Origin of the sequence: Streptomyces sp. NPDC089424, from assembly GCF_044749345.1 — a bacterium.
Lineage (GTDB): Bacteria > Actinomycetota > Actinomycetes > Streptomycetales > Streptomycetaceae > Streptomyces.
Genome location: NZ_JBIVHU010000003.1, coordinates 340,075 through 392,859, shown reverse-complemented (window position 1 = coordinate 392,859; position 52,785 = coordinate 340,075). Strand labels below are relative to the sequence as shown.

Here is a 52,785-nt window from a genome sequence, read left to right as displayed (position 1 = left end):
AACCCGGGCGGGGTGGGGTTTTCGGGTGCTGGGGTATTTTTTTAAATTTTTTTTGTTCTTGGGCTACGTTTAAAATTTTTTTTCAAAAAAATCCGGGGCCGGCCCCCCCCCCCCCCCCGCCACAGGGACGGGCAGCAACCCTCAGCCGTTGGTGAGCACGATCTTCCCGAACTGCTCGCCGGACTCCAGCCGTTCGAAGCCCTCGCGGGCGCGGTCCATCGGCAGCACCTCGTCGATGACCGGGCGGACGCCGGTGGCGGCGCAGAAGGACAGCAGGTCCTCCAGCTCGTCCTTGGTGCCCATGGTGGAACCGACGACCTTCAGCTCCAGGAAGAAGATCCGGGTCAGTTCGGCGTGGGAGGGGCGGTCACCGCTCGTGGCACCGGAGATGACGAGGGTGCCGCCGGGGCGCAGCGACTTCACCGAGTGCGACCAGGTGGCGGCACCGACCGTCTCGATCACGGCGTCCACCCGCTGCGGCAGCCGCGCGCCGGACTCCACCGCCTCCACGGCTCCGAGCTCCAGGGCCCGCTTGCGCTTGGCCTCGTCCCGGCTGGTCGCGAAGACACGCAGCCCCGCGGCCTTGCCGAGCGCGATCGCGGCCGTGGCGACACCCCCGCCGGCGCCCTGCACGAGCACCGAGTCACCGGGGCGTACGCCGGCGTTGGTGAACAGCATGCGATAGGCCGTCAGCCAGGCGGTGGGCAGACAGGCCGCCTCCTCGAAGGACAGCTCCTTCGGCTTGGGCAGCACGTTCCAGGTCGGTACGGCGACCCGCTCGGCGAACGTGCCCTGGTAGCGCTCGGTGAGGATGGAGCGGGGCTCGTTCGGGCCGACCCCGTGTCCCGTCTGGCCGACGACGGAGTGCAGGACGACCTCGTTGCCGTCCTCGTCGACGCCCGCGGCGTCACAGCCGAGGATCATGGGCAGCTTGTCCTCGGCGAGGCCCACGCCGCGCAGGGACCAGAGGTCGTGGTGGTTGAGGGAGGCGGCCTTGACGTCGACTACACTCCAGCCGGGCCTGGCCTCGGGGGCGGGACGCTCCCCCAACACCAGGCCGCCGAGCGGCTGGTCGCGGTCGATTCGGGCGGCGTAGACAGCGAACATGAGCCCGACGATAGGCTCCGCCCCCGCCCGGACGGAACCACACTCCCCTGTGACACATACCCACTTGCCAGGACACCCCTGGTCCCGCGCCGGTGCCCGTCGCCCGCGCCACCCGAACGGGTGGGCGGGTCGGCAAAGAAAGAAGCACGTGGGCGTCGGCGAAAAGAGAAGCGGCCCCGCCCAGGAGGGCGGGGCCACCGACGAAGAGCCTCAGCGACGAGCCACGCCCTCGGCACGCGCCGCCGCCGCGACGGCGGCCGTCACCGCGGGTGCCACCCGCTCGTCGAAGGGCGACGGAATGACGTAGTCCGCGGCGAGGTCGTCCCCGACCACGCCCGCGAGCGCCTCGGCCGCCGCGATCTTCATGCCCTCGGTGATCCGGGACGCCCGCACCTGCAGCGCCCCGGCGAAGATCCCCGGGAACGCCAGCACGTTGTTGATCTGGTTCGGGAAGTCCGACCGGCCCGTGGCCACGACCGCCGCGTACTTGTGCGCCACGTCGGGGTGCACCTCGGGATTGGGGTTGGCCATCGCGAAGACGAAGGCACCCTCGGCCATGGAGGCCACCGCCTCCTCCGGCACCGTTCCGCCGGAGACGCCGATGAAGACGTCCGCGCCTTCCAGCGCCACCTCCAGCGAACCGGAGATCCCGGCCTTGTTGGTGAAGCCCGCGACCTCGCGCTTGACCGGCGTGAGGTCCTCCCGGTCGACGGAGACGACACCCTTGCGGTCCGCGACCGCGACGTCCCCGATACCGGCCTCGACCAGCATCTTCGCGATCGCGACACCGGCCGCGCCGGCGCCCGAGATGACCGCCCGGAGTTCGGCGAGCGTCTTGCCGGTCAGCCGCGCGGCGTTGCGCAGGGCCGCCAGCGTGACGACCGCCGTACCGTGCTGGTCGTCGTGGAAGACCGGGATGTCGAGCCGCTCCTGGAGCTTGCGCTCGATCTCGAAGCACCGCGGCGCCGAGATGTCCTCCAGGTTCACGCCGCCGAAGGAGGGAGCGAGGCGAACCACGGTCTCGACGATCTCGTCCACGTCCGTGCAGGCGAGCGCGATCGGCACCGCGTCCACCCCGCCGAACTGCTTGAACAGGATCGCCTTGCCCTCCATCACCGGAAGGGAGGCCTCGGGTCCGATGTCACCGAGTCCGAGCACGGCCGTACCGTCGGTCACGACGGCGACGACGGACGATTTCCACGTGTAGTCATGGACGAGCTCCGGCTGCTCGGCGATCGCGGTGCACACCTTCGCGACGCCGGGCGTATACGCCAGGGACAGGTCGTCCTTGTCGCGGACCGGCACCGTGGCCTGCACGGCCATCTTGCCGCCGCGGTGCAGCGCGAACACCGGATCGAAGGAATCGAGGGGCTCCGCCCCTCCCTCCCTCTCCGCACTGTTGTCGCTGCGAGGATTGACGATCTCCGCTGCCACTTTGTCTGACCCCTTAAGTGTTCATGGTTGAGGGTGGGTTCCACTCCTGGTGAGGAGCGGGCGGGCACCGCGCAGGCCCAGTCGGTGATGCGTACGGGCAGCTACGCGACGGGCGCGCCGCACACGCGCCCTGAGCCCCGGATGAGGGGTGTAAAGAACCTTCTTACCGGACGGAGGGCATCGCCGACGAGTCCACACCGGGAAGATCACATGCTGGTGACATGACTCATGGCCGAATAGGGGGACAAGCGCCCGCTAAACCCTTGACAAAGCCGCAAGGGCCACCAAACACCGGCTTCCGTACATCCACATCCTGAGACATGCCGAAGATCTTGCGGCCGGAAGCAGGTATTCCCGTAGAAGGTCCGGTCGTGATGTACCGGAGTGGTCTGGTTCGGGGGTCACCCGTTATCCGATTTTGACATGACGGGTCACCTGAATGGGCCAGTCCGAATGGCAAGATGCCGTAATCACACGAGGTCGCGACACCCGAAGCTGTGTGTTCTCGTCGACCCATCGGCAACTGCCGCCCATCGGCACATCACCCATCCGCCGGAGGAACCCACCATGGCCGCAAGCTCCACCCGTCGTACGACCGCCGCTCGCACCAGGCTGGCAGCGGTCGGCTCGATCGCGGTCGCAGGCGCCCTGCTTCTCACCGGTTGCGGTGACCAGACGGAAAGCGGTGGCTCGGACGCCACGGAGACCGCCTCGAAGAGCGCGGCCCCGCTGGCGGACAAGCTGCCCCAGCAGATCCGCGACAAGGGCGTCATCAAGGTCGGCTCGGACATCGCCTACGCCCCGGTCGAGTTCAAGGACGACTCCGGCAAGACGGTCGGCATCGACCCGGACCTCGCCGCCGCCATGGGCAAGCAGCTCGGCGTGACCTTCGAGTTCGAGAACGGCACCTTCGACACCCTCATCACCGGTCTGCGCTCCAAGCGCTACGACATCGCCATGTCCGCGATGACCGACACCAAGGACCGCCAGGAGGGCGTCGACTCCGACACCGGCAAGAAGGTCGGTGAGGGCGTCGACTTCGTGGACTACTTCACCGCCGGTGTCTCGATCTACACCAAGAAGGGCGACGACCAGGGCATCAAGACCTGGTCCGACCTGTGCGGCAAGAAGATCGTGCTGCAGCGCGGCACGGTCTCCGAGGACCTCGCCAAGGCCGAGGCCGCGAAGTGCCCGAAGAACAAGAAGCTCTCCATCGAGGCCTTCGACAACGACCAGCAGGCCCAGACCCGCCTGCGCGCGGGCGGCGCGGACGCCGGCTCCTCGGACTTCCCGGTCGCGGCGTACGCGGTGAAGACCTCGGGCGGCGGCAACGACTTCGAGCTGGTCGGCGAGCAGGTCGAGGCCGCTCCGTACGGCATCGCGGTCGCCAAGAACAACGCCCAGCTGCGCGACGCCCTCCAGGCCGCCCTGGATGCGATCATCGCCAACGGCGAGTACGACAAGATCATAGAGAAGTGGGGCGTCGAGGACGGCGCTGTCGACAAGGCCACCATCAACGGCGGCAAGTGACCGCGCGGTCATCGACCAGCGGCACTGAAAGGCAACACCCGTGACTGTTGACATCGACAACAAGGCGACGGGACCGGCCGGCACGCCCCCGGCCGGACCGGAGGCCATCAAGGCCATCCCGGTCCGGCACTACGGGCGGTACGTCACCGCCGTCGTCGCGATCGCACTGCTGGGCGGCGTCGTCTACGCGTTCTCCCAGGGCGACATCAACTGGGGCGCCATCCCCGACTACTTCTTCGACAACCGCGTCCTCGAAGGCGTGGGCAACACGCTGCTGCTGACCGTGCTGTCGATGGTGATCGGCATCGTCGGCGGCATCATGCTGGCGGTGATGCGCCTGTCGCACAACCCGGTGACCTCCTCGATCGCCTGGTTCTACATCTGGTTCTTCCGCGGCACCCCGGTCCTGGTGCAGCTGATCGTCTGGTTCAACCTGGGCCTGGTCTTCGAGTACATCAACCTCGGCCCGTTCTACCGGGACGAGTGGTCGGACTTCATGACCCCGCTGCTGACCGTGCTGCTCGGCCTCGGTCTGAACGAGGCCGCGTACATGGCGGAGATCTGCCGTGCCGGTCTGCTCGCGGTCGACGAGGGCCAGACCGAGGCGGCGCACGCGCTGGGCATGAGCCACGCCAAGACGCTGCGCCGGATCGTCATCCCGCAGGCGATGCGCGTGATCGTGCCGCCGACGGGCAACGAGGTCATCAACATGCTGAAGACGACCTCGCTGGTCTCGGTCGTCCAGTACTCCGAGTTGTTCCGCGTCGCCCAGGACATCGGTCAGACCTCGGGTGCCCCGGCCGAGATGCTCTTCCTCGCGGCCGCCTGGTACCTGCTGCTGACCTCGGTCTTCAGCGTCGGCCAGTACTACCTCGAGAGGTACTACGCCCGCGGCTCCAGCCGTTCGCTGCCGCCGACGCCGATGCAGAAGATCAAGGCCAACCTGTTGTCCCTCGGCCGCCCGAAGGGAGGCATGGCATGAGCGAGAAGACCGACAAGACCCCGGAGGCCGGGACGACCGTGAAGACCGACGAGGTCAAGGAGACGGGCGCCCCGGTGAAGGGCAGCGCCGTCCCCATGGTCAAGGCCGAGGGCGTGCACAAGTCGTTCGGCCACGTCGAGGTCCTCAAGGGCATCGACCTGGAGGTGAGGACCGGCGAGGTCTTCTGCCTGATCGGCCCCTCCGGCTCCGGCAAGTCGACCTTCCTGCGGTGCATCAACCACCTGGAGAAGATCAACGCCGGCCGGCTGTACGTCGACGGCGAGCTCGTCGGCTACCGCCAGAAGGGCGACAAGCTCCACGAGCTGAAGGACAGCGAGGTCGCGCTCAAGCGGCGTGACATCGGCATGGTCTTCCAGCGCTTCAACCTCTTCCCGCACATGACGGCGGTGGAGAACATCATCGAGGCGCCGATCCAGGTCAAGGGCACCAGCCGGACCCAGGCCCGGGTGCGCGCCCTGGAGCTCCTGGACCGCGTGGGGCTCGCCGACAAGGCCGGCAACTACCCCTCGCAGCTCTCCGGCGGTCAGCAGCAGCGTGTCGCCATCGCCCGGGCCCTCGCCATGGACCCGAAGCTGATGCTGTTCGACGAGCCGACCTCGGCGCTCGACCCGGAGCTGGTCGGTGACGTCCTCGACGTCATGCGCGACCTGGCCGAGTCCGGCATGACGATGATCGTGGTCACCCACGAGATGGGCTTCGCCCGCGAGGTCGGCGACAGCCTGGTCTTCATGGACGGCGGTGTGGTGGTCGAGTCCGGCAACCCGCGCGAGGTCCTGACCAACCCGCAGCACGAGCGGACGCAGGCCTTCCTGTCGAAGGTGCTGTAAGCGGGCAGGCACAGCGTGAAAAAGGGGCGGTACGGACTTCCCGTACCGCCCCTTTCGCGTGCGCGGTGGCTACTTCACCGCGAGCACCAGCGCGTCCGACGGCGAGCACCACACCGGGCGCGCCTCGGCGAACCCCTGCTCACGCAGCACGCGCGCGTGCCACGCCGCCGAGGGCATGTCGCCGTCCGCGTGCTCCCCGTAGATCTCGAAGCGGCGGGCGGTGGGCTCGGCGAGGGCCGGGTCCTTGGCGGCCAGCTGCCACCATTCGGCCCAGTCGAGGGCGCCCTCCTGCTGCGCCCGGTTCCTGCGCGCCTGGCGCAGGGCGCGCTCGGCGGCGTTGATGCGGGGTGTGGCCTCGTCGATCATGTGGTCGGCGTTCATGAGGACCCCGCCGTGCCGCACGACCCCGGCGATCCGGCCGTAGAGCGCCCGAAGGGGCTCGGCGTGGAACCAGTGCAGCGCGGTGGCGGTCAGGACCGCGTCGTACGTCGTGTGGGGCAGCCGCGCGGGCCAGTCCGGGTCCTTCAGGTCGGCCTCGACGAAGGAGACCCGCTCGTCGCCGTCGAACGTGCCGCGGGCGATGGTGAGCAGCGCCGGGTCGAGGTCGATGCCGGTGCTGGTGGCCTCCGGGAAGCGGGCCAGCAGGCGGGCGGTGATGGTCCCGGTGCCGCAGGCGAGGTCCAGCACGCGCGGCGCGGTGCCGGCGAACGCCTCGACCATGTCGAGCATGACCCGGAAGCGCTCCTCGCGGTCCGGCATGTACCACTCCTGCTGCCGGTCCCAGCTCTCCTGCCACGCGTTCCAGTCGGTGCCGATGCCGGTCGTCATGGGAACCCCTTCTTGAACCGCCTACGTAATACCCTGGAAGCACGATCGGCTGTTACGCGACCGCAGACATGACCATAGAGCCCCTCCGTAAGGACTACAAGTGGAACTGGCCTATTACTCGGATTACGCCGTACGCCTCGTCAACAGCGAGGAGCCGGCCCGGGGCAAGGACTCGCTGACGTCGGTCGAGGCCGTCCGGGAGCTCTTCGGTGCCAACCAGTCCGCGGCCCGTCGCGCCACCGACGCCGACGTGACGCGTTTCCGCTCGGTCCGGGCCCGGCTGCGCGCGGTCTTCGAGGCGGCCGACGGCGGCGACGAGACCCTGGCCGTGGACCTGCTGAACTCCCTGCTGCTGGAGTTCCCGGTCAGCCCCCAGATCTCCGGACACGACTTCCGGGACGACGACGGCCGCCCGCTGTGGCACATGCACCTCGCGGACCACCCGTCGAACGCGACAGCCGGCTACGCGGCCATCGCGGCGATGGGCCTCGCCTTCCATCTCACCGAGCACGGCGTGGACCGCCTGGGGCTGTGCGAGGCGTCGCCGTGCCACAACGCCTACCTCGACACGTCCACCAACCGCTCCCGGCGCTACTGCTCCGACCGCTGCGCCACCCGCGCCAACGTGGCCGCCTACCGGGCGCGCAAACGCCTGGAGGCCGACCGGACGGAGAACACGGGCCTGGCCGCCGAGAGCGCCCAGCGCAGCGCCGCCAGCGGCGAGCGCTGACCCGGCCTGCGCGGCCGGTACCGGAACAGCACCCGGCCGAGGACCAGCTCGTCGGGCACGACCCCGTAGTCGGTGCTGTCCCCGCCCGCGTACGCGTTGTCGCCGCGCACCCACCAGCCGCCCTCGCGGCGCTCCGCCGCCCGCTTGACGACGAGCAGGTCCTGCTGGAAGGGGTGCCGCAGCACGACGACGTCACCGGGCCTGACCCGCGCGGCGTAGCGCAGCAGGAGCCGATCCCCGTGGTAAAGCGTCGGCACCATGGACGGCCCGGTCACCTCGGCCAGTCCGAAGGGCGGGACGCCCCTTTCGCGCTCGGTCTCCTGCGACAGCTCCGGCATCCCCGGCACCTCCCCGGTTCGATCCTCCACCAGTCTCAGTCTCACCCCGGACTTTTGTCCTAAGCCCATGGGGGCACTCGCGAAATCAAGTCGCTCAGGGAGTAATGTCCCCCCTGAGAAGACGATCACGAGGAAGGAATGCTCCATGCTTTCCCGCCTGTTTGCCCCCAAGGTCACGGTCAGCGCGCACTGCGACCTGCCCTGCGGTGTGTACGACCCGGCCCAGGCCCGCATCGAGGCGGAGTCGGTCAAGGCCGTCCAGGAAAAGATGGCCGGCAACGACGACCCGCACTTCCAGGCTCGTGCCACCACGATCAAGGAACAGCGCGCCGAGCTTGCCAAGCACCACGTCTCGGTGCTCTGGAGCGACTACTTCAAGCCCCCGCACTTCGAGAAGTACCCGGAGCTGCACCAGCTGGTCAACGACACCCTGAAGGCCCTCTCGGCCGCCAAGGCGTCGACCGACCCGGCCACCGGCCAGAAGGCCCTCGACTACATCGCCCAGATCGACAAGATCTTCTGGGAGACCAAGAAGGCCTGACCTTCGCACAGGACCGGCGGTCGGTGCACCACCGCCAGTCAGGGGCGAACGACGGGGCCCGGCCGCACGACGGCCGGGCCCCGTCGCAGTCCTGTGCCTCAGTGGAAGTGCGGCACGAGCAGATAAATCCCGTACGCCACCACGGCCGCGCACGCGAGGAAGCACACCCCCGCCTGGGTCAGGGCCAGTACCGGTGTCCCGCGTCCCTTCTCGCGCCCGTCGGCCACCCGGTCGAGTCCGAGGACGCCGAGGGCGAAGACGACGACCACCGCCACGGTGGCGCCGAGGCTCACCGCGGCGACCTCGCCGAGCGCGCTCCAGTGCAGCTGCATCGATGCTCAACTCCTTGGTTCAGGTGGTCGTCCCGACCTTGTCGTGGGAGGCGGCCCGCAGGGTCACCTCGTGGGACTCGTTGACGTTGCGGGCGTCCACCGGATTGCGGCGCGACAGGACGAAGATCCCGCCGGCGAGGGCCAGGCCGACCAGCGCGACCAGCGCGGTGCCCAGGGTGCCGCCGTGAGTGACCGCGCTCGCCGCGAGGCCGCCGACCAGCGCGGCGGCGGGCAGGGTGACCATCCAGGCGACCAGCATCCGGCCGGCCACCCCCCAGCGCACCTCCGCGAGCCGTCGCCCGAGGCCGGCGCCCAGGATGCTGCCGGAGCAGACCTGGGTGGTGGACAGCGCGAACCCGAGGTGCGCCGAGGAGAGGATGACGGCGGTGGAGGCGGTCTCCGCCGCGAAGCCCTGCGGTGACTGGATCTCCGTCAGGCCCTTGCCCATCGTGCGGATGATCCGCCAGCCGCCGAGATAGGTGCCGAGGCCGATGGCGAGGCCTGCCGAGGCGATCACCCACAGGGGCGGCCCGGAGCCGGGGCCGAGCGCGCCCGCCGAGATGAGGGTCAGCGTGATCACACCCATGGTCTTCTGCGCGTCGTTGGTGCCGTGCGCGAGCGAGACCAGCGAGGCCGAGGCCACCTGCCCGGCCCGGAACCCCCGCTCGACCGGGCCGCGGCGGGCACGTGCGGTGATCCGGTAGGCGAGGTACGTCGCCACCAGGGCCGCGACGCCGGCGACCAACGGGGAGGCGATCGCCGGGATGATCACCTTCTCGACCACCATGCCGAAGTTGACGCCGTGCGTGCCCGCGCCGACCCACACCGCCCCGATCAGCCCGCCGAACAGCGCGTGCGACGAACTCGACGGCAGGCCGAGCAGCCAGGTCAGGAGATTCCACAGGATCGCCCCGACCAGCCCCGCGAAGATCATCCCCGGTGTGACCAGGGAGTCGTCCACGATGCCACCCGAGATCGTCTTCGCCACCTCGGTGGACAGGAAGGCGCCCACGACATTGAGGACGCCGCTGATCAGGACCGCTGTTCTGGGGCGCAGCGCGCCGGTGGCGATGGAGGTGGCCATCGCGTTCGCCGTGTCGTGGAATCCGTTGGTGAAGTCGAAGGCGAGCGCGGTGACGACGACGACCGCCACGAGGAACGTGATGTGGTCCATACATCTACGTATTCCGCCCCGCCCCAACTGCCGTTGAACGAAAGGCAAAGGCTCCGTCCGGAATCCCCGGTCTCCAGGCCGGCCCGCGCCCCCCTCGCGACCGGCCCCGCGGCCTACGATCGCCGCCATGACGATCCACTGGACCTACGCCTTCATCGACCGCCCCGCCGAGCGGCTCCCGTCGGCCGAGTCGTTCTGGACCGCCGTCACCGACACCCGGCTCTCCACGCGCCGGGGGGAGTTCGTCACCCTCCTGCCGGCCACGGGGACGGACGCGTGCGTGAAGGTCCAGGGCGTCCGGGAGGGGCCCGGGGGCGCGCATCTCGACTTCGCCGTCGACGACGTGGACGCGTTCACCGCGTCGGCGGTGCGGGCCGGGGCCGAGGTGGCCGCCGGCCACGAGGGGTGGACCGTGCTGCGCTCACCGGCGGGTCAGCCGCTGTGTGCCGTGCCGTGGCACGGGGAGTCGGCGCGGCCGCCCGTCGTGCGGGGCAGCCGGCTCGATCAGGTGTGCGTCGACGTGCCGCCCTCGGCGTACGACGCCGAGGTGGCCTTCTGGACCGGGCTGCTGGCCGGCTGGGAGTCCTCGCCGGGCAGCCGCCCCGAGTTCCATGTGATCGGGCCGCCGGCCGGACTGCCGGTGCGGGTGCTGCTCCAGCGGCTCGGCGCCGAACGCCCCGTCGCCGCCCACCTGGACCTGGCCTGCGCGGACGTCGCCGCCACCCGCGCCGGACACGAGCGGCTCGGGGCCACGTCGGTCGCCACCGGCGCCCATTGGACGGTGATGCGCGACCCGGCGGGCGGCACCTACTGCCTGACCGGCCGGGACCCGGAGACGGGCGGGCTGCCCGCCCGTCCGTGACGACGCGCGTCGCTACGGCTTCAGCCGTGCCGCCCGCGCCTTGAGGTAGCGCTGCTCCGGCAGGCTCAGCGTCCTGCCGGCCGCCGACTCGTAGGCCGCGCGGGCGGACTCGTACTCCCCCGTCCGCTCCAGCAGATGCCCCCGCACCGCGTCGAGGCGGTGCCCGGCGCCCAGGTCGCCGGCCAGCGCGTCCAGTTCGGCGAGGCCCGCCCGCGGGCCACGCACCATGGCGACGGCGACGGCACGGTTGAGCCGTTCGACCGGGCCGGGTACCAGACGGACGAGGACCTCGTAGAGGCCGAGGATCTGCCGCCAGTCGGTCGCCTCCGCCGACGGGGCCTCGTCGTGCACGGCGGCGATGGCGGCACGCAGCTGGTACGGGCCCGGGCGGCCACCGGACAGCGCCCGGGTGACCAGGGCGACGCCCTCGTCGATCGCCGCCTTGTCCCAGCGGGTCCGGTCCTGCTCGTCGAGGGGGATCAGCTCCCCGTGCGCTCCCGCGCGTGCCTCGCGGCGGGCGTCGGTGAGCAGCATCAGGGCCAGCAGTCCGGCCACCTCGCCGTCGTCCGGGAGCAGGCGCTGTACCGTGCGGGTGAGCCGGATCGCCTCGCCGGCCAGTTCGCGGCGCTGGAGCGCGGCGCCGGAGGTGGCGGTGTAGCCCTCGTTGAAGATCAGGTAGAGGGTGTGCAGGACGGCGGGCAGCCGGTCCCGCCAGTTGTCGGGCCGGCCGAAGCGCACGCCCCGCACCTTCTGCTTGGCCCGGCTGACCCGCTGGGCCATGGTCGGCTCGGGCACCAGGTGGGCACGGGCGATCTCGGCCGTGGTCAGGCCGCCGACCGCGCGCAGGGTGAGGGCGATCTGCGCGGGCGGGGTCAGGTCGGGGTGGCAGCACAGGAAGAGGAGCGTCAGGGTGTCGTCCTCGCGCGGCGCCCGGTCCGTGCCCGGGGCCGGGGCGGTGAACGCGTCGCGCGGGGTGAGCGCCGCCGCCCGCTCCTCCCGCTGCCGCCGCGCCGCCTCACTGCGCAGTGCGTCCGTCAGCCGCCGCGCGGCGACCTTGATCAGCCAGCCCCTCGGATTGTCCGGAACCCCGGTCGAGGGCCACTGCCCGGCCGCCGCCAGCAATGCCTCCTGCACGGCGTCCTCGGCGGCGTCGAAATGCCCGTAGCGGCGTACGAGCGCGCCGAGGACCTGCGGCGCGTTGCGGCGCAGCAGGTCCTCGACCTCGTCGGTGCGGTGCATCGGTACCGGTCAGCCGAGGTCGCCGGAGCCGTCCATGATCGGCCGGATCACCACCGGGTACTCCGGGGCGCCCGCGGGCTGCGGGCTGCGGGCCACCCGCTCGGCGATCTCCGTGACCCGCTCCAGGCTGGCGCAGTCCAGCACCCAGTAACCGGCCAGCAGTTCCTTGGTCTCGCCGTACGGGCCGTCGGTGATCACGGCCTTGCCGTCCGCGTCGAGGCCGACCAGCCGGGTCCTGGCCGGCTCCGCCAGCCCCTGTCCGTCGACCAGTTCGCCGCTCTCCGCGAGGTCGTTGTTGAGCGCGCTCATGTACGCGTACATGGCCTGCAGATCCTGCTCGCTCCAGGCCGGCGAGTCCGTGGACGCGCTGCCCTGCATCGCCTGGTAGTCCGCCTGCGAGCCCAGCACCATGACCAGGTACTTCATCGTCGTCTCCTTCACTCGGGCCACCCGGCGCGGGCGGCTCTCGCAGGGGACGTCGGAGCCGACCGGGGATTCTCGACACCTGGTCGGAGAATTTTTCCCGGCACATCTCCCGGGCACTGGTCCGGGGCCTCTCCCCGGGGCTCCGCCAAGGCTCTCAGGGGTTCTTGGCGACTGTCTCGGTTTCGGTCTCTTCCGTGGCGGGCGTCGCCGGCCGCTCCTGCTCGGACGCGGCACCTTCCGTGGCGGTTGCTCCGCAGTGGGGGTTCCGGCACGGTCCGGCCACCCATACCGGGACCCACGCGCCCAGCGTCTTGTGGCGCCGGACGACCGTATCGACGGGCTGTCCACAGTCGGGACAGACATGCTGTGCGCTGTCCATGCCCCCAGCGTAGGGCGGACGACGGCTCGGCGCTTGCTGCTGTTCGCCCGCACGAGCACGCCGTCGCCGACGACGCGCACCGGCTCCGGCCGGGGGGGGCGACAGGGACGGGCCCCGCACACCGTGGGGATGTGCGGGACCCGCCCGAGCCGGAACCGGCCGGGGCGCGCGGGTCAGGAACCGCACGCCCCGGCCGGCCCGGGTCCTTCTCGCGGCGCCGGCGCTCAGGTGCTGCGCCGGGTCACGAACTCGGCGAGGGCGAGCAGTCCGCCGGCCTCCTGCGGGTCGGGAATCGCGCGGGACAGCTCCTGCATCGCCCGTGCCATCCGCTCGGACGCCTGGACCTGCGCCCAGTCGCGTCCGCCGGCCCGCTCCACGGCCAGCACCGTGGACTCCAGGTCTCCGCCCTCGTACGGCAGCGCGTACAGCTCGGCGAGCTCGGCGGAGGCCGGTGTTCCCGAGGACAGTGCGGCGACGACCGGCAGGGACTTCTTGCGGGCCGCCAGATCGGCCCCGGCCGGCTTGCCGGTGTGGCCGGGGTCGCCCCATATGCCGATGACGTCGTCGATGAGCTGGAAGGCGAGCCCCGCCTGCCGGCCGAAGGCGTCCAGCGCCTCGACCTCGGCCGGGTCCGCCCCGGCGTACAGCCCGCCGACCGCGCACGCGCACCCGAGCAGCGCCCCGGTCTTGGCCTCGGCCATGGCGAGCACCTCGTCGAGGGTGACCTCCGAGGGCCCGCGCCGCTCCATGGCCGTGTCGATCTGCTGGCCCTCGCACAGCTCGACGACACAGGACGCGAGCCGTGCGGCGGCCGCCGAGGAGGCGGGGTGCGGGTCCTGCGCGAGCAGGCGCAGGGCGAGCGCCTGGAGGGCGTCCCCGGCCAGGATCGCGTCGTTGGTGCCGAACACCGTCCACGCGGTGGGCCGGTGCCGCCGCGTGGTGTCCCGGTCCATCACGTCGTCGTGCAGCAGGGTGAAGTTGTGCGCCAGTTCCACCGCCGCGGCCGCCCGCACCGCGCTCTTCTGCGCCTGGGACCCGCCGAGGGCGGACGCCGCGGCGAGGACGAGCGCCGGCCGGATCGCCTTGCCCGCGTTGCCGGACGCGGGCGTGCCGTCGGCGTGCTCCCAGCCGAAGTGGTAGCGCGCGACCCGGCGCATCGCGGTGGGCAGCGAGTCGATCGCCGCGTGCAACTCCGGGTCCACCGACGCCCGCGCGCGCTCCAGGATCACCACGGCCTCGGGACCGTCGAGGGCCTCCGGTCCGCCGTCCGCCCGGGGCGCGACGGGGCTCCGGCTCCCGGGCACACCGGCCGTGCGCCGCACGGCCGGTGCCGGGGACTGGTCCTTCGACTCGGTCACGGACTCTGTCATACGAGCGAGGTCCCCCCTCGGAGAGTCGGCGGGCAGCGGCGCCTGCGCTCCGGCCGGGCGCGTACCCCGAGGTGTACCCGCCCTGCCGGGCGGGGACACGACACTCGGACCGGGCAGGTCACCGCCAGCGGCCGATCTCGACGTTCTCCAGCACGCCGAGCGCGTCCGGCACCAGGACCGCCGCCGAGTAGTAGGCCGTCACGAGGTACTTGATGATGGCCTGTTCGTTGATGCCCATGAACCGCACCGACAGGCTCGGTTCCAGCTCGTCCGGGATGCCGGACTGGCGCAGGCCGATCACACCCTGGTCCGCCTCGCCCAGACGCATCGCGATGATCGAGGTGGTGCGGGCCTCGGTGACCGGGATCTTGCCGCAGGGGTAGATCGGGACACCGCGCCAGGTCGGGATGCGGTTGCCGCCGACGTCGATCGTCTCCGGCACCAGGCCCCGCTTGTTGAGCTCACGGCCGAACGCCGCGATCGCGCGCGGGTGGGCCAGGAACATCTTGGTCCCGCGCCGGCGGCTGAGCAGTTCGTCCATGTCGTCGGGGCCGGGCACCCCGTCGTGCGGCTGGATCCGCTGGTCGTACTCGCAGTTGGTGAGCAGCCCGAACTCACGGTTGTTGATCAGCTCGTGCTCCTGGCGCTCCTTCAGCGCCTCGACCGTCAGCCTGAGCTGCTGCTCGGTCTGGTTCATCGGCTGGTTGTAGAGGTCGGCCACGCGCGAGTGGATGCGCAGCACCGTCTGGGCGATGCTCAGTTCGTACTCGCGGGGTCGCGCCTCGTAGTCCACGAAGGTGTGCGGGATGTCCGGCTCGCCCGCGTGACCGGCCGCGAGGTCGATCGCCTTCTCGCCGTACTTGTTGGTGCGCTGCTGTGGGAGCGCGCGCCGCTCCTCCAGGTGCTCCCGCAGCGAGTCCGAGCGCTCGGCGAGCTGCTCGACGTGCTGCCGGGAGAGCACGAGGACCGTGCAGGGGGTGATGGCGCGGGCCGTGAACTCCCAGATGGCGTCGGGGTCGAGCAGCGCCTGCTCGCCCAGGTACGCGCCGTCGGCGAGCACACCGAGGCTCTCGTCGTCGCCGTACGGGCCGGTGCCGATCTTCTCCACCCTGCCGTGCGCCAGCAGGTAGACCTCGTCGGTCTGGTTGCCGAAGCCGGCGATCACCTCGCCCGCCGCGATCTCGCGCTGCTCGCAGCGGTGCGCGAGCTCGGTCAGCACCTCCTCGTCCTCGTAGGACCGCAGCGCCGGCAGTTCGCCCAGCTCCGCGGGGATGACCTCGACACGGTCGCCGGTCTTCACGAAGGTGATGCGTCCGTCTCCCACGGCGTAACTGAGTCGCCGGTTCACGCGGTACGTGCCGCCCTGTACATCCACCCACGGCAGCATGCGCAGCAGCCAGCGCGAGCTGATCTCCTGCATCTGGGGTACGGACTTGGTCGTGGTGGCCAGGTTCCGCGCGGCCGCCGTGCCGAGGCTCTGCTGCGGCCTGCTCTGCTCCGTGCGGACCTCTTCGCCTACCGACATAAGGAATTGCCCTCCCGGTCATGCCCTGGCAACGGATTGCCCCGGGCACCGATCTCCACGGAGAAGCCTTCCAGCACGGACAGTGATCGTGCTATTACCCGAAAGAGCGGGAATGGATCAACTCCCCCTGGGCACATATGGGTTCCGCCTCGCACGGCGGCCGCGCACGCACAGTGGCCGAATACGCTCGCTCGCTGTACGAACGGGAGGTTCCGTTTCTTCCGCGTTCGGTACAAGCAGCATGTACGAGGCGGCCGCGCCGGGCGGCCGTCGCGCCGCGAAGGAGGCACCGATGGCCTCACCCCTGTCCGCGAACCGTTTCCTCGACTGCCTGCGGGACGAGGGCCTGACCGTCGTCGAGGTGGGCAACTGGAGAGAGCACAACCGCAACCACAAGGGCCCCTGGGGCCCCGTGCACGGGGTCATGATCCACCACACCGTGACCCGGGGCAGCGCCCAGACCGTCGAGCTCTGCCGCAAGGGCTACGAAGGCCTGCCCGGCCCGCTGTGCCAAGGCGTCATCACCAAGGACGGCCGGGTCCACCTCGTCGGCTACGGCCGCGCCAACCACGCGGGGCTCGGCGACGACGACGTGCTGCGCGCGGTGATCGCGGAGAAGGCGCTGCCGCCGGACAACGAGGCGAACACCGACGGCAACCGCCATTTCTACGGCTTTGAGTGCGAGAACCTCGGCGACGGCAAGGACCCCTGGCCCGAGGTGCAGCTGGAGGCCATCGAGCGCGCCTCCGCGGCGATCTGCCGGCAGCACGGCTGGACGCACCGGTCGGTCATCGGCCACCTGGAGTGGCAGCCCGGGAAGGTGGACCCGCGCGGGTTCACGATGGCCGCGATGCGGGGGCGCATCGCCGAGCGACTGAAGTAGCCCACGAGCGACAATGACCGGGTGACCAGCCCCGACGCCCTCGCCACCCTGCACCCGCGGCTCCCCTCCCCGGTGCGGGAGGTGCACGACGACCGGTTCGAGCGGCACGGCGTACGGCTGCTGCTCAAGCGCGACGACCTGATCCATCCCGACCTCGTCGGCAACAAGTGGCGCAAGCTCGCGCCCAACCTCACGGCGGCGCACGGGCGCCCCGTCCTCACCTTCGGCGGCGCGTACTCCAACCATCTGCGCGCCACCGCCGCCGCGGGCCGCCTCCTCGGCCTCGCCACCATCGGTGTGGTCCGCGGCCAGGAACTCGCCGACCGGCCCCTCAACCCCTCCCTCGCCCGGTGCGCGGACGACGGCATGCGGCTGCACTTCGTCGACAGATCGACCTATCGCCGCAAGACCGACCCCGTCGCCCTCGCCGCCCTGCTGCGCGCGGTCGGCGCAGAGGACGCCCACGTGGTGCCGGAAGGCGGCAGCAACTCCCTGGCCGTACGCGGCTGCCGGGCGCTGGGCGAGGAACTGCGCGGGCAGGCCGACGTGGTGGCGATCGCCTGCGGCACCGGCGGCACCCTGGCGGGCCTGGCGGCGGGGCTTGGGCCCGACGGGCGCGCGCTCGGCATACCCGTGCTCAAGGGCGGCTTCCTCGGCGCGGAGATACGGACCCTGCAGCAGACGGCCTTCGGGGGGCCGCGCGGTGACTGGCACCTCGACGACCGCTTCCACTTCGGCGGCTACGCGCGTACCGGCCCGGAACTCGAAGCCTTCGCAGCGGACTTCGAGGACCGGCACGGACTGGCCGTCGAGCGGCTGTATGTCGCCAAAATGCTGTACGGACTTGTCGCCCTCGCCGAGGAGGGCGCCTTCGCCCGCGGAAGCACGGTGGCGGCCGTCGTGACCGGCCGCCCCTTCCCCTGACCTGGTCTAGGGGCTGTCTGACAATTCCCGTCTGCCGGACGCCCTCCGGGCGACGACGCGAATTGTCAGACAGCCCCTAGGTCGTCTCGCGGTACGCCGCCGCCTCCTCCAGGTCCAGGCGGCGCAGCAGCGTGCGCAGCATCTCGTCGTCGATGAAGCGGCCGTCGCGGAGCCTGACGAACACCTCGCGCTCGGCGCTGATCATCTCCCTGGCCAGCCGGCGATAGGTGTCGTCGGCGGTCTCACCGGTGATGGGGTTGGACTGGCCGAGCCGCTCCCAGACGGCGTTGCGGCGGCGCTCCAGCACCGCGCGCAGCCGGGCGGCGAGCGGTTCGGGCAGGGCGTTGCGCTCGTCGGCGAGCAGTTCGTCCAGGCGTCGCTCGGCGGCCCGGGAGGCCTGCGCCTGGGCGTTGGCCTCGGCGAGCGTCTCGGCCTGGACGTCGCGGCCGGGCAGTTTGAGCAGGTGGATCAGCGGGGGCAGGGTCAGGCCCTGCAGGACGAGGGTGCCGATGACCGTCGTGAAGGTCAGGAAGAGGATCAGGTTGCGGCCAGGGAAGGGCTCCCCGCCCTCCATGACCTGCGGGATCGAGAAGGCGATGGCGAGCGAGACCACGCCCCGCATCCCGGCCCAGGAGATGATGAACGCGCCCTTCCAGACGGCGCCCGTCTCCGAGACGGCGTCCGCCTCCCGCTCCCGGATCCGCACCGACAGCATCCGGGGCAGACACACCGACGGATACACCCATACGAACCGGGACACGACGACCACCAGGAAGACGGCGACCGCGTACCAGGCGGCCTCCAGACCCTCGTACTCCCCCAGTCCCTCCAGGACCACCGGCAGTTGGAGGCCGATGAGGGCGAACACCGCGGACTCCAGGACGAAGGCGACCATCTTCCAGACCGCGCTCTCCTGGAGCCGGGTGGCGAAGTCCACCTCCCACGCGCGATGACCGAGATACAGGGCGACCACGACGACCGCGAGGACACCGGAGGCGTGCACCGCCTCGGCGACGGCGTACGCGACGAACGGGATCAGCAGCGAGAGGGTGTTCTGGAGGAGGGGCTCCTTGAGGTGGGTGCGCAGCCAGTGGATCGGCACCATGAGCACGAGTCCGACGACGATGCCGCCGAGCGCCGCGACCAGGAACTCGGCGATGCCGCCCGCCCAGGTCGCGCCCTCGCCGACGGCGGCCGCGAGGGCGACGCGGTACGCGGTGATCGCGGTGGCGTCGTTCACCAGGGACTCGCCCTGGAGGATCGTGGTGATCCGGGACGGCAGCCCGACCCGGCGGGCGATCGCGGTGGCCGCGACCGCGTCCGGCGGTGCCACCACCGCGCCCAGCACCAGCGCCGCGGTCAGCGGCAGGCCCGGGACGATCACATAGGCGGCCCAGCCGACCACGAAGGTCGCGAAGAGCACGTACCCGACCGACAGCAGCGCGACCGGCCGCAGCTGGGCGCGCAGGTCGAGGTAGGAGCTGTCGGTGGCCGCGGTGTGCAGCAACGGCGGCAGGATCAGCGGCAGCACGACGTGCGGGTCGAGGTGGTAGTCCGGCACGCCCGGCAGGTAGGACAGCACAAGTCCGGCCGCGACCAGCAGCAGCGGCGCCGGTACCGGGGTACGCCGCCCTGCCGCGGCGATCGCGGCGCTGCCCGCCACCAGCAACAGCAGTGGCATCACGTCCATGGTCCTCGCCCACCCTCGTTTTCGGCGCGGCGTTCCGCGCGCCCGTCGTAACCTGGCAATCATGAAACAGTGCACGCACGCCGACGAGCTGCCGCACCCGGAACCCGAGGCCCGTACGGAGACCTGCCCGGAGTGCCTGGCGGACGGCTCGCATCCGGTGCAACTGCGGTTGTGCCTCACCTGCGGCCACGTCGGCTGCTGCGACTCCTCCGAGGGGCGGCACGCCACGGAGCATTACAAGGACTCCGGTCATCCGGTGATGCGGACGTTCGAACCGGGGGAGAATTGGCGATGGTGCTTCGTCGACCACGTCCTCGCCTGACCTGTTCGTGACGTCCGGACCGACGGTTCGAGCGTCTGACGTCTGGGTACGTCAACCCGGCGCGCGCTCTTCCCAATTGGGGGCGCCCACCCTCTAGCCACTGTGCGTGTTCATGTGTTTACTATGAGTGACAGCAAGGGGTTGGGGTCCCGGGGACAGGTAGGTTCCGAGCGCGGTAGCGTCACCGCTGAACACACTTCGCGTTACCCCGAGGGGCGACCCTCGGCCCCGTAGAGCTTGTACCACCTTGGAGGTGAGGGTGTCCCAGATCGCAGGCGAGCCCGCGACCCAGGACTTCGTGGAAGTCCGGCTGCCGGCCGCGGGTGCCTACCTGTCGGTGCTGCGGACGGCCACGGCCGGCCTCGCAGCCCGTTTGGACTTCACCCTCGACGAGATCGAGGACCTGCGCATCGCGGTCGACGAGGCCTGCGCGATCCTGCTCCAGCAGGCCGTGCCCGGCTCGGTGCTCAGCTGTGTCTTCCGGCTCGTCGACGACTCGCTGGAGGTGACCGTCTCGGCACCCACGACCGACGGCCACGCCCCTTCGCGGGACACCTTCGCCTGGACCGTGCTGTCCGCCCTGGCAGGCAAGGTCTCCTCCGCCGTGGACGACGACAAAACCGTTTCGATCAGCCTCTACAAACAGCGCGGCGCGGGACCCGGGCCGGCGTGAGGGACGGGGACGGACCGGTGCGGGACGAAGAGCGCGGCACACGGGAGCTGCCGACGGGGGAGCCCGAAGGCGTCCCCGGCCCCGGCGGCGCCGAGAGCCTGGGGGACGGTCCGGTCGCCCGTCGCACGGCGGACGGCGTCGACGGCATCCCCGAGCAGGCCCGGCCGCATCCGGAGGACGACTCCGACGCGACACAGGCCGGCTTCCCGGACGACGGGCAGCGGGACGGCAAGGGTGCCGTGCGGAGTGCACCTCCGCAGCGGCGGATCGGAATGTCCCCTGCCCATGGGGGTCCCCCCGCGCGGGCGACGTCGGGAGCGGGGGACGGGACGAGGCCTCGGGGAAGGGCGACGGGCGCGACGATGAGCGAGCACGAGCGATACGCGGAGCAGGACGTGCAGAACGTGCCCGACGCGCGGCACGACGCGCGTGCCACGCCCGAGCCGGCGGCCGCGCGCGGCACGCAGTCCACCCACCACCACCCCCAGGACCGCAGCGGCGCGCGCGCCCTGTTCGTGGAGCTGCGCGGACTGAAGGAGGGCTCCCCGGAGTACGCGGAGCTGCGCAACCAGCTGGTCCGGATGCATCTGCCGCTCGTCGAGCACCTCGCGCGCCGCTTCCGCAACCGCGGTGAGCCGCTGGACGACCTGACCCAGGTCGCCACCATCGGCCTCATCAAGTCGGTCGACCGTTTCGACCCGGACCGCGGCGTCGAGTTCTCGACGTACGCGACCCCGACGGTCGTCGGCGAGATCAAGCGCCACTTCCGCGACAAGGGCTGGGCGGTACGCGTGCCGCGCCGGCTCCAGGAGCTGCGCCTCTCGCTCACGACGGCGACCGCGGAGCTCTCGCAACTGCACGGCCGCTCCCCCACGGTCCACGAACTCGCCGAGAAGCTCGCGATCTCGGAGGAGGAGGTCCTGGAGGGCCTGGAGTCCGCCAACGCGTACTCCACGCTGTCCCTGGACGTCCCCGACACCGACGACGAGTCCCCGGCCGTCGCCGACACCCTCGGCGCGGAGGACGAGGCGCTGGAGGGTGTGGAGTACCGGGAGTCGCTCAAACCGCTGCTGGAGGACCTGCCGCCCCGCGAGAAGCGGATCCTGCTGCTGCGCTTCTTCGGCAACATGACCCAGTCGCAGATCGCGCAGGAGGTCGGCATCTCCCAGATGCACGTCTCCCGCCTGCTGGCCCGCACCCTGGCCCAGCTGCGGGAGAAGCTGCTGGTGGAGGAGTAGGCGGGCCTTGTCTACTTGCCGGCGCCGCCGGGTCCGCGGATTCCGAGGGCCTGGGTCGTCTCCGGGTTGAGGAGCAGCACCAGGGACGCGACCGCGGCCACCGCCAGGGCGATGCCGCCCGGGATGGCCATGCTGTCGGCCTGGAGCAGGTTGTAGGCCACGGGCAGCGAGATGATCTGGGTGATGACGGCCGGGCCACGGCTCCAGCTGCGCCGCGCGAGCAGCCCGCGCGCGGCGAGCAGCGGCAGCAGCGCGAGCACCAGCAGCGTGACGCCGCCGGTGACGGCCTGCTGCCGGTCGTCCGGGTGCCCGGTCAGCCCGAGGACGAGGATCCAGACCCCGCCGACCACCAGCGCGAGCCCCTCCAGCGCGGCCAGCGCCGCCGCCACGGTCAGCCGGACGGGACGGGGACCGGCCTCGGCGGCGGTCTCGGAAGCGGGGGTGGGGTTCTGCTCAGCGCTCACCCCAGAAGGGTAGCCCTCGCCTCCGTCCCGTCCCCGAAGACCCCGGGGCGGGTACGGCGCACAAATCCGGTCACCCGTGTCCAGGCTCACTCGTCGATCTCCGCCCGATCCCCGGTCCGGCCTGTGCCCGGTACCACCCAGTAGGTACCCTGCGAGTCATGCGTGCACTTCTCGTGGTCAATCCGGCGGCAACCACCACAAGCGCACGTACGCGCGATGTCCTGATCCATGCGCTGGCGAGCGAGATGAAGCTCGAGGCGGTCACCACCGAGTACCGCGGACACGCGCGCGACCTGGGCCGGCACGCGGCGGAGAGCGACGACATCGACCTCGTGGTCGCCCTCGGCGGCGACGGCACGGTCAACGAGGTGGTCAACGGTCTGCTCCACAACGGTCCCGCCCCCGGCCACGTCCCCGGTCTCGCCGTGGTCCCCGGCGGCTCCACCAACGTCTTCGCCCGCGCCCTCGGTCTGCCCAACGACGCCGTGGAGGCGACCGGCGCACTGCTGGACGCCCTGCGTGAGGGCGGCGAGCGCACCGTCGGACTCGGTCTGACCTCGGGCCCGCCGGGAACCGCGGACGAGGCTGTGCCGCCCCGCTGGTTCACCTTCAACGCCGGGCTCGGATTCGACGCCGGCGTCGTCGGCCGGGTCGAGCAGCAGCGCGAACGCGGCAGGAAGTCGACCCACGCGCTCTACGTGCGCCAGGTGCTGCGCCAGTTGCTGGGCGAGCCGAGTCGCCGGCAGGGCACGATCACCATGGAGCGGCCGGGCGAGGACCCGGTGACGGATCTGCTGCTGTGCATAGCGTCGAACACCGCCCCCTGGACGTTTCTCGGCAACCGCCCGATGTACGCGTCGCCCAAGGCCTCGTTCGACACCGGACTCGATGTGTTCGGTCTGACCCGGATGTCCACGGCGTCGGTTGCCCGGTATGGCACCCAGTTGCTCACTTCGTCCCCCGAGCGTGGACCCCAGGGAAAGCATGCCGTGTCCTTGCACGATCTGGACGAGTTCACCTTGCATTCGAAGGCGCCACTGCCCCTTCAGATGGACGGTGACCACCTGGGACTGCGTACCAGCGTGACGTTCACAGGCGTACGCCGTGCACTGCGTGTGATTGTGTGAGCAGAAGGGGCTAAAGTCCTTTCACTCGAACGTTTAGGCCAGGATCCACCCCATGGAAGTACGGCTGTGACCTAGTCGACACCGAGGAATCAAAAAAAACTTTCCGGAAGGGGTTGTATCCGTCGCCGAGGTTTGCGAGTCTCTACATGGCGATCGGGACGGCCCGCAACACCGGCCTCCACAGATCACCGGAACCCCTCTCCAATCAAGGACCACGCCGAGGAATACTCGGTGGGCGGCCCTTCACTTGTTGAGGGATTCGTGAAAGCGTTCACATTCACAAGCAAATCTTCACGTAATACCAAGGAGAGGTAGCAGCCATGGACTGGCGTCACAACGCCGTTTGCCGCGAGGAAGACCCCGAGCTCTTCTTCCCCATCGGCAACACCGGTCCTGCGCTGCTGCAGATCGAGGAAGCCAAGGCCGTCTGCCGTCGCTGCCCCGTCATGGAGCAGTGCCTGCAGTGGGCGCTCGAGTCCGGCCAGGACTCCGGCGTCTGGGGTGGTCTCAGCGAGGACGAGCGCCGCGCCATGAAGCGCCGCGCCGCCCGCAACCGGGCTCGTCAGGCCTCCGCCTGACCTACCCACCCCGCTGACAGCCTGAGCTTGGCGGCGCGTACAGCGAGTACGCATCTCCCGCCCCCGAGCCGCAGCGCGCAGTACCCCTAAGCGCTTACGCAGCGAGCGACTGGTCCCGGACCTTCTGGTCCGGGACTTTTTGCTGCGCCCGGTGGCGCCCGCACCCCGTCAACCGGATCCGGTCTCCGGCCCGTTCACCGAGCGACTCGTTCACCGAGTGGCCCGGTCACCGCGCGGGCCGGTCACTTCTGCGCGCGTACCGGGATGTCCAGCACGACCCGCGTGCCGCGCTCCGGCGCCGGGACCATGTCGAACGTGCCGCCCAACTCGCCCTCCACCAGCGTGCGTACGATCTGCAGACCGAGGTTGCCTGAGGTGTGCGGGTCGAAGCCCTCGGGCAGGCCGACCCCGTCGTCCTGCACCGTGACCAGCAGGCGGGACTCCTTGGTCGTACCGCCGCGCACCGCCGACACCTCCACCGTGCCGGTGTCGCCTTCCCGGAAGCCGTGCTCCAGCGCGTTCTGCAACACCTCGGTGAGCACCATGGACAGCGGGGTGGCGACCTCGGCGTCGAGGATGCCGAAGCGGCCGGTGCGCCGGCCGGTGACCTTGCCGGGCGAGATCTCGGCGACCATCGCCAGCACCCGGTCGGCGATCTCGTCGAACTCCACTCGTTCGTCCAGGTTCTGAGACAGCGTCTCATGAACGATCGCGATCGAGCCGACCCGGCGGACCGCCTCCTCCAGGGCCGCCCGGCCGCGCTCGGACTCGATCCGCCGGGCCTGCAGGCGCAGCAGGGCGGCCACCGTCTGCAGGTTGTTCTTCACCCGGTGGTGGATCTCCCGAATGGTGGCGTCCTTGGTGATCAACTCCCGCTCGCGGCGGCGCAGTTCGGTGACGTCCCGGAGCAGGACGAGGGAACCGATGCGGATGCCCTTGGGCTTGAGCGGAATGGCCCGGAACTGGATGACGCCGTCGTGGGCCTCGATCTCGAACTCGCGCGGCGCCCAGCCGCTGGCCACCTTGGCCAGGGCCTCGTCGACGGGGCCACGGCTCGGGGCGAGTTCGGCCGTCGTGCGGCCGAGATGGTGGCCGACGAGGTCCGCGGCCAGGCCCATGCGGTGATACGCGGAGAGCGCGTTCGGGGAGGCGTACTGGACGAGGCCGTCCGCGTCGAGCCGGATCAGGCCGTCGCCCACGCGGGGCGAGGCGTCCATGTCCACCTGCTGGTTCGCGAAGGGGAACGAGCCGGCCGCGATCATCTGTGCCAGGTCCGAGGCGCTCTGGAGGTACGTCAGTTCGAGACGGCTCGGGGTGCGCACGGTCAGCAGGTTGGTGTTGCGGGCGATGACGCCGAGGACGCGCCCGTCCCGTCGTACCGGAATGGACTCGACGCGGACGGGGACCTCCTCGCGCCACTCCGGGTCGCCCTCGCGCACGATCCGGCCCTCGTCGAGTGCCGCGTCCAGCATCGGGCGGCGGCCGCGCGGGACGAGGTGGCCGACCATGTCGTCCTGGTAGGAGGTGGGGCCGGTGTTCGGCCGCATCTGCGCGACGGAGACGTAGCGCGTGCCGTCGCGGGTGGGGACCCACAGGACCAGGTCCGCGAAGGACAGGTCGGAGAGCAGCTGCCACTCCGAGACCAGCAGATGGAGCCACTCGAGATCGGAGTCGTCGAGGGCGGTGTGCTGGCGGACCAGTTCGTTCATGGAGGGCACGTCTGCGAGCGTACCCGGCGGTTTGTGCAGGTCCTAAAAGTGTCCGTACGGGAACGACGGCGCTACGAGAGGGAAGACGGCACGGGGCCTGAGAACACCCGCGGGCCGCGGCGCCTGGGAGGGACCCTCAACCCTCCCGGCACCGCAGCCCGGAGCAGCATCGGCCACGGGGTGTGCGGTCCCGGTCGGCCGAAGGATGAGGAGCCGGGGCAGTCAGGGCAGAGAGCACCGGATCCTCGGTCCGCCTTCCTGTGCGGGGAAGGCGGAGGCTTCTCGTTTCTATGCGTCTCCCCGATTGTGGACTAGACCACTACTGGTGTCCATGCGTCGGGGGCGGTTTGTTGTTGAAGAGTGTGTGGTGTTGGCGCTTCGCAGCCTAACCCGCCGGGCTCATGCGCGGGGCCGGATGGCCACGGCAATTTCCGCGAGAGCCTCCGCTTCCGCGCGATCGCGCCGTCGCACGCCGGTGGGGACACGCCCGGGGGGTCAGCGCGTCTCCGTCACCTTCGCCAGCGCCCGGGGCGCGTCCGGGTCCTGTCCGCGGGCGATCGTGACCTCGTAGGCCAGCAGCTGGAGCGGGATGATCTCCAGTACGGGCTGGACCTCCTCGGCGACACCCTCGGTGGGCAGGACGAACCCGGCCGAGGCCCGCTCGACATGCCTCCTCGGCCCGACCACGACCAGGTCGGCGCCCCGTCCGCGCAGCCGGTCGAGGACGGGCTGGAGCGCCTCCCCTCCCCTGCCGTCGGTGACGACCGCGATGACCGGGGAGACGTTGTCGACCATCGCGAGCGGGCCGTGCAGCAGGTCGGCGCCGGAGTAGGCGAGGGCCGGGATGTAACTGGTCTCCATGAGCTTCAGGGCGGCCTCCTTGGCCGTGGGGTAGCCGAAGCCGCGGGAGGTGATCACCATCCGCTCGGCGAAGCGGTAGCGGGCCGCCAGGGTGCGGACCTCCTCGTGCCGCGCGAGCAGTTGCCCGGCGAGGTCGGGCAGGACCTGCGCCGGGGCGCCGTCTCCGCCGCGCAGGCCCTCGACGAACAGGTAGAGCGCGAGGAGGGAGGCCGTGTAGGTCTTGGTCGCGGGGAGCGCCTTCTCCGGCCCCGCCAGGATGTCCAGGTGGTACTCGGCGACACCGGCCAGCGCCGAGTCCGGGTTGTTGGTCACCGCGAGGGTGATCGCGCCCGCCTGGCGGGCGGCGCGCGTGGAGGCGACCAGGTCCGGCGAGCCGCCCGACTGGCTGACGGTGACGACCAGGACGTCGGTGAGGTCGGGGCGGGCGCCGTAGGCGGTGAAGGTGGACATGGAGGTCAGACCGCAGGGCAGGCCCAGCCGGACCTCCAGGAGGTACTTGGCGTAGAGGGCGGCGTGGTCGGAGGTGCCGCGGGCGGTCAGCAGCACGAAGCGCGGCGCGCGGGCCGCGATCTCCCGTGCCACCTGGCGGATCGTGGGCGCGCCCTTGTCGAGGATCCGGCGCAGCACCTGGGGTTGCTCGCCCGTCTCACGCGCCATGATCCGGCCGGGGACCTCGCTGTGGGGCGCGTGGGGGTCGTGGGGGTACGGGACGGGGGCGGTCATGTGGGTCCCTCCGCGTCGGCGTCGGCTGCGTCGGCCCTGTGGCGCCGGACCACCGCGAGGTGAGTCGCCGGTGGCCGGTCGCCGGCCGCGGCCGTGGTGCCATTCCACTCCCCCACGGCGGCTCGTGCCTCCCCAAGGGCGCCGCCCGGGGCGTGTCTTCACCTGGATCCCGGCCTGTCGTCACGGGCCGTTCCCCTTGCGGCAAGGCGCGCCGGAGGGGCTTGTCTTCGCCTGGGACGGGGCACACCTCTCTGTTAGATTGGTCTAAACCACATGGCCCCTTCCGGGTGCCCTTCGAGTCCCCCTCTTCAGATCGGCAGGCCCAGCGTGGAAGTTGTCATCGTTCCCGACGCCGAGGCGGGCGGCGAGCTGATCGCCGAGGCAATGGCGCGGCTGCTCGGCCGCAAGCCGGACGCCCTGCTCGGCGTGGCCACCGGCTCGACGCCGTTGCCCGTCTACCAGGCCCTGGCGGCCCGGGTGCGCTCGGGCGCGGTGGACACCTCAGGGGCGCGGATAGCCCAGCTCGACGAGTACGTGGGGCTGCCGGCGGAGCACCCGGAGTCGTACCGGTCGGTGCTGCGGCGTGAGGTGCTGGAGCCCCTCGGGATCGGGATGGACGCGTTCATGGGCCCGGACGGGACGGCCGAGGACATCCCCGGCGCCTGTGCGGCGTACGACGCGGCGCTGGCCGCGGCCGGCGGCGTGGATCTGCAGTTGCTGGGGATCGGGACCGACGGGCACATCGGGTTCAACGAGCCGTGCTCCTCGCTCGCCTCGCGGACCCGCATCAAGACGCTGACCGAGCAGACCCGGGTCGACAACGCGCGGTTCTTCGACGGCGACATCGACCAGGTGCCGCACCACGTCATCACCCAGGGCATCGGCACCATCCTGGAGGCCCGGCACCTGGTGCTGCTGGCGACGGGCGAGGGCAAGGCGGACGCGGTCGCGGCGACGGTGGAGGGTCCGGTCGCGGCCGTGTGCCCCGCCTCGGCGTTGCAGTTGCATCCGCACGCCACGGTGGTGGTCGACGAGGCCGCCGCGTCCAAGCTGAAGCTGGCGGACTACTTCCGGCACACGTACGCGAACAAGCCGCAGTGGCAGGGGATTTAGCCGGTCGCGTGCCGTCCTGACCGGAGCCGGGGGCTCGCGGGCCACCGCCGGGCGGCCCGCCGGCCTCAGAGCGCCAGGACGAGTGCGCCCCCGAGCACGCCCAGGCCCAGGGCCACGCAGAACGGGATCCAGCCGCCGTCGCGCCAGGGGAAGAAGGTGTCGAGGGAGACGCGGCCGGGTCCCACCGCGGCGATGGCGACGGCGCCGACGCACAGGAGCATGGGGTAGGCGAACGACGGGGGTCCGGCGGGCCACAGGCTGAACTGGGGCGCCACCGTCATGGCGTTGAACATCACCCCGACCGCCGCCGCGGCGGCCAGCGGGGTGAGCAGTCCGACCGCCAGTCCCAGGCCGCCGAGCAGCTCGGAGATCCCCGCCAGGGCGGCGAAGAACGTGCCCGGCTCGTAGCCCTGCGCGGCGAACTCCTTGGCCGTCGCGTCGAGACCTCGTCCGCCGAACAGCCCGAACAGCTTCTGCGAGCCGCTGCCCGCCAGGATGATGCCGACCGCGAGCCGGAGCAGCAGGATGCCCACGTCGGCGGCGCCGATCGCCCGGGGCGCCGGTCTCGCACCGAAGGCCTCGGTGGGGCGGCGTGAGCGCTGAGTGGGGGGTGTCATCGGGCATCACCTCCGGGCACGGCCCAGGTGGGGACTCCCCTCCCTCGATCCTCCTCTCCTGCGCGGGCCACGTCCAAAGGAAGCGGCGTCCGCGAGGGGGCGGCGTACCCCGGTGCGAGGTGCACGGGAGGAGCGGCGCGGCTCGCCCCCCGGCACGCCGCGCCGCTCACCCCTCGCACTCAGGACCGCCTCAGACCCCGGCGATGACCTCCGCCGCCGCCCGTCCGCAGACCCGGGCCGCGCCGTACGTCGCGATGTGCAGCGCGCCCCGGGGGGCGGCCTGGGGCACGCCCATCTCGACCACGACCGTGTCCGGCCGGGCCTCAAGAAGCGTGTCGAGCGCGTCGGCCATCCACCGGTGCCGGTGCTCGTCGCGCACGACCGCCACGACGCGCCGCTCCCCCGCCGCGGCGAGGACGGCGCCGCCCGCGTCGGGCCCGCCGAAGGTGCCCGCTTCCGTGGCGGGGAGCAGGGTGGTGAGCTCCGCCGCCACGCCCCAGGGGGTCTCGTCGCCGACGGCGATGTTGGCGACGGGCGTCAGGGCGGCGACGTAGGGCGCCGTGGTGAGCGGCGTGAAGGACTCGGTGCTCGTGACCCGCAGCGCCCGCCGCGCCGCGCGCAGGCCCACCTCGCCGTCCGCCCCGGGCTCGCCCGCGCCCGTCGCGGCCGGCCCACCCGACGCCGACGCCGTCCACGCCGCGAGCCTGCGGACGCGTTCCGCCGCGTCCGCGAGCCGCTCCTCGGGAAGTTCACCGGCGCGCACCGCCGCGACCAGGGCGTCGCGCAGCCGCCGTACCGTCTCGTCGTCGGCGAGGCCGCCGCCCACGCAGATGGCGTCGGCGCCGGCCGCGACGGCGAGGACGCTGCCGCGCTCGATGCCGTAGGTGGCGGAGATGGCCTGCATCTCCATGCCGTCGGTGACGATCAGGCCGTCGTAGCCGAGGTCACCGCGCAGCAGTTCCGTGAGCACCTTGCCGGAGAGCGTCGCCGGGCGGTCCGGGTCCAGGGCCGGGACGAGGATGTGGGCGCTCATGACCGCCCGCGTGCCCGCGGCGATCGCGGCACGGAACGGAGCCAGTTCCCGCTCGCCGAGCACGGCCGGCTCCGCGTCGATACGGGGCATGGCGTGGTGCGAGTCGACGTTGGTGTCGCCGTGGCCGGGGAAGTGCTTGGTGCAGGCCGCCACGCCCGCCGACTGGAGGCCGGTGACGTAGGCCGCGGTGTGCCGGGCGACGAGAGCCGGGTCGGCGCCGAACGAGCGGACGCCGATGACGGGGTTGTCGGGGTTGGAGTTCACGTCCGCCGACGGGGCCCAGTTGAAGTTCACCCCGCAGGCGGCGAGGCGCCGGCCCAGTTCGGCGGCGACCTCCCTCGTCAGCTCCACGTCGTCCACCGCGCCGAGCGCGTGGTTGCCGGGGAAGGAGGATCCCGTCCGCACCTCCAGGCGCGTGACGTCACCGCCCTCCTCGTCGATGGCGACCAGGACGTCGTCGCGTTCCGCGCGCAGCTGGGCGGTCAGGGCGGCGAGCTGGTCGGGCGAGGAGATGTTGCGGCCGAACAGCCCGACGGAGGCGAGTCCCTCGCCGAGGCGGCGCAGCAGCCAGTCGGGGGCCGCCGTGCCGGTGAAGCCGGGCTGGAGGACCGTCAGCGCGTCACGGGTGAGCGTGTCGGTATCGCTGGCGAATGTCGTCATCGGGGCCGCTATCCCTTCACGGCGCCGGAGGTCAGACCGGCGGCCATTTTCTTTTGCACGATCATGAAGAATGCGACGACCGGTATCGCGATCAGCGTCGAGGCCGCCATGAGGGCGCCGTAGTCCGTCCCGCGTGAGGTGGTGAAGTTCATGAGCCACACGTTGAGCGTGTACTTGTCGTTGTCCTGCAGCACGATGTAGGCGAGCAGGTACTCGTTCCACGCGTTGATCAGGGAGAAGATCGATGCGGCCGCGAGTCCCGGCGCGAGCAGCGGGAACACCACGCGCCAGAAGGCGCCCATGCGGGAGCAGCCGTCGACCAGCGCCGCCTCCTCCAGCTCCAGCGGGATGTTCACGACGAAGCCGCGGATCATCCAGGTCGCGAAGGGCAGCGTCGTGACGAGGTAGATGACGATGACGCCCCAGTACTCGTTGATCGCGCCCAGGTCGTTCAGCTGGATGTACAGCGGGATGAGCATGGCGGTCGGCGGCAGCAGCTGCACCACCAGCAGCGCGATCATGAAGATCTTGCGGCCGGCGAAGCGGAAGCGCGCGATGGCGAAGGCGCCGATCGTGGACAGCAGGATCGCCCCGACGACGGCGGTCACGCAGATGATCAGGCTGGACTGGATCGCGGTGCCGAAGTTGGGTTCGTCGACGGCCCGGCGGAAGTTGTCGAACGTGAGCGACGTCGGCCAGAGCTTCTGGTCGTAGGACCGGATCTCGATGTTGGGGCGCAGGGCGCTGACCACGAGCCAGTAGACCGGGAACGCCATCACCACGAAGGCGACGAGTCCCACGGCGTTGTAGAAGTGCCGGCTCGGCTTCTTGCGGTCGGGGCGGTACTGAGGCGCGGCCGTGGCGCGCGTGGCGGTCGTGTCGCTCACTCGACCTCTCCGATCTTGAGCAGCTGGCGCAGGTAGTAGACGGCCACGCCGGACAGCAGCAGCACGGTGATCAGCGCGATGGCGGCGCCCTGGCTGAAGGAGTTCGACTCGAACGCCTTCTCGTAGGAGTAGAGACCCAGCAGGTTGTACTCGGACTCCGGCTTGTTGCCGCGCATCAGGAAGATCTGTCCGAAGACGTTGAAGTCCCAGATCACCGACAGCGTCGCCACCATCTGGAAGACCGGCTTGATCACCGGCCAGGTGACGTACCGGAAGACTCCGAACCGCCCGGCGCCGTCGAGCGCGGCGGCCTCCTCCAGCTCGGCCGGCACCTGGGTGAGCGCGGCGTAGAGGGTGACGGCGACGAACGGCACCGCGCCCCACACCACCACGGCGCCGATCACGAGGAAGCCCTGCTTGGGGTCGAGCCACCAGTTGTGGCCCTGGTAGTCGAGGCCCAGGTACTTGGTGAGCACCATGTTGGCGACGCCGTAGTCGGAGTCGGCGAACCAGCGGAAGATCGAGGTGGCCACGAGCAGCGGGAGCGCCCAGGCCGCGATGAGCGCACCGGTCAGCAGCAGCCGGACCGCGTTCGTCATGCGCTGCATGGCGTGGGCGAGGAACAGTCCGATGGCCATGGTGGCGACCACGCACACCACCATGAAGAGGACGGTGCGCCACAGGACGGTGTAGAACTCGCTGTCACCGAGGATGTTGGTGAACTGGTCGAAGCCGACCCACGGTGCGGCGTCGCCCGTCCACAGCTCCCGGCGGCCCACGTCCTGGAAGGACATGATCACGGTCTTGATCAGCGGCCAGACGAACACTGCGGCGAGTGCCACGACAGCCGGAGCGATCAGCAGATAGGGCAGCAGTGGCCCGTTCGTCCACCGGACGCGCCGAGAGGTGGCCGGTGTCGGGCCGTCACCCTGGGCCCGTACGACGGACACCTCCGGGTCGGCTGCTTTGATGTCGGCGGCACTCACTGTGCTGGCCTTCCGTTCGAAGGGGTTCCTGGAGGGCGGGCCGGCACAGCCTGGGTGGCCGGCACGCCCGACCGGCCTTGCCCGGCCAACGGCGGGCCGGACAAGGCACCGGAGCTCAAGGGGAGTTCGGCTCCTGGATCAGGAGGCCTCGTTGATCAGCGAGTCGATTTCCGCGTCGGCGGCCTTGGTGGCCTCGGCGACCGACTTGCCCTTGAGGATGTCGAGCAGCATCGTCTCCAGGGTTTCCTTCTTCTCGATCGCGGCCCAGCCGGGCGCGATCGGCGTGAACCAGGCGTCGGGGACGGCGTTGGCGATGGGAGCCGTCTCCGGCTTGGCCTTCAGCGGCTCGAGCTGCTTGGTGTTGTTGGGGAGGATGTTCTTGGCGGCCAGGGCGGCCTCGGACTTCTCGCTGGTGAACAGCGAGATCCATTCCTCCGCCAGGTCCTGCTGCTCGGACTTGGAGATGGTGGCCAGGTCGGAGCCGCCGATGAAGGAGGGAAGTGCCTTGCCTTCCGGGCCGGGCATGCCCGCGGTGGCGATCTTGCCCTCCAGCTTCGGGTTGCCGTTGTTCGCGCCGTCGACGACGCTTCCGGCCTCCCAGCCGTTGCCGTAGAGCACGGCGGCCTTCTCGTTGGCCATGACGTTGGCGTGGTCCTGCTCGTCCTTCGTCTGGTCGCCGTTGTTGTACTTCTTGACCAGGTCGATGAAGTGCTGGATGCCCTTCTGCGCCTCCGGCGTGGACAGGGCGCCCTTCCACTCCTTGCCGCCCTCGTCGTAGGTGGCGATCTCGCCGCCGTAGGCAGCGACGTACGACATGGCGGCGTACCAGTAACGACCCGGCAGGTACAGCGAGGAGAAGGCGTTGTCGCTCTTGTACTTGTTCTGGACCTTGTCGAGGGCGGTGACCAACTCGTCCTCGGTGGCGGGCAGCTGGTCCGAGCCCGTGCCGGCCTTGAGCATGTCCTTGTTGTAGATCGCGACGCGCGCACCGGCGTAGTACGGGACGCAGTAGAGCTTGCCCTCGTACGTGCAGGTGTCCTTCAGACCGCCGATCCACGTGTCCGAGTTGTCGTGCTTCTTGGGGTCGATCTCGCCGAGGGCACCGTTGAGGATGTAGGTCATCGTCTCGGTGTTGCCCAGCTCGACCACGTCGGGGAAGCTGTCGCCCGACAGTGCCGCGTCGAGCTTCTTGGTCTTGTCGGCCCACTGCTGGTACTGGACGTTGACCTTGACACCCGGGTACTTCTTGTTGAAGTCCGCGTTGGCCTGCTTGACCAACTCGGGCCAGGTGGACTGGGCGTCGACCATCAGCCAGACGGTGAGTTCACCCTTGCGGTCCTTCGGGTCCTGCTCGGACGCCTTGTCGTCGGACCCCCCGCACGCCGCAATGGAGACCATCATCGCCGCGACACCGATCGCGGATATCAGCTTGCGCTTCACGCCACCCTCCTCAGGGATGCCACAAACCCCCCTCGTCCCCGCGGTGACTGACGTACCGCCCTGGGGCCGGGACCTGGACCAATGGTGTAGACCAGTACCGGGGAGCTTGGCCCAGACCATAGGACGTGTCAAGGGTCTCGTGTAGGGCCCGACCAGCCGTTATGGGACCTACATATGCAGGAACCTTTAAGTAAGAACCCCTCGAAAACCAGGGCCGCTCCACCCGCTCCGGGGTAGACCACATGACCGTCGTGGACTAGACCATCGGAGGCGCCGACGGTATACAGGGGGGATCACGGAGCGTGCGGGGAACCCCTCGCGCGTGGCCGTGCCACGATGTGAGCCGCGACCGGCGGACGTCGGTCGGGTCGGTAGGTGAGCCGGGAAGGCGGAGCATGAGCACTGAGGTCAGCAGTGCGGAGAACGAGAGCGGGACACCCGTCCGTACCGCACGCGTGCCCAAGTACTACCGCCTGAAGAAGCATCTGCTCGACATGACGGAGACCCTGCCGCCCGGCACCCCGGTCCCGCCCGAGCGCACGCTGGCCGCGGAGTTCGACACCTCGCGCACGACCGTGCGCCAGGCCCTTCAGGAGCTGGTGGTCGAGGGCCGGCTGGAGCGGATCCAGGGCAAGGGCACGTTCGTCGCCAAGCCGAAGGTCTCGCAGGCACTGCAACTCACCTCGTACACCGAGGACATGCGCGCCCAGGGCCTGGAGCCCACCTCCCAGCTGCTGGACATCGGCTACATCACCGCCGACGACCGGCTGGCCGAACTGCTCGACATCACCCCCGGCGGCCGGGTCCTGCGCATCGAGCGGCTGCGCATGGCCAACGCCGAGCCGATGGCGATCGAGACCACCCACCTGAGCGCCAAGCGCTTCCCGGCCCTGCGCCGCAGCCTGGTCAAGTACACCTCCCTCTACACCGCGCTCGCCGAGGTCTACGACGTCCATCTGGCCGAGGCCGAGGAGACCATCGAGACCTCGCTGGCCACCCCGAGGGAGGCCGGGCTCCTCGGCACGGACGTCGGCCTGCCGATGCTGATGCTGTCCCGGCACTCGCTGGACCGGGAGGGCAAGCCGGTGGAGTGGGTGCGCTCGGTGTACCGCGGCGACCGCTACAAGTTCGTGGCACGCCTCAAGCGCCCCACGGCGTAACCGTGTTCGCGGTGTAGCGCAGGTCACATCGCCTGCCCTACCGTCCTCCCGTAACGCATACGACGGGAGGACGACCCGTGCGCACAGCGAACGCCCGAACCATCGTCATCTGGAGCCTCGTCGCACTCGTCGGCGCCGCCGGCTGGACCGTGCTCGCGCTCTCCCGCGGCGAGGAGGTCTCCGCAGCCTGGATGGTCGCGGCGGCCCTCGGCTCGTACGCGATCGCCTATCGCTTCTACGCGAAGTTCATCGCGCACAAGGTCCTCAAGGTCGACAGGACCCGTGCCACCCCGGCGGAGCGCCTCGACAACGGCATCGACTACCACCCCACCGACCGCCGAGTCCTGCTCGGCCACCACTTCGCCGCGATCGCCGGCGCCGGCCCCCTGGTCGGCCCCGTGCTCGCGGCGCAGATGGGCTACCTGCCCGGCACGATCTGGATCATCGCCGGCGTCATCTTCGCGGGCGCGGTCCAGGACATGGTGGTGCTGTTCTTCTCCACCCGCCGGGACGGCCGCTCGCTCGGCCAGATGGCGCGGGAGGAGATCGGCCCGTTCGGCGGCGCGGCCGCGCTGCTCGCCGCGTTCGCCATCATGATCATCCTGCTCGGTGTGCTGGCCCTGGTCGTCGTCAACGCCCTGGCGGCCTCCCCCTGGGGCACCTTCTCCATCGCGATGACCATCCCGATCGCGCTGCTGATGGGCTTCTACCTGCGCGTCCTGCGGCCCGGACGGGTCGCCGAGGTGTCGCTCATCGGCGTGGGCCTGCTGCTGTTCGCCCTCGTCTCCGGCCGCTGGGTCGCCGAGTCGTCCTGGGCGGAGACCTTCACCCTCGCCCCCTCGACCCTGGTCGTCTGGCTGGTGGCGTACGGCTTCATCGCGTCGATCCTGCCGGTGTGGATGCTCCTCGCGCCCCGCGACTACCTCTCCACCTTCATGAAGATCGGCACGATAGTGCTGCTCGCCCTCGGTGTCGTGATCGCGCTGCCGACGCTGCGGATGGACCCGGTCACCGACTTCGCCTCCCGCGGCGACGGGCCGGTCTTCGCGGGCTCCCTCTTCCCGTTCGTGTTCATCACGATCGCCTGCGGTGCCCTGTCCGGATTCCACGCGCTGATCTCGTCGGGCACGACGCCGAAGATGATCCAGAAGGAGACGCAGGTCCGGATGATCGGCTACGGCTCCATGCTGATGGAGTCGTCGGTCGCCGTCATGGCACTGATCGCGGCCAGCGTGATCGACCCGGGGCTGTACTTCGCGATGAACGCGCCGGCCGGTGTCATCGGCACCAGCGTGGAGCAGGCCTCGCAGGTGGTGGGCGGCTGGGGCTACCAGATCTCCCCCGAGGAGCTCGCCGCGGCGGCGAAGAGCGTCGAGGAGTCGACGCTGCTGTCCCGCACCGGCGGTGCGCCCACGCTGGCGGTCGGCGTCTCGGAGATCTTCTCCCAGGTGACCGGCGGGGGCCTCAAGGCCTTCTGGTACCACTTCGCGATCATGTTCGAGGCGCTGTTCATCCTGACCGCGCTGGACGCGGGCACGCGTGTCGGACGGTTCATGCTCCAGGACACCCTCGGCAACGTGTACCGGCCTTTCCGCAACGTCAGCTGGAAGCCGGGCCTGGTGATCACCAGCGCGATCGTCTGCGGGCTGTGGGGCTACTTCCTGTGGGTGGGCGTCCACGAGCCCCTCGGCGGCATCAACCAGCTGTTCCCGATCTTCGGTATCTCCAACCAGCTGCTGGCGGCCGTGGCGCTCGCCGTCTGCACGACGCTGCTGGTGAAGTCGGGCCGCCTCAAGTGGGCCTGGATCACCGGTGTCCCGCTCCTGTGGGACGCGGTCGTGACCCTGACGGCCAGCTGGCAGAAGGTCTTCTCCAGCGACCCCAAGGTCGGCTTCTTCCGGCAGCGCCAGGTCTTCCAGGACGCCATCGACCGGGGCGAGATCCTGCCGCCGGCCAAGTCCATGGACGACATGCACACCGTCGTCACCAACTCCACGGTGGACGGCGTCCTGTCGGCCGTCCTCGCCCTGCTGATCGTGGCGGTCCTCGTGGACGCCGCGCGGATCTGCGTCCGGCACGTCCGCCGGCCCGCGCTCACCACCCTCAGCGAGGCGCCGTACGTCGCCTCGAAGATCGTCGCGCCCGCCGGACTGATCGCCACGCCCGAGGAGAGGGAGGAGGAGCGCCGTGCGAACGTCGGCACTGCTGCGCCGAGTGACTAGCGGGGTGCGCTGGTACGTCCGTGAGCTGACGGACGAGTCGGCCTACGACCGCTATGTCGCGCATATCCGTAAGGGCCACCCGGAGGCGGAGGTGCCCACCCGGCGGGAGTTCGAGCGGATGCGGACGGACCGGCAGGAAACAGACCCGCGGCAAGGATTCCGCTGCTGCTGAGTAACCGGTATCTGAACAGGGGCTTCCGGTAGCGGGACACCGTGACCTAGATTGCCTGCGCGTTGCACCAGGTGATCAGCGAGGGGACGGAGCCGTCCGATGTCAGAAGCCTCAGAAGTGAACAGAGGGCCGGTGGTGACGCCTGTGCGCGTCGTCATCGCCCTCTGCCTGATAGCACCGTTCGTGGCCATGCTCTGGGTGGGCTCGTACGCGAAGACGGACCCGACCTTCATCGGCATCCCGTTCTTCTACTGGTACCAGATGGCCTGGGTCGTGATCTCCACCGCCCTGACCATGACCGCCTACTGGCTGTGGCAGCGTGACCAGCGCGCCCGCAAGACGCAGGGGGGTGCCGGAGCATGAAGGACGGTGTGAACGGCGTCGCACTCGCCGTGTTCATCCTCTTCTTCGTCGCCGTCACGGTGATGGGCTTCCTGGCCGCGCGCTGGCGCAAGGCCGAGAACGAGCACAGCCTCGACGAGTGGGGCCTGGGCGGCCGGTCCTTCGGGACCTGGATCACCTGGTTCCTGCTGGGCGGCGACCTCTACACGGCGTACACCTTCGTCGCCGTACCGGCGGCGATCTACGCGGCGGGCGCGGCCGGCTTCTTCGCGGTGCCGTACACGATCCTCATCTACCCGATGATGTTCGTCTTCCTGCCGCGGCTGTGGTCGGTCTCCCACAAGCACGGCTACGTCACCACCTCGGACTTCGTCCGCGGCCGCTTCGGCTCCAAGGGCCTGTCCCTCGCCGTCGCGGTCACCGGCATCCTCGCGACCATGCCGTACATCGCGCTCCAGCTGGTCGGCATCCAGGCCGTGCTGGACGTGATGGGCATCGGCGGCGGCGAGGACACCAACTGGTTCATCAAGGACCTGCCGCTGCTGATCGCCTTCGGCGTGCTGGCCGCGTACACGTACTCCTCGGGTCTGCGGGCACCGGCCCTGATCGCGTTCGTCAAGGACGCGCTGATCTACATCGTGATCGCCGTCGCCATCATCTACATCCCGATCAAGCTGGGCGGCTTCGACGACATCTTCGCCGCGGCGGGTGACAAGTACGCCGACGCCGGTGCGGGCGGACTGGTGCCGACCGCCGCCTCGCAGTGGACCTACGCCACGCTGGCACTGGGCTCGGCGCTCGCCCTGTTCATGTACCCGCACAGCGTGACGGCCGTGCTGTCCAGCCGCAGCCGGGACGTGATCCGCCGCAACTCCACGATCCTGCCGCTGTACTCGCTGATGCTGGGCCTGCTGGGTCTGCTCGGCTTCATGGCGATCGCGGCCGGCGTCAAGGTGGAGAACGGCCAGCTGGCGATCCCCCAGCTGTTCGAGAACATGTTCCCGGACTGGTTCACCGGCGTCGCGTTCGCGGCGATCGGCATCGGCGCGCTGGTCCCGGCGGCCATCATGTCGATCGCGGCGGCCAACCTCTTCACCCGCAACATCTACAAGGACTTCCTCAAGCCGGACGCCACGCCCGCGCAGGAGACCAAGGTCTCCAAGCTGGTGTCCCTGCTGGTGAAGGTCGGCGCCCTCGTCTTCGTCCTCGGAATGGACAAGACGGTGGCGATCAACTTCCAGCTGCTGGGCGGCATCTGGATCCTCCAGACCATGCCCGCCCTGGTCGGCGGTCTGTTCACCCGCTGGTTCCACCGCTGGGCGCTGCTGGCCGGCTGGGCGGTCGGCATGACCTACGGCACGGTCGCGGCCTACGGTGTCGCCTCCCCGACGCAGAAGCACTTCGGCGGCTCCTCGGCGGAGATCCCCGGCATCGGTGAGATCGGCTACATCGGCCTCACGGCGTTCGTCCTCAACCTGGTGGTCACGGTGGTCCTCACCTTCGTCCTGAAGGCCGTGAAGGCTCCCGAGGGCGTCGACGAGACCAAGCCCGGCGACTACACGGCGGACGCCGGCGACCCGGGAGTCAAGGCGGAGCTTCCCCCGGCGACCGCGGGTGCCGCCCACTGAGGCGCGGGGCCGTTGCGGCACGCGGCCCTGCCGCGTGAGCGCGAGCAGCAGCTGAACGACTCGCAGCGGGCCGCCGACATCACACGATGCGGCGGCCCGTCGTCGTACACACTGCCGCCATGGACATCGACATCCGCCTCGCGCACCCCGCCGAGTACGCCGCCCTCGGCGAGATCACCGCGCAGGCCTACCTCCAGGACGGACTCCTCGACTTCGGCGAGAGCGACGGCTACCTCGGCGAGCTGCGAGACGTCGCCAAGCGCGCGGCCGCCGCACAGGTGCTCGTGGCCGTCGCGCACGAACGCGTCCTCGGCGGCGTGACGTTCGTCCCCTCCGGCGGCCCCATGGCCGACATAGCCGCCCCCGACGAGGCGGAGATCCGCATGCTCGCCGTCGCCCGTCAGGCCCGCGGCCGAGGGGTCGGCGAGGCCCTGGTGCGTGCCTGCGTCGAGCGCGCCCGCGCCCTCGACGGCTGCGCCGGGCTCGTTCTGTCGACCCAGCGGACCATGCACGCGGCCCACCGCATCTACGAACGGCTGGGCTTCACCCGCACTCCCGAGCGGGACTGGAACCCCCTCCCGGAGCTGGACGACATCACGCTTCTCACCTACCAGTTGACGCTCTGAAGTCATCGGCGACACAACATATGGGGGTGCTGTCGGCACCCGACACCAGATGTATGCTCATGCTCGCTGTCGCCGCAGGGGAATCCGGTGCGAATCCGGAACTGTCCCGCAACGGTGTACTCGCGTGCGTCCGTCCCGAAAAGGGAACGCACGCCGGTTCAGTCCGAGGACCTGCCGACAGTGCGCCCGGCCGTCCGGCCCGGGTGCCCTGACGTCCGGGTCTCGTGGAATGGGCCGGTGGACGCGAACGCCCGTGCGCTCGTGTGCCCTGCCCTGCCCTCCGCGAGGCCCCCGTGCCGAGCGAGGGAGAGCCCCACGTGACCATCGCGCCAGCCGAACCGGCCGCAGCGACAACCGTGGAAGGGGAGACCGACGGACCCGGGACCGCGTTGCTGCGGACCCTGACCGAGCTGACCGCCGACCTCCCCGACGCCGACCCCGGCCGGGTCGCCGCCGCCGCGCTGCGCGGCCGTTCCGCGCGGGCGGACGAGAGCGAACTGCGGGAGCTGGCCACGGAGGCCGCCGCCGGACTGATCTCCGAGGACCCCGCCTACTCCCGGCTCGCCGCCCGGCTGCTGACCGTCTCCATCGCCGCCGAGGCCGCCTCCCAGGGGGTCACGTCCTTCACGGAGTCCGTGGCGGTGGGGCACCGGGAAGGGCTCATCGCCGACCGCACGGCCGAGTTCACGCGCCTGCACGCCGACCGCCTGGACGCCCTGGTCGACCGGGACGCCGACGACCGCTTCGGCTACTTCGGCCTGCGCACCCTGTACAGCCGCTACCTGCTCCGGCACCCGATCACCCGCAAGGTCGTCGAGACGCCCCAGCACTTCATGCTGCGCGTCGCCGCCGGCCTCGCCGAGGACGACACCACCCGGTCGGTGGACGAAGTCGCCGCGCTCTACGGGCTCATGAGCCGGCTCGACTACCTCCCCTCCTCCCCCACCCTCTTCAACTCCGGCACCCGGCACCCCCAGATGTCGTCCTGCTACCTCCTGGACTCCCCCAAGGACGAGCTGGACTCCCTCTACGAGCGCTACCACCAGGTCGCCCGGCTCTCCAAGCACGCCGGCGGCATCGGTCTGTCGTACTCCCGGATCCGCTCCCGGGGCTCCCTGATCCGCGGCACCAACGGCCACTCCAACGGCATCGTCCCGTTCCTGAAGACGCTGGACGCCTCGGTCGCCGCCGTGAACCAGGGGGGCCGGCGCAAGGGCGCGGCCGCCGTCTACCTGGAGACCTGGCACTCCGACATCGAGGAGTTCCTGGAGCTGCGGGACAACACCGGTGAGGACGCCCGCCGTACGCACAACCTGAACCTCGCGCACTGGATCCCGGACGAGTTCATGCGGCGGGTCGACGCGGACGCCCCGTGGTCGCTGTTCTCCCCGTCGGACGTGCCCGAGCTGGTCGACCTGTGGGGCGAGGAGTTCGACACCGCGTACCGCGCGGCCGAGAGCCGGGGCCTGGCGAGGAAGACCCTGCCCGCCCGTGAGCTGTACGGCCGGATGATGCGCACCCTCGCCCAGACCGGCAACGGCTGGATGACCTTCAAGGACGCCGCCAACCGCACCGCAAACCAGACCGCCGAGCCGGGCCACGTCGTCCACTCCTCGAACCTCTGCACGGAGATCCTGGAGGTCACGGACGACGGCGAGACCGCCGTGTGCAACCTGGGCTCGGTCAACCTGGGCGCGTTCGTCGTGGGCGACGGCATCGACTGGGAGCAGCTGGACGCCACCGTCCGCACCGCCGTGACCTTCCTCGACCGCGTGGTCGACATCAACTTCTACCCGACCGAGCAGGCGGGCCGTTCCAACGCCCGGTGGCGCCCGGTCGGCCTCGGCGCGATGGGCCTGCAGGACGTCTTCTTCAAGCTGCGGGTGCCCTTCGACTCGCCCGAGGCGAAGGCGCTGTCCACCCGGATCGCCGAGCGCATCATGCTCGCCGCGTACGAGGCGTCCGCCGACCTCGCCGAACGCAACGGGCCGCTGCCCGCCTGGGACAGGACCCGCACCGCCCGGGGCGTGCTGCACCCCGACCACTACGGCGTCGAGCCGACCTGGCCGGAGCGCTGGAGCGCGCTGCGCGAGCGCATCGCCGCGGTCGGCATGCGCAACTCCCTGCTGCTGGCGATCGCGCCCACCGCGACGATCGCCTCGATCGCCGGTGTCTACGAGTGCATCGAGCCGCAGGTGTCGAACCTCTTCAAGCGCGAGACGCTGTCCGGTGAGTTCCTCCAGGTCAACTCCTATCTGGTGCAGGAGCTGAAGGAGCTCGGCGTCTGGGACGCCCGCACCCGTGAGGCGCTGCGCGAGGCCAACGGCTCGGTGCAGGACTTCGCCTGGATCCCCGAGGACGTACGGCGGCTCTACCGCACGGCGTGGGAGATCCCGCAGCGCGGGCTCATCGACATGGCGGCCGCGCGCACCCCGTACCTCGACCAGGCCCAGTCTCTGAACCTGTTCCTGGAGACGCCGACCATCGGCAAGCTCTCCTCGATGTACGCCTACGCCTGGAAGTCGGGCCTGAAGACGACGTACTACCTGCGCTCACGCCCCGCGACCCGCATCGCCCGCGCGGCCCAGGCGCAGCCCCGGACCACCATCCCCGTCCAGGCGGCCACCGACCCCGAAGCGGTCGCCTGCTCCCTGGAAAACCCCGAGTCCTGCGAGGCCTGCCAGTGATGTCCACCCGTACCCAGAACCTTCTCGACCCCGGCTTCGAGCTGACGCTGCGCCCGATGCGCTACCCGGACTTCTACGAGCGCTACCGGGACGCCATCAAGAACACCTGGACCGTGGAGGAGGTCGACCTCCACTCGGACGTCGCCGACCTCGCGAAGCTCTCCCCCGAGGAGCAGCACCTGATCGGCCGGCTGGTGGCGTTCTTCGCGACGGGCGACTCGATCGTGGCGAACAACCTGGTCCTGACGCTGTACAAGCACATCAACTCCCCCGAGGCCCGGCTCTACCTGAGCCGCCAGCTGTTCGAGGAGGCGGTGCACGTCCAGTTCTATCTGACCCTGCTGGACACCTACCTCCCCGACCCGCAGGACCGGGCGGCGGCGTTCGACGCGGTGGAGAACATCCCGTCCATCCGCGAGAAGGCCGAGTTCTGCTTCAGGTGGATCAACGAGGTCGAGAAGCTGGACCGCCTGGAGTCCACGGCGGACCGCCGGCGCTTCCTGCTCAACCTGATCTGCTTCGCCGCGTGCATCGAGGGCCTGTTCTTCTACGGGGCCTTCGCGTACGTCTACTGGTTCCGCAGCCGGGGTCTGCTGCACGGTCTGGCGACCGGCACCAACTGGGTGTTCCGCGACGAGACCATGCACATGAGCTTCGCGTTCGACGTGGTGGACACCGTCCGCAAGGAGGAGCCGGAGCTCTTCGACGACGCGCTCCAGGAGCAGGTCACCGACATGCTGCGGGAGGCCGTCGAGGCCGAGCTGCAGTTCGCGCGCGACCTGTGCGGTGACGGCCTCCCGGGGATGAACACCGAGTCGATGCGGGAGTACCTGGAGTGCGTCGCCGACCAGCGCCTCACGCGCCTCGGCTTCGCTCCGGTGTACGGCTCCGAGAACCCCTTCTCCTTCATGGAGCTCCAGGGGGTTCAGGAGTTGACCAACTTCTTCGAGCGGCGTCCCTCCGCGTACCAGGTGGCCGTGGAGGGCACGGTCGACCTGGACGAGGACTTCTGATCCTCCTTCTGCCCGCGCTGGTCCTGGGCCTCCCTGATCTCGCGGTCGACGCGCCGGTCGTGCGCGATGCCGATGAGAGAAGGGAGGACCATGATCACGAAGAGTCCCGCGACGGCCAGCATTCCGATGAGTGCTTCGATCTGGTTCGTGTTCATGGACACCACTCTCGCGCCGGACACTCCTTACCGACAGTGGCAGGACTGCCGTAGACCCTCGATTTACTGCCATCACTGAGGCACACTGGGGGCATGCTGCAGAACGTGGCCGCCGTACTCGTCGACGGCGTGAACCCCTTCGAACTCGGCGTGGTCTGCGAGGTCTTCGGCACCGACCGGAGCGACGACGGACTGCCGGTGTACGACTTCGCGGTCACCTCCGCCGAGGGGCCGCAGCTGCGGTCCCACGCCGGCTTCTCCCTGCGGGTCGAGCACGGACTGGACCGCCTGGAGACGGCGGACCTGATCGCCGTGCCGGCCGGCTCGTGCTACGAGACGCGGACCTTCCCGCCGGAATTGCTCGACGCCCTGCGCCGGGCCGTCGAGCGGGGCTCGCGGGTGCTCAGCGTGTGCTCCGGCGTCTTCGTGCTGGGCGCCGCGGGGCTGCTGGACGGGCGGCGCTGCGCCGTGCACTGGCGGCACGCCGAGGAGCTGGAGCGGCAGTATCCGCGGGCGGTCGTCGAGCCGGACGTGCTCTACGTCGACGAGGACCCGGTGATCACCTCCGCGGGCACGGCCGCCGGCATCGACGCCTGCCTGCACATCGTGCGCAAGGAGCAGGGGCCGGAGGTGGCCAACAAGATCGCCCGGCGGATGGTGGTGCCGCCGCACCGGGACGGCGGGCAGGCCCAGTACATCGAGCGCCCGCTGCCCCGGTCGGAGGGCGACGCGGTCGCCGAGGTGCTGGTGTGGATGGAGCGCAACCTCGACCAGGAGGTCACCGTCGAGCAGCTCGCCGCCCGCGCCCTCATGTCACCGCGCACTTTCGCCCGCCGCTTCCAGCAGGAGACGGGGACCACCCCCTACCGCTGGATCCTGCGCCAACGGGTGCTGCTGGCCCAGCGGTTGCTGGAAGCGACGGACGAGACGGTGGACGCGATCGCCGGCCGGACGGGGTTCGGCAACGCGGCCGCGCTGCGCCACCAGTTCGTCCGGGCGCTGGGGACCACCCCCCAGGCCTACCGGCGCACGTTCAGGGGCCCGGAGGCCGCCTGAGCGCACCCGCTTCCCTCACCTCGGCACGGGCGTGAGCAGGAGCTTGTTCGGACGGAGCGTGATGCCGACCCGGGTCGCGTCGTCGGAGCCGGGCACCTGCTCGAAGCGGTACTTCGTCGCGACCGCCGCCGTGATCAGTGTCAGCTGGGCCATCGAGAAGTGGTCGCTCGGACACTTGCGATTGCCCACACTGAACGGACTCATGGCATATTTCGGCACGTCCTTGACGCGTTCCGGAAGCCAGCGGTCGGGGTCGAACTCCAGGTTGTCCCGGTACGATCGCGCATCGCGCTGAACCGCGTACGGACTGTAGATGATGTCCGCACCCGCCGGAATGCGATAGCCACCGAGTTCCGTGTCGGCGACCGCCCGCCGGGTGAGTATCCAGACGGCGGGACGCAAACGCATCGCCTCCACGACGACATTGTTCGTGTGCGTCAGCTTCCGGACGTCCTCGAATGCGACGGGCCGGCCGCCGGTCACGGATTCGACTTCGTCCCGGATCCGGTCGGCGTGTTCCGGATGCTGGGCGAGCACCTGGAGCAGCCACATGATCGTGGAGGCCACGGTTTCGCTTCCCGGGGTGAGTATCGCGACCACCTGGTCGTGGATCTCCTGTTCCCCGATGGGCTCGCCATTCTCGTCCTTCGCCTCCAGCAATGCCGTCAGCAAATCGTCCGGCTTTTGACCGGATGCCCGGCGCTCTGCCACGATCTCGTCGACCAGGAGATGCAAATCGGCCAGCGCCCGGTTGAATTCCCGGTTGGCGGGCAGCGGCAGCCGGTACAGCGGCCCCAGCGGGATCACCATCCGCTGGTACATGCCGCGGAACACGGTGGCGAGCGCCAGGCACAGCCGCTCGGCGCGCTCGTCCATGTACTCGCCGCGCAGCAGGCAGCGGGCCGCGATGCGCACGGCGACCCGGAAGGACTCGGAGGTGCAGTCGACGGTCTCACCGGGTCGCCAGCGGGTGGTGAGCCCGTGCGCCTCCTCCTCCATGATCGCCGCGTAGGCGGGGATCGCGCCGAGCCGGAACGCGGGCTGGATGGTGCGGCGTTGCCGCCGGTGACGCGGCCCGTTCGCGGTGGCCACGCCCTCCTTGCCGAGCAGCCCCTCCAGGGACTCCCACAGGGGGCCGTCGATCTTGTAGTCGGGGCTCAGGGCCAGGGCGCCGGTGAGCTCCGGGGTGGTGACGGCGTAGACCGTCTTGGGGCCGAGTCGCAGCCGGACCACGTCACCGTGGTCGCGCAGCTGGGACATGAAGGCCAGGGGGTCGCGCGCCAGCTTCCAGCCGTGGCCCAGGAGCGGGACACCGCCGCCCGCGACGGGGGGCTCCCGCAGTTCCGGGGCCTGCTGCCGGTTCGGGGCCGCGGGTACGGACTCGACGGTCATTTCTCACCTGCCGTTTCGTTGTTGACGTACGGGGGCGTGGACCGGTCGTCCCAGCTGTCGACCATGTAGCGGCCGGACTCGTGATGGAACCAGTAGACGGAACTGAACCAGTTCCGCATGTTCCCGAGGCAGGTGCGCACGGCAGCACTCAGTTCCTTTCCGTGCACCGTGCCGTCGGCGAGCGAGTCCGCAAAGCGTAAGCCCTCGGTTTCGACGACCAGGAATTCCGCGATGCATTCCTCGACGCGCCGCCGCAGTTCGACGACAGCTTCTTCCAGATTCAGCCCCTCATGGGTGATGAGACTGATTCCGAGATTGTGCACCTCGTCGCCCGCTATTTCCTTGGGCAGCGAACAGAGGTCGTTGTACCAGGCGGCGAATTCCTGGCTCAGCAGCGCCGCCCGCCGATAGGCCGGATGTTTCCGCACCGCGTCCGGAAGTTCCTGTCCGGCACTCGGCTCCAGCAGATCGGTCCATATCCAGTGCGCGAAGGTGAGCCGGCGCAGCGCCAGATATTCCTCGACCGTCGGCACGATCCCTTCGGTCCGGTTGTGGAATTCCTGGTCGTACGCCTCGATCACCGAGTGGAAGTGCCGGGCGAAGCGCTCGTTCCAGGTCCGGGGCAGGAACGAGAACAACCGCAGCACACTGTCCGCGAACCCCGCCACCAGCGCGTCCTCGTGGTGCAGATGGTCCTCGGGGGAGTCGAGCGCCTCGTGCAGCAGCGCCCGGAGCCGGCGCCAGGCCACGGGGCGGTGGTGGACGATGTCACGGTCGTGCCGGTCGTCCCAGACGAAGAACCACGCGCTGTAGTCCGCTATCGCCTGCAGGACGTCGTCGGGGGCACCTATGTAGTACCCCGCCATGAGATCGGTGTAGCACAGGCCGTCGGCATATTCCTCAATCTTGTCCGCCGGCATGAGCCGTTTTTCCAGGAGCCAGGTACGGGTCTTCTCCTGGAGCCTGGGCCAATACGGGTGCAATTGCCTGGGAAACGCCGCCTCGATCACCGGAAGAGACAGCGAGGGTGGGACTGCGATCGCGGTCGCGGTCGCTGTGGTGCTGTGTGGGAAAGCAGGCACGAACAAACCCCTCTCAGCCGCCAGTTGGGCACGCCCCTCCCGCTGTGCCGGGCGTGCGCCGTTGCGTAACCCCGCACTTCCCATTCAGCACCACAACTGACCGTTCTGGGAACGGATTTGCTTCATTCACTACCCCACAGTGCCGAGATTCTCCTGGCACCTGACTGGTTCTGGATCACTAGGGGCGTACATCCGATCGAACGTGCGACGGACAGACGAACGGCGCCTGGTCAGGCCGAGGAACCTGATCAGACGCCGTGCGTAGGGGTGAGGCGAGGTGTCAGTCGTTGGCGACCACGGGGTAGCGAGGCTCGTTCTCGGCCATCTGCCGCAGCGCGTCCTTGCGTTCCCGCTTGGACAGCCGGTCGATGTAGAGGTAGCCGTAGAGGTGGTCGGTCTCGTGCTGCAAACACCGAGCGAAGTATCCGCTGCCACGGACCTTGATCGGGTTGCCCCGCTCGTCCTGCCCCGTCACCTCGGCGTAATCGGGACGGGCCAGCGGCATGTACGCCGTCGGCACCGAAAGGCAGCCCTCGTTGCTGTCGTCCAGCCGGCGCTTGTCGGCGGGCAGTTCGACGAGCTGGGGGTTGCAGACCACGCCGGTGTGCCGGACACCGTCGTCGTCCGGGCAGTCGTAGACGAACACCTTCAGGTCGACGCCGATCTGGTTGGCCGCCAGACCCACACCCTCGGCGGTGCGCTGGCTGGCGAACATGTCGGCGACCAGCTGCTGGAACTCCTCACCGAAGTCGGTGACGTCCTCGCACTCCTTGTGCAGCACCGGGTTGCCGACCACGGTGATCGGCCGCGAGGTGCCGCGGTCGCGGTACGCCTGCTCGCGCTCCTCGCAGTCCTCCGAGTCGACGACGAAGCCCTCGTCGTCGACGGGGAGCACGCCCGCGTGCTGCTGATCGGTGTCCTGCTGCGCCATGACCGACGTACGCCTTTCTGGAAAAACCGGGGTGTGATGCTGATACAGGGTACGGGGAACGCGCCCTGCGGGGGGCGCGGACAAGTACGCGACCAGCCACGACGGGCCGGCGGCCGGCCGAGGGCCTCAGCACACCTCTTCGAGGTCCCGCCAGTCCCGGGAGTCGGGCGAATCCGCGACCCACCCGTCCAGCAGCCCCCGGACCAGCGAGGCCGGCGCGGCCAGCCCGCACTCGCGCTCCGGTACCCACAGCTGCCCGTCCGTGCGGTGACCGAGCGGCCCCGGATGCCCGGGCTCGCTGTGGTCGTGCGGGTCCAGATGCTCCCCGTCGCCCTCGTCGGACGGCATCCGTGACTCCGAGCACAGCCGGCACAGCAGCCGCACGGAGGACGACCAGTCCTCCGCGGCGAACCCGGCGTCGGCGGCGAGCTGCTCCAGGGCGTCCCGGTCCGCCTCGCTGGCGGCCTCCAGCAGGACCACCCAGGTGGGCACGGGTGAGGGCGCCCACAGTTCGATCTCGTCGAACACCGGATACGAGTGACCGGCGGCGGTGGTCCGCTCGCCGTGCGGCACCCCGTCGTGCAGGACGACCTCACCCCAGCGCCGCCCCGACGACGGCAGCGGGATGGACAGCACCTCGATCCGCGCCGGATCCAGCCGACGTCCCCACACCACCTCGGCCTCGCCCTCGGGCGACAGCCGTACGGCCGCGCTGCCCAGATCCATGCCGAGGGGCTCGCCGGAGTCCGTGGCACCGCCGGGCACATGCAGCCCGTAGGCCTGCCAGGCGCGCCGGGCCAGGGGCCAGTCCTGGAGGGCGGTCGCGGCGATGCCGACGTTCCACCAGTCGGGTGCGCCGGTCTCCCGGTCGAGCAGGGCGACGGCCCGCAGGCCGGCGGCCCGTGCCTGTTCCCAGTCGTGCCGGAACTTGTGCAGCAGCGCCAGGTTGAACCAGGACTCCGACAGCCAGGGTTCCAGGTCGGCGGCCCGCGTCAACAACGCGCCCGCGTCCTCGTAGCGACCGTCCCCGATGAGCGTGAAAGCCCGGTCGGTGGCCTGCCGCCAGGAGGCGGAGGGCCGGTGCCGTCCCTTGCCGAAGATCCTCACGATTCCCGCCTGCCAGTTCCGTGGAGTGGGCTGGCCTGTGCCCCCGGACACCCTCTCCTTCGCATCCAACCACGTGCGGCTGGAGAGGCGCTCATTACCCATGGGTTACCCAGCCGAGGGCAGGGTCAGACCCTCCCTCGACAGCACCCGGGCCAGCGCCTCGACGACCTCCGGAGCGTAGTCTCCCGCGGTCCCCAGCCGCAGTTCCTCCAGCGCGGTGAGCGGCCCGCCGGGGCCCGCGTCCCGTGCCTTCTCCTCGTACGCGTTCACCGCCCGCACGATCCGGGCGGCCGGCGGCTGCTCAGGGTACGGATCCGCCTGCCGCTCGACCACCACGGCGACCTCCGCGTCCACCCCGGTCTGCCGGACCACCGCGCCGCCCAGCAGCGCGATCCGCCGCTGCTCGGCCCCGGGCAGCCCGGCCGTGGCCCCGGCGGGCACCGGGTCGACCAGGCTGAGCTGCCCGATGTCGTGCATCAGCGCCGCGTACTCCAGCACGGTGAGCTCCGGGCCGGTCAGGCCCATGTCCCGCCCGACGGCCCGGCTGAGCGCGGCGACCCGGCGGGCGTGACCGACCGGGGTGTACCCGGCGATCTCGGTGGCGCGGGCGAGCGAGGCGATGGTCTGCCGGTACGTCCGGCGGACCGCGGCGTAGCGGCGCAGGGACACCTGGGTGAGCAGCAGCGGAAGACAGAACACCGGCAGCGCCCAGAGGCCGACGACCGCGACGGCGAGCGCCATCACGGCGCCTGTGGCGCAGACGGCCGACCCGATGCCGAGCATGCGGTGCAGTTCGTCCCGGAGCAGCGGTCCGAAGGGCCAGCCGGTGCGGGAGTACGCCAGCGCGGCGGCGAGCAGGGCGTCGCACAGCGCGGTGAGGGCGAGGACGGCGACGAGCAGCAGCGCGTAGGCGGGTCCGTTCCAGTCCGTGAAGGTGCCGCCGTCGTAGAGCGGTTGGAAGCACACGGCGGCGAACCCGACGGTCAGCACCCGCCGGGCCAGATGGTCGACCACGGGCCCGCGCCCGCGCGCGATGTTCGGCACGCATCCGGCCAGCGAGGCGGCGAGCACGACACTGACCACCTGGGCCACCCCGTGGGCACTGGGCCGCCCGGCGACCTCCCCGAGCAGCGCGTACGACAGCGCCCCGGCCGCGCCGAGCGGCGCCGCCTCCCGGGTGCGCGGTCCCGTCCAGCGGGTGAGCTCCCCGAGGGCGACGAACACGCCGAAGGCCAGCGCGATGCCGCGCTGTTCGAGACCGGTCCAGAGGGTGACGGCGAGACAGCCGGAGGCGAGGAGCGCGGCGGAGCCGCGCATCAGGGGGAGGGCCCGGCCGCGGGTCAACGGTTCGCCCCCGCCCGGCTGGAGACCGGCGGGTGCGGTGGCGGGACCCGGCGGGAGCTCCCGCCCTGGGCGGTGACGACGGGATCCCACCCGGACCGCCGTACCACCCGCGCCAGCGCGTCGACCATCACCGGGTCGAACTGCCGCCCCGCGCACCGCTCCAGCTCCTCCAGGGCCACGGAGACCGGCCGGGCCCTGCTGTAGGACCGGGTGGAGGTCATGGCGTCGAACGCGTCGGCCACCGCGACCACCCGCGCGGACTCGGGGATCTGCGTCCCCACGAGTCCGTAGGGATACCCGCTTCCGTCCAGCCGCTCGTGATGGTGCAGTACGGCGGCCCGGGCCTCGCCGAGGAAGGCGATCCCCCGCACCATCTCGTGCCCGTACTCCGGATGGAGCTCGATCACCCGCCGCTCCTCGGGGGTGAGCGGCCCGTCCTTGCGCAGCAGCCGCGTGGGCACGCCCAGCTTCCCCACGTCGTGCAGGATCCCGGCGAACCGCAGCACCTCGACGCGTCCGTCGTCCATGCCCAGCTCGCGCGCGATCAGCATGGAGGCCTGCCCGACCCGTTCGCTGTGCCCGCGCGTGTAGCCGTCCTTGATGTCGACGGCCTGCACCAGCGCCCTGATGGTCGCCTGGTGGGCGCCGCGCTCACGGTGGTACTGGACGAACGCCCACCACGAGACGCCCATCGGCAGCAGCACGAGCAGCGCGGCCACGGGGCCGTAGGGGCTGCGCCACAGCACGGCCATCATCAGCCCGGCGAGCCCGTGCACGGCGACCGGTGCCAGCGACCGCAGGAAGAGGCCGCGCCAGGCCCGCCGGGCCGGGACCCGCTCGGCGACGACGAGGATGCCGCCGTCGAGCACGGTCTGCACCACGCAGAAGGTCAGCACCGCGGCCGCGGCCGGCCCGAGCGCGTGCGGGACGTCGGGCGCCACCACGGCGTCGCGCCCGCCCAGCGTCCAGAACACCCACCCGGCCGCCCACACGGTCACGACCAGTTCGGCCGCCCGCCAGATCCGCCGCAGCACGACGGGACGCCGCTCGACGGGCGCCGGCAGCGCGCCGGTCAGCGCGACCAGCGCGGCGGCGGGCGGGGGCAGCACGAACACCGCGGCCAGCAGAACCGGGTAGAAGGTGCCGGGGCAGCGCCTGCGGGCGATCCACTCCCCGCCGGCGTACAGGACGGCGAGCAGGGTCGTCGCCCACCAGGGCGTGCGGACCAGGGGTGGTGGCAGCAGGCAGACCAGCGCGCCGAGCACGACACAGGCCACGTACGCACGTGCCCGTGCCGGAACCGCCTCCATGAACGACGCCCTCCCCAGTCCCGTGCCTGTCCCAGGCTTCGGAGCCTAGGACGGTCGGGAGGAGGCGCGGGCCGAAGGCCGGCGGATTAACGCATTCGGGTGACTCTACGACTCCTGCGGAGCGGCCGTCACGTCGTGCTCGGGCACCGACTGCCCGGAGCGGATGAGGTCGAGCCGTCCCATCACCTTGGCGCGCAGGTCGGCGGGCACGTCGTCATGACCGCAGCACCGCTTGACCAGCTTCTTCACGGCCTGCTCCAGGCCGTACTTCTCCAGGCACGGCGAGCACTCCTCGAAGTGCTGCTGGAACTTCTCGCGATCGAGGTCCGGCATCTCGCTGTCGAGGAACTCGTACAGGTGGTCGAGTACCTCACTGCAGTCCGTCTCGTGCGGCTCTCCGCAGCTCATGAGCCCGAGCCTTTCGCTTCGTTCGACTCTCCGGCGCCGGCCGGGACCAGCCCGCGCTCGCGGGCGTAGTCCTCGAGCATGCCGCGCAACTGACGACGGCCACGGTGCAGCCGGGACATCACCGTACCGATGGGTGTCCCCATGATGTCCGCGATCTCCTTGTACGCAAAGCCCTCTACGTCCGCGAGATACACGGCGATGCGGAATTCCTCGGGGATGGCCTGGAGGGCTTCCTTCACGTCGGAGTCGGGCAGGTGGTCGAGCGCCTGCGACTCGGCGGAGCGCAGCCCCGTCGACATGTGCGACTCGGCGCGGGCGAGCTGCCAGTCCTCGATCTCCTCGGCCGCGCTGCGCTGGGGTTCGCGCTGCTTCTTGCGGTACGAGTTGATGAAGGTGTTCGTGAGGATGCGATACAGCCAGGCCTTGAGGTTGGTGCCCTCGCGGAACTGGTGGAAGGACGCGTACGCCTTGGCGTACGTCTCCTGCACCAGGTCCTCGGCATCGGCGGGGTTACGCGTCATGCGCAGCGCCGCCGAGTACATCTGGTCGAGGTATTCGAGCGCGTCCCGCTCGAAGC

Annotated in this window: 51 protein-coding genes and 1 riboswitch (1 of these 52 only partly in view); of the genes, 23 read left to right on the top strand and 28 right to left on the bottom strand. The window is 70.5% G+C overall.

Annotated elements, in window-relative coordinates:
- Positions 1–141 precede the first annotated feature (141 nt).
- Together ACIP2X_RS16770 and ACIP2X_RS16765 are read right to left on the bottom strand one after the other, a co-directional pair.
- Positions 142–1,107: a zinc-binding dehydrogenase gene (locus ACIP2X_RS16770; RefSeq protein WP_401673207.1), complete on the bottom strand. Its 966-nt coding sequence runs from the start codon at positions 1,105–1,107 to the stop codon at positions 142–144.
- 210 nt (positions 1,108–1,317) lie between these two features.
- Entirely contained in the window at positions 1,318–2,541 is a 1,224-nt protein-coding gene (locus ACIP2X_RS16765; RefSeq protein ID WP_401673205.1) for an NADP-dependent malic enzyme, read from the bottom strand.
- 567 nt (positions 2,542–3,108) lie between these two features.
- Between ACIP2X_RS16765 and ACIP2X_RS16760 the strand changes: the two genes are divergently transcribed.
- The 3 genes from ACIP2X_RS16760 to ACIP2X_RS16750 all read left to right on the top strand — a co-directional run bounded on the left by ACIP2X_RS16760 (position 3,109) and on the right by ACIP2X_RS16750 (position 5,901).
- Positions 3,109–4,071, top strand: coding sequence for an ABC transporter substrate-binding protein (locus ACIP2X_RS16760; protein ID WP_401673202.1), 963 nt, complete (start codon positions 3,109–3,111; stop codon positions 4,069–4,071).
- A gap of 40 nt (positions 4,072–4,111) precedes the next feature.
- The gene (locus tag ACIP2X_RS16755; protein ID WP_401673200.1) at positions 4,112–5,053 is read left to right on the top strand and encodes an amino acid ABC transporter permease; all 942 of its coding nucleotides are present in this window, start codon (positions 4,112–4,114) and stop codon (positions 5,051–5,053) included.
- A gap of 95 nt (positions 5,054–5,148) precedes the next feature.
- Complete coding sequence (locus ACIP2X_RS16750; RefSeq protein ID WP_401674477.1) at positions 5,149–5,901, top strand: amino acid ABC transporter ATP-binding protein; 753 nt, start codon at positions 5,149–5,151, stop codon at positions 5,899–5,901.
- 69 nt (positions 5,902–5,970) lie between these two features.
- Here ACIP2X_RS16750 and ACIP2X_RS16745 read toward each other — a convergent pair whose 3' ends face one another.
- Positions 5,971–6,729, bottom strand: coding sequence for a class I SAM-dependent methyltransferase (locus tag ACIP2X_RS16745; RefSeq protein WP_401673197.1), 759 nt, complete (start codon positions 6,727–6,729; stop codon positions 5,971–5,973).
- 100 nt (positions 6,730–6,829) lie between these two features.
- Here ACIP2X_RS16745 and ACIP2X_RS16740 point away from each other — a divergent pair, with 100 nt between their 5' ends.
- Positions 6,830–7,459, top strand: a complete 630-nt coding sequence (locus ACIP2X_RS16740) for a CGNR zinc finger domain-containing protein (RefSeq protein WP_401673194.1) — start codon at positions 6,830–6,832, stop codon at positions 7,457–7,459.
- On the opposite strand, the gene sodX is transcribed toward ACIP2X_RS16740, so the two are convergent.
- Entirely contained in the window at positions 7,363–7,797 is a 435-nt protein-coding gene (gene sodX, locus ACIP2X_RS16735; RefSeq protein WP_401674474.1) for a nickel-type superoxide dismutase maturation protease, read from the bottom strand. The two genes, ACIP2X_RS16740 and sodX, sit on opposite strands and share 97 nt — an antisense overlap.
- 145 nt (positions 7,798–7,942) lie before the next feature.
- Here sodX and sodN point away from each other — a divergent pair, with 145 nt between their 5' ends.
- Positions 7,943–8,338: a superoxide dismutase, Ni gene (sodN, locus tag ACIP2X_RS16730; RefSeq protein ID WP_401673191.1), complete on the top strand. Its 396-nt coding sequence runs from the start codon at positions 7,943–7,945 to the stop codon at positions 8,336–8,338.
- A gap of 98 nt (positions 8,339–8,436) precedes the next feature.
- Here sodN and ACIP2X_RS16725 read toward each other — a convergent pair whose 3' ends face one another.
- Together ACIP2X_RS16725 and ACIP2X_RS16720 are read right to left on the bottom strand one after the other, a co-directional pair.
- Positions 8,437–8,670, bottom strand: a complete 234-nt coding sequence (locus ACIP2X_RS16725; protein ID WP_401673188.1) for a hypothetical protein — start codon at positions 8,668–8,670, stop codon at positions 8,437–8,439.
- Positions 8,671–8,689: 19 nt separating this feature from the next.
- Positions 8,690–9,844, bottom strand: a complete 1,155-nt coding sequence (locus tag ACIP2X_RS16720) for an anion permease (protein ID WP_401673186.1) — start codon at positions 9,842–9,844, stop codon at positions 8,690–8,692.
- Between the two features lie 127 nt (positions 9,845–9,971).
- Between ACIP2X_RS16720 and ACIP2X_RS16715 the strand changes: the two genes are divergently transcribed.
- Entirely contained in the window at positions 9,972–10,706 is a 735-nt protein-coding gene (locus ACIP2X_RS16715; RefSeq protein WP_401673183.1) for a VOC family protein, read from the top strand.
- Between the two features lie 12 nt (positions 10,707–10,718).
- On the opposite strand, the gene ACIP2X_RS16710 is transcribed toward ACIP2X_RS16715, so the two are convergent.
- The 4 genes from ACIP2X_RS16710 to ACIP2X_RS16695 form a co-directional block, all read right to left on the bottom strand.
- Entirely contained in the window at positions 10,719–11,945 is a 1,227-nt protein-coding gene (locus tag ACIP2X_RS16710) for an RNA polymerase sigma factor (protein ID WP_401673181.1), read from the bottom strand.
- 9 nt (positions 11,946–11,954) lie between these two features.
- Positions 11,955–12,371 carry a YciI family protein gene (locus tag ACIP2X_RS16705; protein WP_401673178.1) on the bottom strand — a complete coding sequence of 139 codons (417 nt, stop codon included), beginning with the start codon at positions 12,369–12,371 and terminating at the stop codon, positions 11,955–11,957.
- A 603-nt stretch (positions 12,372–12,974) separates the two neighbouring features.
- The gene (locus ACIP2X_RS16700) at positions 12,975–14,120 is read right to left on the bottom strand and encodes a family 2 encapsulin nanocompartment cargo protein polyprenyl transferase (RefSeq protein ID WP_401673175.1); all 1,146 of its coding nucleotides are present in this window, start codon (positions 14,118–14,120) and stop codon (positions 12,975–12,977) included.
- Between the two features lie 118 nt (positions 14,121–14,238).
- Positions 14,239–15,645 carry a family 2B encapsulin nanocompartment shell protein gene (locus ACIP2X_RS16695; RefSeq protein ID WP_401673172.1) on the bottom strand — a complete coding sequence of 469 codons (1,407 nt, stop codon included), beginning with the start codon at positions 15,643–15,645 and terminating at the stop codon, positions 14,239–14,241.
- A 292-nt stretch (positions 15,646–15,937) separates the two neighbouring features.
- Between ACIP2X_RS16695 and ACIP2X_RS16690 the strand changes: the two genes are divergently transcribed.
- A complete protein-coding gene (locus ACIP2X_RS16690) occupies positions 15,938–16,528 on the top strand; it encodes an N-acetylmuramoyl-L-alanine amidase (RefSeq protein ID WP_401673170.1) in 591 nt (196 codons plus the stop codon).
- A gap of 21 nt (positions 16,529–16,549) precedes the next feature.
- Positions 16,550–17,452, top strand: a complete 903-nt coding sequence (locus ACIP2X_RS16685) for a 1-aminocyclopropane-1-carboxylate deaminase/D-cysteine desulfhydrase (protein WP_401673168.1) — start codon at positions 16,550–16,552, stop codon at positions 17,450–17,452.
- A 76-nt stretch (positions 17,453–17,528) separates the two neighbouring features.
- Here ACIP2X_RS16685 and ACIP2X_RS16680 read toward each other — a convergent pair whose 3' ends face one another.
- Positions 17,529–19,142, bottom strand: coding sequence for a Na+/H+ antiporter (locus ACIP2X_RS16680; protein WP_401673166.1), 1,614 nt, complete (start codon positions 19,140–19,142; stop codon positions 17,529–17,531).
- A gap of 61 nt (positions 19,143–19,203) precedes the next feature.
- On the opposite strand from ACIP2X_RS16680, the gene ACIP2X_RS16675 reads away from it, so the two are divergent.
- The 3 genes from ACIP2X_RS16675 to ACIP2X_RS16665 all read left to right on the top strand — a co-directional run bounded on the left by ACIP2X_RS16675 (position 19,204) and on the right by ACIP2X_RS16665 (position 21,375).
- On the top strand, positions 19,204–19,464 hold the full coding sequence (locus ACIP2X_RS16675; RefSeq protein ID WP_401673164.1) for a UBP-type zinc finger domain-containing protein: 261 nt from the start codon (positions 19,204–19,206) through the stop codon (positions 19,462–19,464).
- Between the two features lie 259 nt (positions 19,465–19,723).
- Positions 19,724–20,137 carry an anti-sigma factor gene (locus tag ACIP2X_RS16670; protein WP_015657891.1) on the top strand — a complete coding sequence of 138 codons (414 nt, stop codon included), beginning with the start codon at positions 19,724–19,726 and terminating at the stop codon, positions 20,135–20,137.
- Between the two features lie 17 nt (positions 20,138–20,154).
- Positions 20,155–21,375, top strand: a complete 1,221-nt coding sequence (locus ACIP2X_RS16665; RefSeq protein WP_401673161.1) for a SigB/SigF/SigG family RNA polymerase sigma factor — start codon at positions 20,155–20,157, stop codon at positions 21,373–21,375.
- A gap of 11 nt (positions 21,376–21,386) precedes the next feature.
- On the opposite strand, the gene ACIP2X_RS16660 is transcribed toward ACIP2X_RS16665, so the two are convergent.
- Complete coding sequence (locus ACIP2X_RS16660; protein WP_401673158.1) at positions 21,387–21,839, bottom strand: hypothetical protein; 453 nt, start codon at positions 21,837–21,839, stop codon at positions 21,387–21,389.
- Positions 21,840–21,997: 158 nt separating this feature from the next.
- Here ACIP2X_RS16660 and ACIP2X_RS16655 point away from each other — a divergent pair, with 158 nt between their 5' ends.
- Together ACIP2X_RS16655 and ACIP2X_RS16650 are read left to right on the top strand one after the other, a co-directional pair.
- Positions 21,998–22,966: a diacylglycerol/lipid kinase family protein gene (locus ACIP2X_RS16655; protein WP_401673156.1), complete on the top strand. Its 969-nt coding sequence runs from the start codon at positions 21,998–22,000 to the stop codon at positions 22,964–22,966.
- A 320-nt stretch (positions 22,967–23,286) separates the two neighbouring features.
- A complete protein-coding gene (locus ACIP2X_RS16650; RefSeq protein ID WP_016639615.1) occupies positions 23,287–23,544 on the top strand; it encodes a WhiB family transcriptional regulator in 258 nt (85 codons plus the stop codon).
- Positions 23,545–23,786: 242 nt separating this feature from the next.
- Here the strand turns inward: ACIP2X_RS16650 and ACIP2X_RS16645 are convergent, their stop codons facing one another.
- Together ACIP2X_RS16645 and ACIP2X_RS16640 are read right to left on the bottom strand one after the other, a co-directional pair.
- Positions 23,787–25,253, bottom strand: a complete 1,467-nt coding sequence (locus ACIP2X_RS16645; protein WP_401674472.1) for a sensor histidine kinase — start codon at positions 25,251–25,253, stop codon at positions 23,787–23,789.
- Positions 25,254–25,748: 495 nt separating this feature from the next.
- A complete protein-coding gene (locus ACIP2X_RS16640; RefSeq protein WP_401673153.1) occupies positions 25,749–26,837 on the bottom strand; it encodes an SIS domain-containing protein in 1,089 nt (362 codons plus the stop codon).
- 327 nt (positions 26,838–27,164) lie between these two features.
- On the opposite strand from ACIP2X_RS16640, the gene nagB reads away from it, so the two are divergent.
- Positions 27,165–27,950, top strand: a complete 786-nt coding sequence (nagB, locus tag ACIP2X_RS16635) for a glucosamine-6-phosphate deaminase (protein WP_401673151.1) — start codon at positions 27,165–27,167, stop codon at positions 27,948–27,950.
- A gap of 65 nt (positions 27,951–28,015) precedes the next feature.
- On the opposite strand, the gene ACIP2X_RS16630 is transcribed toward nagB, so the two are convergent.
- The 5 genes from ACIP2X_RS16630 to ACIP2X_RS16610 form a co-directional block, all read right to left on the bottom strand.
- On the bottom strand, positions 28,016–28,567 hold the full coding sequence (locus ACIP2X_RS16630; RefSeq protein ID WP_401673148.1) for a DoxX family protein: 552 nt from the start codon (positions 28,565–28,567) through the stop codon (positions 28,016–28,018).
- Positions 28,568–28,757: 190 nt separating this feature from the next.
- Positions 28,758–30,260, bottom strand: a complete 1,503-nt coding sequence (locus ACIP2X_RS16625) for a glycoside hydrolase family 3 protein (protein WP_401673146.1) — start codon at positions 30,258–30,260, stop codon at positions 28,758–28,760.
- Between the two features lie 8 nt (positions 30,261–30,268).
- Positions 30,269–31,147 carry a carbohydrate ABC transporter permease gene (locus ACIP2X_RS16620; protein WP_401673143.1) on the bottom strand — a complete coding sequence of 293 codons (879 nt, stop codon included), beginning with the start codon at positions 31,145–31,147 and terminating at the stop codon, positions 30,269–30,271.
- A complete protein-coding gene (locus tag ACIP2X_RS16615) occupies positions 31,144–32,133 on the bottom strand; it encodes a carbohydrate ABC transporter permease (protein ID WP_401673141.1) in 990 nt (329 codons plus the stop codon). Before ACIP2X_RS16615 ends, ACIP2X_RS16620 begins: the two co-directional genes overlap by 4 nt.
- 138 nt (positions 32,134–32,271) lie before the next feature.
- Positions 32,272–33,573, bottom strand: coding sequence for a sugar ABC transporter substrate-binding protein (locus ACIP2X_RS16610; RefSeq protein WP_401673138.1), 1,302 nt, complete (start codon positions 33,571–33,573; stop codon positions 32,272–32,274).
- A 395-nt stretch (positions 33,574–33,968) separates the two neighbouring features.
- Here ACIP2X_RS16610 and ACIP2X_RS16605 point away from each other — a divergent pair, with 395 nt between their 5' ends.
- From ACIP2X_RS16605 to ACIP2X_RS16570, 8 genes are all read left to right on the top strand, one after another.
- Complete coding sequence (locus ACIP2X_RS16605; RefSeq protein WP_401673135.1) at positions 33,969–34,733, top strand: GntR family transcriptional regulator; 765 nt, start codon at positions 33,969–33,971, stop codon at positions 34,731–34,733.
- 77 nt (positions 34,734–34,810) lie between these two features.
- Positions 34,811–36,955, top strand: a complete 2,145-nt coding sequence (locus ACIP2X_RS16600; protein ID WP_401673133.1) for a carbon starvation CstA family protein — start codon at positions 34,811–34,813, stop codon at positions 36,953–36,955.
- Complete coding sequence (locus ACIP2X_RS16595; RefSeq protein ID WP_401673131.1) at positions 36,921–37,127, top strand: YbdD/YjiX family protein; 207 nt, start codon at positions 36,921–36,923, stop codon at positions 37,125–37,127. The genes ACIP2X_RS16600 and ACIP2X_RS16595 overlap by 35 nt, the downstream gene beginning before the upstream one ends.
- Positions 37,128–37,226: 99 nt before the next feature.
- Positions 37,227–37,490, top strand: coding sequence for a DUF3311 domain-containing protein (locus ACIP2X_RS16590; RefSeq protein WP_401673128.1), 264 nt, complete (start codon positions 37,227–37,229; stop codon positions 37,488–37,490).
- On the top strand, positions 37,487–39,097 hold the full coding sequence (gene mctP / locus ACIP2X_RS16585; RefSeq protein WP_401673125.1) for a monocarboxylate uptake permease MctP: 1,611 nt from the start codon (positions 37,487–37,489) through the stop codon (positions 39,095–39,097). The genes ACIP2X_RS16590 and mctP overlap by 4 nt, the downstream gene beginning before the upstream one ends.
- Before the next feature lie 119 nt (positions 39,098–39,216).
- Positions 39,217–39,723, top strand: a complete 507-nt coding sequence (locus ACIP2X_RS16580; RefSeq protein ID WP_401673123.1) for a GNAT family N-acetyltransferase — start codon at positions 39,217–39,219, stop codon at positions 39,721–39,723.
- A 16-nt stretch (positions 39,724–39,739) separates the two neighbouring features.
- Positions 39,740–39,917: riboswitch (cobalamin riboswitch) on the top strand.
- Positions 39,918–40,040: 123 nt separating this feature from the next.
- Positions 40,041–42,410, top strand: coding sequence for a ribonucleoside-diphosphate reductase subunit alpha (locus ACIP2X_RS16575; RefSeq protein ID WP_401673120.1), 2,370 nt, complete (start codon positions 40,041–40,043; stop codon positions 42,408–42,410).
- Entirely contained in the window at positions 42,410–43,423 is a 1,014-nt protein-coding gene (locus ACIP2X_RS16570) for a ribonucleotide-diphosphate reductase subunit beta (protein WP_401673118.1), read from the top strand. The genes ACIP2X_RS16575 and ACIP2X_RS16570 overlap by 1 nt, the downstream gene beginning before the upstream one ends.
- Here the strand turns inward: ACIP2X_RS16570 and ACIP2X_RS16565 are convergent.
- Complete coding sequence (locus ACIP2X_RS16565) at positions 43,336–43,578, bottom strand: hypothetical protein (RefSeq protein ID WP_401673115.1); 243 nt, start codon at positions 43,576–43,578, stop codon at positions 43,336–43,338. The two genes, ACIP2X_RS16570 and ACIP2X_RS16565, sit on opposite strands and share 88 nt — an antisense overlap.
- 93 nt (positions 43,579–43,671) lie before the next feature.
- Here ACIP2X_RS16565 and ACIP2X_RS16560 point away from each other — a divergent pair, with 93 nt between their 5' ends.
- Positions 43,672–44,634, top strand: coding sequence for a GlxA family transcriptional regulator (locus ACIP2X_RS16560; RefSeq protein ID WP_401673113.1), 963 nt, complete (start codon positions 43,672–43,674; stop codon positions 44,632–44,634).
- Positions 44,635–44,649: 15 nt separating this feature from the next.
- Here ACIP2X_RS16560 and ACIP2X_RS16555 read toward each other — a convergent pair whose 3' ends face one another.
- The 8 genes from ACIP2X_RS16555 to sigR all read right to left on the bottom strand — a co-directional run.
- Positions 44,650–46,026, bottom strand: coding sequence for a cytochrome P450 (locus ACIP2X_RS16555; RefSeq protein ID WP_401673110.1), 1,377 nt, complete (start codon positions 46,024–46,026; stop codon positions 44,650–44,652).
- On the bottom strand, positions 46,023–47,108 hold the full coding sequence (gene cyc1 / locus ACIP2X_RS16550) for an epi-isozizaene synthase (protein WP_401673107.1): 1,086 nt from the start codon (positions 47,106–47,108) through the stop codon (positions 46,023–46,025). The genes ACIP2X_RS16555 and cyc1 overlap by 4 nt, the downstream gene beginning before the upstream one ends.
- 280 nt (positions 47,109–47,388) lie before the next feature.
- A complete protein-coding gene (def, locus tag ACIP2X_RS16545; RefSeq protein ID WP_401673104.1) occupies positions 47,389–48,039 on the bottom strand; it encodes a peptide deformylase in 651 nt (216 codons plus the stop codon).
- A 126-nt stretch (positions 48,040–48,165) separates the two neighbouring features.
- Complete coding sequence (locus tag ACIP2X_RS16540) at positions 48,166–49,146, bottom strand: tetratricopeptide repeat protein (RefSeq protein WP_401673102.1); 981 nt, start codon at positions 49,144–49,146, stop codon at positions 48,166–48,168.
- Between the two features lie 105 nt (positions 49,147–49,251).
- Entirely contained in the window at positions 49,252–50,463 is a 1,212-nt protein-coding gene (locus ACIP2X_RS16535; protein ID WP_401673099.1) for an HD-GYP domain-containing protein, read from the bottom strand.
- Positions 50,464–50,486: 23 nt separating this feature from the next.
- A complete protein-coding gene (locus ACIP2X_RS16530) occupies positions 50,487–51,800 on the bottom strand; it encodes an HD-GYP domain-containing protein (RefSeq protein WP_401673096.1) in 1,314 nt (437 codons plus the stop codon).
- 105 nt (positions 51,801–51,905) lie between these two features.
- Entirely contained in the window at positions 51,906–52,208 is a 303-nt protein-coding gene (gene rsrA, locus ACIP2X_RS16525; protein WP_401673093.1) for a mycothiol system anti-sigma-R factor, read from the bottom strand.
- A protein-coding gene (gene sigR, locus ACIP2X_RS16520) for an RNA polymerase sigma factor SigR (RefSeq protein WP_401674469.1) crosses the window boundary here: on the bottom strand, positions 52,205–52,785 show its 3' portion. The gene runs 103 nt beyond the window's last position; the window shows 581 of its 684 coding nt (coding positions 104–684); its start codon lies beyond the right edge, outside the window; it ends in the stop codon at positions 52,205–52,207. The genes rsrA and sigR overlap by 4 nt, the downstream gene beginning before the upstream one ends.

What these genes read in the sequence shown, in the direction of transcription:
- ACIP2X_RS16695 (WP_401673172.1), bottom strand. Translation starts at nt 15,645, where the DNA reads ATGTCGGTAGGCGAAGAGGTCCGCACGGAGCAGAGCAGGCCGCAGCAG.
- ACIP2X_RS16590 (WP_401673128.1), top strand. Translation starts at nt 37,227, where the DNA reads ATGTCAGAAGCCTCAGAAGTGAACAGAGGGCCGGTGGTGACGCCTGTG.
- rsrA (WP_401673093.1), bottom strand. Translation starts at nt 52,208, where the DNA reads ATGAGCTGCGGAGAGCCGCACGAGACGGACTGCAGTGAGGTACTCGAC.
- ACIP2X_RS16715 (WP_401673183.1), top strand. Translation starts at nt 9,972, where the DNA reads ATGACGATCCACTGGACCTACGCCTTCATCGACCGCCCCGCCGAGCGG.
- ACIP2X_RS16535 (WP_401673099.1), bottom strand. Translation starts at nt 50,463, where the DNA reads ATGCGCGGCTCCGCCGCGCTCCTCGCCTCCGGCTGTCTCGCCGTCACC.
- ACIP2X_RS16555 (WP_401673110.1), bottom strand. Translation starts at nt 46,026, where the DNA reads ATGACCGTCGAGTCCGTACCCGCGGCCCCGAACCGGCAGCAGGCCCCG.
- sodX (WP_401674474.1), bottom strand. Translation starts at nt 7,797, where the DNA reads ATGCCGGAGCTGTCGCAGGAGACCGAGCGCGAAAGGGGCGTCCCGCCC.
- ACIP2X_RS16725 (WP_401673188.1), bottom strand. Translation starts at nt 8,670, where the DNA reads ATGCAGCTGCACTGGAGCGCGCTCGGCGAGGTCGCCGCGGTGAGCCTC.
- ACIP2X_RS16675 (WP_401673164.1), top strand. Translation starts at nt 19,204, where the DNA reads ATGAAACAGTGCACGCACGCCGACGAGCTGCCGCACCCGGAACCCGAG.
- ACIP2X_RS16530 (WP_401673096.1), bottom strand. Translation starts at nt 51,800, where the DNA reads ATGGAGGCGGTTCCGGCACGGGCACGTGCGTACGTGGCCTGTGTCGTG.
- ACIP2X_RS16750 (WP_401674477.1), top strand. Translation starts at nt 5,149, where the DNA reads ATGGTCAAGGCCGAGGGCGTGCACAAGTCGTTCGGCCACGTCGAGGTC.
- ACIP2X_RS16650 (WP_016639615.1), top strand. Translation starts at nt 23,287, where the DNA reads ATGGACTGGCGTCACAACGCCGTTTGCCGCGAGGAAGACCCCGAGCTC.
- ACIP2X_RS16565 (WP_401673115.1), bottom strand. Translation starts at nt 43,578, where the DNA reads ATGAACACGAACCAGATCGAAGCACTCATCGGAATGCTGGCCGTCGCG.
- ACIP2X_RS16720 (WP_401673186.1), bottom strand. Translation starts at nt 9,844, where the DNA reads ATGGACCACATCACGTTCCTCGTGGCGGTCGTCGTCGTCACCGCGCTC.
- ACIP2X_RS16680 (WP_401673166.1), bottom strand. Translation starts at nt 19,142, where the DNA reads ATGGACGTGATGCCACTGCTGTTGCTGGTGGCGGGCAGCGCCGCGATC.
- ACIP2X_RS16570 (WP_401673118.1), top strand. Translation starts at nt 42,410, where the DNA reads ATGTCCACCCGTACCCAGAACCTTCTCGACCCCGGCTTCGAGCTGACG.
- ACIP2X_RS16745 (WP_401673197.1), bottom strand. Translation starts at nt 6,729, where the DNA reads ATGACGACCGGCATCGGCACCGACTGGAACGCGTGGCAGGAGAGCTGG.
- ACIP2X_RS16770 (WP_401673207.1), bottom strand. Translation starts at nt 1,107, where the DNA reads ATGTTCGCTGTCTACGCCGCCCGAATCGACCGCGACCAGCCGCTCGGC.
- ACIP2X_RS16655 (WP_401673156.1), top strand. Translation starts at nt 21,998, where the DNA reads ATGCGTGCACTTCTCGTGGTCAATCCGGCGGCAACCACCACAAGCGCA.
- ACIP2X_RS16630 (WP_401673148.1), bottom strand. Translation starts at nt 28,567, where the DNA reads ATGACACCCCCCACTCAGCGCTCACGCCGCCCCACCGAGGCCTTCGGT.
- def (WP_401673104.1), bottom strand. Translation starts at nt 48,039, where the DNA reads ATGGCGCAGCAGGACACCGATCAGCAGCACGCGGGCGTGCTCCCCGTC.
- ACIP2X_RS16710 (WP_401673181.1), bottom strand. Translation starts at nt 11,945, where the DNA reads ATGCACCGCACCGACGAGGTCGAGGACCTGCTGCGCCGCAACGCGCCG.
- ACIP2X_RS16705 (WP_401673178.1), bottom strand. Translation starts at nt 12,371, where the DNA reads ATGAAGTACCTGGTCATGGTGCTGGGCTCGCAGGCGGACTACCAGGCG.
- ACIP2X_RS16640 (WP_401673153.1), bottom strand. Translation starts at nt 26,837, where the DNA reads ATGACCGCCCCCGTCCCGTACCCCCACGACCCCCACGCGCCCCACAGC.
- ACIP2X_RS16700 (WP_401673175.1), bottom strand. Translation starts at nt 14,120, where the DNA reads ATGACAGAGTCCGTGACCGAGTCGAAGGACCAGTCCCCGGCACCGGCC.
- ACIP2X_RS16760 (WP_401673202.1), top strand. Translation starts at nt 3,109, where the DNA reads ATGGCCGCAAGCTCCACCCGTCGTACGACCGCCGCTCGCACCAGGCTG.
- ACIP2X_RS16645 (WP_401674472.1), bottom strand. Translation starts at nt 25,253, where the DNA reads ATGAACGAACTGGTCCGCCAGCACACCGCCCTCGACGACTCCGATCTC.
- ACIP2X_RS16605 (WP_401673135.1), top strand. Translation starts at nt 33,969, where the DNA reads ATGAGCACTGAGGTCAGCAGTGCGGAGAACGAGAGCGGGACACCCGTC.
- sodN (WP_401673191.1), top strand. Translation starts at nt 7,943, where the DNA reads ATGCTTTCCCGCCTGTTTGCCCCCAAGGTCACGGTCAGCGCGCACTGC.
- ACIP2X_RS16580 (WP_401673123.1), top strand. Translation starts at nt 39,217, where the DNA reads ATGGACATCGACATCCGCCTCGCGCACCCCGCCGAGTACGCCGCCCTC.
- ACIP2X_RS16625 (WP_401673146.1), bottom strand. Translation starts at nt 30,260, where the DNA reads ATGACGACATTCGCCAGCGATACCGACACGCTCACCCGTGACGCGCTG.
- ACIP2X_RS16690 (WP_401673170.1), top strand. Translation starts at nt 15,938, where the DNA reads ATGGCCTCACCCCTGTCCGCGAACCGTTTCCTCGACTGCCTGCGGGAC.
- ACIP2X_RS16560 (WP_401673113.1), top strand. Translation starts at nt 43,672, where the DNA reads ATGCTGCAGAACGTGGCCGCCGTACTCGTCGACGGCGTGAACCCCTTC.
- mctP (WP_401673125.1), top strand. Translation starts at nt 37,487, where the DNA reads ATGAAGGACGGTGTGAACGGCGTCGCACTCGCCGTGTTCATCCTCTTC.